This is a genomic window from Enterobacter sp. EC_64, from assembly GCF_019584165.1.
Lineage (GTDB): Bacteria > Pseudomonadota > Gammaproteobacteria > Enterobacterales > Enterobacteriaceae > Enterobacter > Enterobacter roggenkampii.
The window spans coordinates 1-40,513 of sequence record NZ_VDAS01000031.1 but is presented as its reverse complement, the minus strand read 5'-3'; the positions used below and the strand labels follow the sequence as shown (position 1 = coordinate 40,513).

Annotated in this window: 32 protein-coding genes; 25 read left to right on the top strand and 7 right to left on the bottom strand. The window is 54.0% G+C overall.

Annotated elements, in window-relative coordinates; all coding sequences use genetic code 11:
* Positions 1-111: 111 nt before the first annotated feature.
* Positions 112-453, bottom strand: coding sequence for a DUF2502 domain-containing protein (locus FHC52_RS19655; RefSeq protein WP_008501589.1), 342 nt, complete (start codon positions 451-453; stop codon positions 112-114).
* Between the two features lie 127 nt (positions 454-580).
* Entirely contained in the window at positions 581-1,579 is a 999-nt protein-coding gene (gene mgrA, locus FHC52_RS19650; RefSeq protein ID WP_126289203.1) for an L-glyceraldehyde 3-phosphate reductase, read from the bottom strand.
* Between the two features lie 187 nt (positions 1,580-1,766).
* On the opposite strand from mgrA, the gene ipdC reads away from it, so the two are divergent.
* Positions 1,767-3,425 (top strand): indolepyruvate decarboxylase, encoded by a 1,659-nt coding sequence (gene ipdC / locus FHC52_RS19645; protein ID WP_126289201.1) that lies wholly within the window; start codon positions 1,767-1,769, stop codon positions 3,423-3,425.
* On the opposite strand, the gene FHC52_RS19640 is transcribed toward ipdC, so the two are convergent.
* Positions 3,426-4,661, bottom strand: coding sequence for an ion channel protein (locus FHC52_RS19640; protein WP_126289199.1), 1,236 nt, complete (start codon positions 4,659-4,661; stop codon positions 3,426-3,428).
* A 205-nt stretch (positions 4,662-4,866) separates the two neighbouring features.
* Between FHC52_RS19640 and glk the strand changes: the two genes are divergently transcribed.
* Positions 4,867-5,832, top strand: coding sequence for a glucokinase (glk, locus tag FHC52_RS19635; protein WP_008501585.1), 966 nt, complete (start codon positions 4,867-4,869; stop codon positions 5,830-5,832).
* Between the two features lie 35 nt (positions 5,833-5,867).
* Here the strand turns inward: glk and FHC52_RS19630 are convergent, their stop codons facing one another.
* Positions 5,868-6,599 (bottom strand): LytTR family DNA-binding domain-containing protein, encoded by a 732-nt coding sequence (locus tag FHC52_RS19630; RefSeq protein WP_023294232.1) that lies wholly within the window; start codon positions 6,597-6,599, stop codon positions 5,868-5,870.
* A 3-nt stretch (positions 6,600-6,602) separates the two neighbouring features.
* A complete protein-coding gene (locus FHC52_RS19625; protein WP_126289197.1) occupies positions 6,603-8,309 on the bottom strand; it encodes a sensor histidine kinase in 1,707 nt (568 codons plus the stop codon).
* Positions 8,310-8,695: 386 nt separating this feature from the next.
* Here FHC52_RS19625 and alaC point away from each other — a divergent pair, with 386 nt between their 5' ends.
* Complete coding sequence (alaC, locus tag FHC52_RS19620; RefSeq protein WP_126289195.1) at positions 8,696-9,934, top strand: alanine transaminase; 1,239 nt, start codon at positions 8,696-8,698, stop codon at positions 9,932-9,934.
* A 52-nt stretch (positions 9,935-9,986) separates the two neighbouring features.
* Here the strand turns inward: alaC and ypdK are convergent, their stop codons facing one another.
* Both ypdK and lpxP read right to left on the bottom strand, forming a co-directional pair.
* Positions 9,987-10,058, bottom strand: a complete 72-nt coding sequence (gene ypdK, locus FHC52_RS22945; RefSeq protein ID WP_099458937.1) for a membrane protein YpdK — start codon at positions 10,056-10,058, stop codon at positions 9,987-9,989.
* Positions 10,059-10,415: 357 nt separating this feature from the next.
* On the bottom strand, positions 10,416-11,336 hold the full coding sequence (gene lpxP, locus FHC52_RS19610) for a kdo(2)-lipid IV(A) palmitoleoyltransferase (RefSeq protein ID WP_031275099.1): 921 nt from the start codon (positions 11,334-11,336) through the stop codon (positions 10,416-10,418).
* Positions 11,337-11,348: 12 nt separating this feature from the next.
* Here lpxP and FHC52_RS19605 point away from each other — a divergent pair, with 12 nt between their 5' ends.
* The 22 genes from FHC52_RS19605 to FHC52_RS19500 all read left to right on the top strand — a co-directional run bounded on the left by FHC52_RS19605 (position 11,349) and on the right by FHC52_RS19500 (position 39,948).
* A complete protein-coding gene (locus tag FHC52_RS19605) occupies positions 11,349-11,486 on the top strand; it encodes a hypothetical protein (RefSeq protein WP_159427010.1) in 138 nt (45 codons plus the stop codon).
* Between the two features lie 638 nt (positions 11,487-12,124).
* Positions 12,125-12,622: a type VI secretion system contractile sheath small subunit gene (tssB, locus tag FHC52_RS19600; protein ID WP_008501580.1), complete on the top strand. Its 498-nt coding sequence runs from the start codon at positions 12,125-12,127 to the stop codon at positions 12,620-12,622.
* Between the two features lie 32 nt (positions 12,623-12,654).
* Complete coding sequence (gene tssC / locus FHC52_RS19595; protein ID WP_032635313.1) at positions 12,655-14,199, top strand: type VI secretion system contractile sheath large subunit; 1,545 nt, start codon at positions 12,655-12,657, stop codon at positions 14,197-14,199.
* Positions 14,200-14,216: 17 nt separating this feature from the next.
* Positions 14,217-15,557 carry a type VI secretion system baseplate subunit TssK gene (gene tssK / locus FHC52_RS19590; protein ID WP_025912766.1) on the top strand — a complete coding sequence of 447 codons (1,341 nt, stop codon included), beginning with the start codon at positions 14,217-14,219 and terminating at the stop codon, positions 15,555-15,557.
* A complete protein-coding gene (tssL, locus tag FHC52_RS19585; protein ID WP_126289193.1) occupies positions 15,554-16,243 on the top strand; it encodes a type VI secretion system protein TssL, short form in 690 nt (229 codons plus the stop codon). The genes tssK and tssL overlap by 4 nt, the downstream gene beginning before the upstream one ends.
* Positions 16,240-17,946: an OmpA family protein gene (locus FHC52_RS19580; protein ID WP_128299515.1), complete on the top strand. Its 1,707-nt coding sequence runs from the start codon at positions 16,240-16,242 to the stop codon at positions 17,944-17,946. The genes tssL and FHC52_RS19580 overlap by 4 nt, the downstream gene beginning before the upstream one ends.
* 5 nt (positions 17,947-17,951) lie before the next feature.
* Positions 17,952-18,443, top strand: coding sequence for a type VI secretion system effector Hcp (gene hcp / locus FHC52_RS19575; protein WP_023325816.1), 492 nt, complete (start codon positions 17,952-17,954; stop codon positions 18,441-18,443).
* A 158-nt stretch (positions 18,444-18,601) separates the two neighbouring features.
* A complete protein-coding gene (gene tssH, locus FHC52_RS19570; RefSeq protein WP_126289187.1) occupies positions 18,602-21,256 on the top strand; it encodes a type VI secretion system ATPase TssH in 2,655 nt (884 codons plus the stop codon).
* Positions 21,253-23,754, top strand: a complete 2,502-nt coding sequence (locus FHC52_RS19565) for a type VI secretion system Vgr family protein (RefSeq protein WP_220420214.1) — start codon at positions 21,253-21,255, stop codon at positions 23,752-23,754. Before tssH ends, FHC52_RS19565 begins: the two co-directional genes overlap by 4 nt.
* A gap of 3 nt (positions 23,755-23,757) precedes the next feature.
* Positions 23,758-25,377 (top strand): triacylglycerol lipase, encoded by a 1,620-nt coding sequence (locus FHC52_RS19560; protein ID WP_063151447.1) that lies wholly within the window; start codon positions 23,758-23,760, stop codon positions 25,375-25,377.
* Positions 25,370-26,494 carry a T6SS immunity protein Tli4 family protein gene (locus FHC52_RS19555; protein ID WP_126289181.1) on the top strand — a complete coding sequence of 375 codons (1,125 nt, stop codon included), beginning with the start codon at positions 25,370-25,372 and terminating at the stop codon, positions 26,492-26,494. Before FHC52_RS19560 ends, FHC52_RS19555 begins: the two co-directional genes overlap by 8 nt.
* A 43-nt stretch (positions 26,495-26,537) precedes the next feature.
* Positions 26,538-27,668, top strand: a complete 1,131-nt coding sequence (locus tag FHC52_RS19550; RefSeq protein WP_164552876.1) for a T6SS immunity protein Tli4 family protein — start codon at positions 26,538-26,540, stop codon at positions 27,666-27,668.
* A 114-nt stretch (positions 27,669-27,782) separates the two neighbouring features.
* Entirely contained in the window at positions 27,783-28,043 is a 261-nt protein-coding gene (locus FHC52_RS19545; protein WP_071993462.1) for a PAAR domain-containing protein, read from the top strand.
* Positions 28,033-29,169 carry a hypothetical protein gene (locus FHC52_RS19540; RefSeq protein WP_259279927.1) on the top strand — a complete coding sequence of 379 codons (1,137 nt, stop codon included), beginning with the start codon at positions 28,033-28,035 and terminating at the stop codon, positions 29,167-29,169. Before FHC52_RS19545 ends, FHC52_RS19540 begins: the two co-directional genes overlap by 11 nt.
* Positions 29,166-32,615, top strand: coding sequence for an ImcF-related family protein (locus tag FHC52_RS19535; RefSeq protein ID WP_050595305.1), 3,450 nt, complete (start codon positions 29,166-29,168; stop codon positions 32,613-32,615). Before FHC52_RS19540 ends, FHC52_RS19535 begins: the two co-directional genes overlap by 4 nt.
* Positions 32,615-34,216: a type VI secretion system protein TssA gene (tssA, locus tag FHC52_RS19530; protein WP_032675274.1), complete on the top strand. Its 1,602-nt coding sequence runs from the start codon at positions 32,615-32,617 to the stop codon at positions 34,214-34,216. The genes FHC52_RS19535 and tssA overlap by 1 nt, the downstream gene beginning before the upstream one ends.
* A 42-nt stretch (positions 34,217-34,258) precedes the next feature.
* The gene (gene tssF / locus FHC52_RS19525; protein ID WP_032652876.1) at positions 34,259-36,013 is read left to right on the top strand and encodes a type VI secretion system baseplate subunit TssF; all 1,755 of its coding nucleotides are present in this window, start codon (positions 34,259-34,261) and stop codon (positions 36,011-36,013) included.
* Entirely contained in the window at positions 35,977-37,062 is a 1,086-nt protein-coding gene (gene tssG, locus FHC52_RS19520; protein WP_032675273.1) for a type VI secretion system baseplate subunit TssG, read from the top strand. Before tssF ends, tssG begins: the two co-directional genes overlap by 37 nt.
* Complete coding sequence (tssJ, locus tag FHC52_RS19515) at positions 37,040-37,585, top strand: type VI secretion system lipoprotein TssJ (RefSeq protein ID WP_032675272.1); 546 nt, start codon at positions 37,040-37,042, stop codon at positions 37,583-37,585. Before tssG ends, tssJ begins: the two co-directional genes overlap by 23 nt.
* Complete coding sequence (gene tssE, locus FHC52_RS19510; RefSeq protein ID WP_025912749.1) at positions 37,585-38,040, top strand: type VI secretion system baseplate subunit TssE; 456 nt, start codon at positions 37,585-37,587, stop codon at positions 38,038-38,040. Before tssJ ends, tssE begins: the two co-directional genes overlap by 1 nt.
* A 14-nt stretch (positions 38,041-38,054) precedes the next feature.
* Entirely contained in the window at positions 38,055-38,525 is a 471-nt protein-coding gene (locus tag FHC52_RS19505) for a hypothetical protein (RefSeq protein ID WP_220420213.1), read from the top strand.
* Between the two features lie 91 nt (positions 38,526-38,616).
* Complete coding sequence (locus FHC52_RS19500) at positions 38,617-39,948, top strand: VasL domain-containing protein (RefSeq protein ID WP_220420212.1); 1,332 nt, start codon at positions 38,617-38,619, stop codon at positions 39,946-39,948.
* The last annotated feature ends 565 nt before the right edge of the window (positions 39,949-40,513 follow it).

The window sequence follows — 40,513 nt, the reverse complement described above, 5'->3', positions numbered from 1 at the left end:
ACAAACGCACGAACAGCAGATGGAATTGCTAGAGTAGAAACAGGAAGGAAACAATAGCCCCCCTTACAGGGGGCATTCTAGAAAGCCACCTTCTAAGAAGGTGGTCTTTTACTAGTGATGATGGCCGTGACCATGACCTTTGCCGCGACCCCAGCCGCCGCGACGGTCGTCACGATCGTTCCAGCCTTCACGGTAACCGCGCTCATAGGCGCTGTCTTTATACCAGCCGCGGTGTCTGCCGTTATCATGTTTCCACCAGCGATCGCCGCGCCACTCATAGTGACGATGCCAGTAATCACGGTCGCGCCAGTAGCCGCCGTCCCAGTATCTGCCGTAGTCGTCACGATCGCCAATTTGTAATTTTACTGATGGCAACAGGGTGATTTCGCCCGCAGTGGCGATCAGCGGCGCCGAAGCCAGTAATACCGCTGCAAGAATCAGTGACCTGAACATACTCTTTCTCCTTCACGATCGGGGCCTTTGTTGGGCCTGTTAACGCAATTTTACGAGTTGGTAAACCTTCGTATCATCGCCTCAACTCCGAATTCCTGGGTGAGAGCACTTTTTGCTAAAAGCGGTGTTATTTTGAGCTGCTGAGGATCGCGTCTATGTGGGCCAATTCTTCCTCTGAGAAATGGCGGTTTGCCAGCATCCCCACGGCGTCATCAATTTGAGCCGCTTTACTTGCCCCAATCAGCACCGACGTCACTGCCTCATGGCGTAATACCCAGGCCAGCGCCATCTGGGACAGCTTCTGGCCGCGACTTTCTGCCAGGGCATTCAGCTTCCTGACTTTTTCCAGCTTCTCTTCGGTGAGCTGATCGGGTTTAAGGAACTGACTGCCGCTTGCCGCGCGTGAGTCTGCAGGAATGCCGTTCAGATAGCGATTGGTCAGTTGTCCGCCAGCCAGCGGCGAGAAGGGAATACAGCCGACCCCTTTTTCCTGCAACACGTCCAGCAGTCCCGCTTCCGGCGCACGTTCAAAGAGGGAGTATTTCGGCTGGTGGATCAGGCAGGGTGTCCCGAGGTCATTAAGGATATCAATCGCCTGGCGAGCCAGAACCGCCGGGTAGTTGGATAATCCGACATACAGAGCCTTCCCCTGACGCACCACATGGTCAAGCGCTTTCATGGTTTCCTGCAGCGGCGTTTCCGGATCTGGCCGGTGATGATAGAAGATATCCACATACTCCAGCCCCGTGCGCTTCAGGCTTTGATCGAGGCTTGCCAGCAGATATTTGCGTGATCCCCAGTCGCCGTACGGACCCTCCCACATGGTATAACCCGCTTTGGTGGAGACGATCAGCTCGTCGCGCCAGGGCAGGAAATCCTCCTGCAAAATACGGCCGAAATTACGTTCCGCGGATCCGGGAGGCGGGCCATAGTTGTTGGCAAGGTCGAAATGCGTAATGCCCAGATCGAACGCACGCTGTAAAAGTTGACGGCTGTTTTCGATAAGGGTGGCGTCACCAAAGTTATGCCACAGCCCAAGCGAGATGGCAGGCAACCTGAGTCCGCTTCGCCCGCAGCGGCGATACTCCATTGTCCCGTAACGATTTTTGTCCGGCTGATAACCCATTTTCGTAACCTCTGGCGCTGAAGTGAAAAATCAGTGTATGCGTTTACATTTACGTGAAAAAAAGCAGCATAGCGCAGCCTTTTTTGTAAAGCATTCTTTCCATGTCCTTCTTATCGCCAATTCTGGACACCCATCACGCTTATTTAATACTCAAGGTGAGGTCAAAACATTAGAAGGATACCTGTTTATGCGTACCCCATACTGCGTCGCCGATTACCTGCTGGACCGTCTTACAGATTGTGGAGCCGATCATCTGTTTGGCGTGCCGGGCGACTATAACCTGCAGTTTCTCGACCATGTAATAGACAGCCCGGATATCTGTTGGGTGGGCTGTGCCAACGAATTAAACGCCTCTTACGCCGCTGACGGATATGCACGATGTAAGGGCTTCGCCGCGCTGCTGACGACATTTGGCGTAGGAGAGTTAAGCGCCATGAACGGCATTGCGGGCAGCTACGCCGAGCACGTTCCGGTCTTGCATATTGTGGGTGCGCCGGGGATGGCATCACAGCAAAGAGGGGAGCTGCTGCACCATACGCTGGGCGACGGTGAGTTTCGTCACTTTTATCATATGAGCGAGCCGATCACCGCTGCGCAGGCGATCCTGACCGAACAAAACGCCTGTTATGAAATCGACCGGGTGTTAACGACCATGCTCCGGGAGCGTCGCCCCGGCTATCTGATGCTGCCTGCCGACGTGGCAAAAAAAGCCGCCACCCCTCCTGTAAACGCTCTCACGCTCCGGCATACGCATGCCGATAGCGCCTGCCTGAAAGCGTTCCGGGATGCTGCAGAAAACAGGCTTGCCAGGAGCAAGCGTACTGCGCTGCTGGCCGATTTCCTTGTCCTGCGCCATGGCCTGAAGCATGCGCTACAGAAATGGGTCAAAGACGTGCCGATGGCACACGCCACCATGCTGATGGGCAAAGGGATATTCGACGAGCGTCACGCTGGTTTTTACGGCACCTACAGCGGTTCGGCGAGCGCTGGTGCGGTAAAAGAGGCTATTGAAGGGGCGGATACCGTACTGTGCATCGGCACGCGATTTACCGATACCCTGACCGCCGGCTTCACGCATCAGCTCACCCCGGCACAAACGATAGAAGTTCAGCCTCATGCCTCACGCGTAGGTGATCTTTGGTTTACCGGCATCCCTATGCTTCAGGCAATCGAAACGCTGGTGGAACTGTGCAAACAGCACGTGCACGAGACACCCGCGCAGTCTTCTCAAAGCGCGATGGCCTACCCGCAGCCGGATGGCTCGCTGACGCAGGCGAATTTCTGGCAAACGTTGCAGACGTTTATTCGTCCGGGAGACATCATTCTTGCGGATCAGGGCACCTCGGCCTTCGGCGCGATCGACCTTCGTCTGCCGGCTGACGTGAATTTTATCGTCCAGCCGTTGTGGGGATCGATTGGCTATACGCTAGCGGCAGCATTTGGCGCGCAAACGGCCTGCCCGAACCGGCGCGTGATTGTCCTGACGGGGGATGGCGCGGCGCAACTTACTATCCAGGAGCTTGGCTCGATGCTGCGGGATAAACAACACCCCATCATTCTGGTCCTGAACAACGAAGGGTACACGGTGGAAAGAGCGATCCACGGGCCTGAGCAGCGTTACAACGACATTGCGCTATGGAACTGGACGCAAATCCCGCGGGCCCTGAGCCTTGATCCTCAGGCCCAGTGCTGGCGGGTCAGTGAAGCGGAGCAGCTGGCGGACGTCCTTGAGAAAGTGGCGCACCACGAGCGGCTCTCGCTGATTGAGGTGATGCTGCCGAAAGCCGATATCCCTCCGCTGCTGGGGGCGATCACCAAAGCGCTGGAAGCGCGCAACAGCGCCTGATTATTTGTCGTTTCGCCAGGCCATCATCATCGGTTTGCCCGCCAGCAGGAGCCAGGCGGGCAACATCACGATGCAAAGTAACGGGATGAGGGTGGTATCCGGTACCACCACGGCGGCCATGAAGAGGCTCAGCCAGGCATCGCGCGTGACCACCAGCACCAGCCCCAGAATCGAGCAGGAAACGGTAATCGCAGCCGGAACGGCATCGACATGCTCGTGCAGCATCAGCCCCAGCGCGACGCCGACAAAGACCGCCGGGAAGATGCGTCCACCACGGAAACCGCAGGCGGCCGCCACCACCAGCGCTGCCAGCTTGATCACGGCAAACAGCAGATAGTCGGAGACGCTAAACACCTGGCTGAAGGCCAGCTGCTGCATCTCGTCCAGTCCTTTAAACAGCGTCACCGGCCCGCCGATCGTACCTAAAATACCCAGAATCAAACCGCCAGCCCCCAGAATCAGCACCGGGTGTTTGAGTCTGTACATCAGCCGGTGCAGGCGTGGAAGACACCATACTGCCACCATGCCCAGCGCAATGGCGATGGCGGCGACGATGGCACCGCTGAAAATATCGGCGATTTGCATCTGGCCGTAGTGGGGGAGAGAGAGTGAAAAATGGGGATGGAAAAACAGGCTGGTCGTCAACGCTCCGGCGGCTGCGGCCATCAGTGGGGCAAAGAGCTTGTCCCAGAGTGGGACATCGTTGTTACTGCTGAGCGTCTGAGAAAAGATCAGTGCCGCCGCAACGGGCGTGCCGAAGAGCGCCCCGATGGTGCCTGCGGAGGCGAGAATGGTCCAGTCCAGCGCGCCAACGCGGGGCAAAATGCGTGAACCAAGAAAAACCGCCAGGCCAATGTTCACGGCCATAATCGGATGCTCAGGTCCCAGACTAACGCCTCCAGCCAGACCGATAATCAGCGCAATGATTAGCCCTGGCAACGCCGAGGGGGCCACCGGGGCACCAATCAACGGTTCCAGTGCCGGATCGGGGCCAGCATGGCCGGGACTAAAACGGATCACCAGGCCCACCGCAATACCGGTTAACGTCAGCATCCCAACGATCCACGCAGGAGAGTCAGCGGTGACGCCCAGCCCTGCAGGAAGCGCGTTCCATAATAGTGTTTGCAGCACCGACGCGACTTTCATCACGACAATAAGGACCAGACTTGAAACCACGCCAATGATGAGCGCCGGAATTGCCAGCAACAGCATGGTTCTGGCTCGCGGGTGAAGCATGATGATTTCCTTGTACAAAACGGTATTACGTTACTTTGCACATTAAGCCTTATGGCAATAGTGCAAAAGGTGCTGAAACGGTAAAGTTATTCTGTGACGAAGATCGATAATCCATGGGCATTCACCTTCCGGTCGTTGTTGTTATCACGCCTTGAATTTACAGTGTCCCAAAGATTTATTCTGACTTTAGCGGAGCAGTAGAAGAATGACAAAGTATGCTTTGGTAGGCGATGTGGGCGGCACGAATGCGCGCCTTGCATTATGCGATGTAAATAGCGGTGAAATTTCCCGGGCGAAAACCTATTCCGGTCTCGATTATCCAAGCCTTGAGGCCGTTGTCCGCGTCTATCTGGAGGAGCATCAGATAAGCGTCGAAGATGGCTGCATCGCCATTGCCTGCCCGATAACCGGCGACTGGGTCGCCATGACCAACCATACCTGGGCATTCTCCATCGCCGAGATGAAAAAAAACCTCGGCTTTGCGCATCTTGAAATCATTAATGACTTTACCGCGGTGTCCATGGCGATCCCGATGCTGAAGCCTGAGCATCTGATCCAGTTTGGCGGCGCTGAACCGGTCGAAGGTAAGCCGATTGCGGTTTACGGGGCCGGTACCGGGCTGGGCGTTTCACATCTGGTGCATGTCGCTCAGCGCTGGGTGAGCCTGCCGGGTGAAGGTGGTCACGTGGACTTTGCGCCAAACAGCGAAGAAGAGGGCATTATCCTCGAAGAATTACGCGCGGAGATCGGCCACGTCTCCGCCGAGCGCGTGCTGTCAGGACCGGGGCTGGTGAACCTGTACCGGGCGATTGTGAAATCGGACGGTCGTCTGCCGGAAAATCTGCAGCCGAAAGACGTCACCGAACGCGCGCTGGCGGACAGCTGCATTGACTGCCGTCGTGCCCTGTCGCTGTTCTGCGTGATCATGGGGCGCTTCGGCGGCAACCTGGCGCTGACGCTGGGTACCTTCGGGGGCGTTTATATCGCGGGCGGCATTGTGCCGCGCTTCCTGGAGTTCTTTAAAGCCTCCGGCTTCCGCGGCGGGTTTGAGGATAAAGGGCGCTTCAGAAGCTACGTGCAGGACATTCCGGTTTATCTGATCGTGCATGATAACCCAGGCCTGCTGGGGTCGGGTGCCCACCTGCGTCAGGTTCTCGGTCAAATCCTCTGACGCATAGCCCTCTCCCGCAGGAGAGGGCTTTTTTGTTACAGGTGCATGAGCTGGCGGAACTCTTTTACCTTGCTGCGGCTCACCGGCACCTGAAAATCCAGATCCTTCAGACGCAAAATGTAGGTGTTGTTAAACCAGGGTTCGATCTCGCGGATCTTGTTTAAATTCACGCAGAACGAGCGGTGGCAGCGGAAAAAGTGCGACGCAGGCAGCTTGCTGCAAAACTCGGTGATGTTCATCGCCATCACGTAAGATTCCCGCCGCGTATAGACAAACGTCATCTTTTCATGGGCTTCGGCATAGTAGATATCATTGACCGGCGTCACGATGATGCGCTCGTCTTTGACCAGATTAATGGTGTCGTTTTCCCGTACCGTTGGGCTGGCGCTTGCAGGGGCGGTCTGCTGCTGCCATGCGGCTTCCAGCTTTTGCAGCATGCTGACAATCCGCGACTCCTGGTAAGGCTTAAGGATATAGTCAAACGCTTCCAGCTCGAAGGCCTCTACGGCATGCTCTTTCCATGCGGTAACGAAAACAATAAACGGCTTATGGGCAAACTGATTGATGTTTTGCGCCAGCAATACGCCATCCAGCGACGGAATATTGATGTCCAGGAAGATGGCATCGACCCGGTTATGCTGCAGAAACTTCAGCACGTCCAGACCGTCATCAAAGGTACCCACAATTTCCATCTGGCTGTGGGTGTTGATAAGCCAGGTTAGCTCCTGTTGAGCCAGAATTTCATCTTCTACGATGATGACTTTCATGGGTTACTCCACCTGGGGCAACAGTGACGTTGCCGAATGAACGGGAGAGCGCTCGTTCGGGACGTAAAAAGCAATTTCGGTGCCCGGTTCAAGACGCTGAATATTCAGCCCGTCGCCGTAAAGCAGCTTGACCCGGTGGTGCACGTTCAGCAGGCCGATTTTATTTCCAGGCATCTCGTTAGACTCCACCCGCTCAATGACTTTTGGATCAATGCCGTGGCCGGTATCGCGCACGGCAATACGTACGCGGTTGCCGCTTTCGGTGACGCTGATGGTGACGACGCCTTTACCTTTACATGGCTGAATGCCGTGAACAATCGCGTTTTCGACCAGCGGCTGGATAAGCAGGCTTGGGATCACGCAGTTGACCTCTTCATCAATATCGTAAATGACCGTGAGCTTGTCACCAAAGCGCGCCTGCTCAATCGCGATGTAGTCTTTAATCTGATACAGCTCTTTTTTGATGTCGATCTGCTCGTCATCTTTCAGCTCGATGTTGTAGCGCAGATAGCGCGACAGGTTAAAAATCAGCTGGCGCGCGGTGTCCGGATTAAGACGAATGGACGAGGAGATCGCGTTCAGCGCGTTAAACAGGAAATGGGGATTGATTTTGCTCTGCAGCGCGCGCAGCTCTGCCTTATTTGCCATCTCACGCAGTTGTTCCGCCCGGGATACTTCCAGCTGGGTGGAGATAATCTGCGACAGGCCGATGGCCATCTCCTGCAGCGTGGAGGTGATCTGATGCGCGTGGCAGTAATAAATTTTCAGCGTGCCCGTCACGACGCCCTTCTCCCACAGCGGAATCACCAGCATGGAGTGGATTTCCGGCGTTCGGTGGGCTTCATCATTGTTTTTAATAATGATTTTACCGTAGTTAATGGCCTGTCGGGTGGTTGGGCTGATGGTGTCATCATTATCGCGATAGTTGTGCTCCCCGACGCCAACGTAGGCCAGCACGTGGTCAATATTGGTGATGGCGACAGCGTCAGCGTGGATGTCATGGCGAATGATTTCGCAGACCTGACGCAACGACTCCGCGTTAACGTGGCGGAAGAGCGGTAGCGTTTTGTTGGCGATATCCAGCGCCAGCTTGGCCTGACGGGCGGCGCTGGCCTCTTTTTCCCCTTCAACGCTTTGCACCAGCAGCACGATAAAGCCGATGCACACGCTGCCCAGGATCATCGGAATACCGATTTTCGAGACGATATCCAGCCCAAGTTCGGTGGTCGGGGCCCAGACGACGACCAGGATCATGGTCAGCGTTTCGCACACCATGCCCGCCACGATCCCGGCGCGCCAGCGCTGTTTTTTCGTGATTTTGCGGCTGATCCAGCCGGAGAGCACCCCGGCGATAATGCTGGTAATAAAGCAGGGCAACGCCGTGACGCCGCCGATATCAATCAGGTAGCGATGGGTTCCGGCAATCACGCCGGTGATGACACCCACCCACGGGCCAAACAAAATTCCGCCGGACATCACGGCGATAATGCGCACGTTAACCAGCGAACCCTCTACCGGCACGCCAGACCAGGTGCTGAACAGGGCGAACAGCGAAAAGATGGCGGTAACGGCCAGCAGCTCTTTTGGCGAGTGTGCGGATTTGTGCAATAGCTCGCGAAACAGGCGAATGCGAATGAGGAAAAACAGGCAAATCAGCATTAATGCCGCACGGTCAAAAACCGCCAGCAGCATAGTGAATATTTCGTGCACGAGTAGACCTGGGAAAACGGGAAAGAACCATGATAAAAAACCTGACGCGTGTTGACCAGCTATCCGTCAGGTTTATCAAATGAGGAAAAACCATAATTTCTAAAGGGGATTGTCTGTCGGTAACGGACACGTCCTGATTTTTTATAGCCTGCGTATCGTCAGGTAACTGTTTTGATATCATCCTGTTAAATAACAGCTATCAGAAAGCCAACCCTGAAACAGGGGCTTCCGCTTTTCGGCACCGCCGGGTTCCGGTTTTCAGGCGATCGCTTTTTTTTCACTTCCCTCTCGACAGCGTGATTTTTTTCAGGTTATTTTCTAAGCACGCCACATCGGTGGCAGCGTCGCTCGGACGGTCCGGGCGCTAACGTTAATCTGAGGAATCTATGGCTGAATTCAGTCCTGAACGCCGTTTTACGCGTATCGATCGTCTCCCCCCTTATGTTTTCAATATCACCGCTGAACTGAAGATGGCTGCGCGTCGGCGCGGCGAAGATATTATTGATTTCAGCATGGGTAACCCTGACGGCCCAACGCCACCGCATATCGTTGAAAAACTCTGCACGGTTGCCCAGCGTCCGGATACGCACGGCTACTCGACCTCCCGCGGTATTCCCAGATTACGTCGCGCGATCTCGCGCTGGTATCAGGATCGCTATCAGGTTGATATCGATCCGGAAAGTGAAGCGATTGTCACCATCGGCTCGAAAGAGGGGCTGGCACACCTAATGCTGGCTACGCTGGATCATGGCGATACGGTGCTGGTACCGAATCCCAGCTACCCAATCCACATCTACGGTGCGGTAATTGCCGGGGCGCAGGTCCGTTCGGTTCCGCTGGTGGAAGGGGTCGATTTCTTTAACGAACTGGAACGTGCGATTCGCGAAAGCTATCCGAAACCGAAGATGATGATCCTCGGTTTCCCGTCGAACCCAACGGCCCAGTGCGTGGAGCTCGAATTCTTCGAGAAAGTGGTCGCGCTGGCGAAGCGTTATGACGTGCTGGTGGTTCACGATTTAGCCTATGCCGACATCGTGTATGATGGCTGGAAAGCGCCATCTATTATGCAGGTCCCGGGCGCGCGTGACGTGGCGGTAGAGTTCTTCACCCTGTCGAAAAGCTACAACATGGCGGGCTGGCGTATTGGCTTTATGGTGGGTAACAAAACGCTGGTGAGCGCACTGGCGCGTATTAAGAGTTACCACGACTACGGCACCTTCACGCCGCTGCAGGTTGCGGCTATCGCTGCTCTTGAGGGCGACCAGCAGTGCGTCCACGAGATTGCCGCTCAGTATAAGCGCCGTCGCGACGTGCTGGTAAAAGGCTTGCATGAAGCGGGCTGGATGGTGGAAATGCCGAAGGCATCCATGTACGTCTGGGCGAAAATTCCGGAACCATACGCGGCGATGGGATCGCTGGAGTTTGCCAAAAAGCTGCTGCAGGATGCGAAGGTGTGCGTATCACCGGGCATTGGCTTTGGTGATTATGGCGACACCCATGTGCGATTTGCCCTGATTGAAAACAGCGACCGCATTCGTCAGGCGGTGAGGGGCATCAAGAGTATGTTCCGGGCCGACGGGCTTCTCTCCTCGAAGAGCGTGGCTGAAAATCCCGCGTCATCATGACATAAAAAAACAGGAGCCAATGGCTCCTGTTTTTTTGACTGCATGTTCTTCACTAGATCATCAGGGCAAAGGTTCCGGCCCAGACTAAAACAATCACCGAAATGCCCATAAAGAAATATTTCACGTTTCATCGCTCCGCGTATCTTGTGGTACGCATTTAAAAACAGAGTCCACCTGATTATAGAGAACTGAAATCCGGTCAAAGCGGAAATGAGAATTTTCCCGTTTCGCCGCTGACTCCAGCTCAGAATTCTGTGCTTTCCTGTTGCCAGACGGCGCTAATGTACGCCTAAAAATGAGGGGTGACAAGAGGGATTTTTTTAAATAATTTCCGTCACTTACGAGTGTCGTGGAACGGCGACAGTTTGATTTCGCATCGCAATAAATTCACTTTGGGCGACGCAATGAAAAACGGTTTCTTAACGGATGACAGGTGATTGAAAAGGTTAGTTTCTTAGCGAAACTAACCTTTCTGAAGAGCTTAAAGATAGAGCGAGGCTTCGCCAATAGGGCGGGTTTTGAAACGACGATGCATCCACAGATACTGCTCTGGCGCACGCATGATTTCAGTTTCGATGACTTTATTGATAAACGCCGCGGCTTCGCACTCGTTTTCAGGATAGTTTGCCATCTCAGGAGAGATGTGCAGACGATAGCCTGATTTATCTGCTTTTCTCACCATCGTCACGGTCAGCATGGAAGCGCCCGACAAACGAGAAATGACAAAGGTGCCGTTGGTCGTCGCAACATCTTTAACCGCAAAGAAAGGCGCAAAGCTGCTGCCTTTACGTCCATAATCCTGATCGGGGGCAAACCAGACGGCTTCACCTTTCTTCAGAGCCCCGACCATACCGCGCAGGTTATTACGGCTGATCATCGCCTTATTCGAACGCATGCGGCCACGCGTTTGTACCCACTCCATCAGCGGACTGTTGTGCGGTCGATAGGTCGCCATCATTGGCTGGCACAGGCCCATCACGCGGCCACCCAGTTCCAGCGACATAAAGTGAACGCCGACGACCATCACGCCGCGTTTTTGCATCTGTGCGCGTTTAAGGTTATCCAGCCCTTCCACGTCAAACCACTTGCGGACGCGCTCATCCGGCCAGAACCAGGCCATGCCGGTTTCAAGCAGCGCCATGCCGATAGACTTGAAGTTTTCAGCGATGAGTTTCTCGCGCTCTTCGGCATTGTAATGCGGAAAGCAAAGCTCAATATTTTTACGCGCGATGGATTCGCGGCGTTTCAGGAAGAAGCGGGATGCACTGCCCAGTTTCGACCCCAGCAAACGCAGGACAGGGTACGGAAGTTGAACCAGCAGCCAGAGAACGCCAAGACCAAACCATGTAAACCAGTAACGCGGATGTAAAAACGCGCGTTGAAATTTGGATTGAGACAAAATAGTGAAACCTATGTGAAGCCTGTAAAGGTAGCGCAGAGTTTGCGATACGACGTGCCGATAAGACCGTTCTTCAAGGTGATGGTTGCAGGCTTTACCGAACTTTACGGCGTTGCCTGGCCACTGCTGATTTGGGCGGGCGGCGTAATGTAGCACCGTTATACGATATGTGCTATTACTCGTTTTTGATTAAAAAAGCGGCAGTTAAGGAGGTGCTTGATTTTACAGATTTTATAGAAAGTCGCATTGAAAGCGTTTTTCCTGACTGAGCGGAGAGCAGAAGCCCTGGCGATCGGATGGAAGACGTAACGAAAAAGAATGGCATTGTTGATATACGGCAAATTAATATTTCTCGTTTATTTCTTCCTTACCTAATAAATAAGAATTTTCTTTGTGAAAAATCTTATTTATTATTCATATCCTCAATGGAATAGTCGTCTTTTATCACCCGCTTTTCTCTTCTTTTAATCGTACTGCAATAAAATATTGCAGTTCTTTCTTGTTTTTTGACATAGTGCCGTGATGCAAATCAAAATAAGATGTTTTTATTAATATCTCTCTGGCTGCAATCCCTTCGGCGATACAAATATTCGATTTGTGAGAAAAGAGTAGTTTCTTTTTCTGAGTTGATTGAGCAATTTGCGATAATGTATTAGTGGAAAATTCTTAAGAAAATTCTTGTATTGGATAAATGATCTGTGTATTTGATTTTGTTCCGATCATTATTCTATTATTGCGCATCAAGAACGATACCGTGAAGTTGGCATAGCAAAACAAAGAGGGATGATTAGATGGCTGACAGTTTTCAGAACGAGGTGCCTAAGGCACGTATTAACCTGAAGCTTGACCTGCATACTGGCGGAGCAAGCAAGAAAATGGAATTACCCTTGAAATTGCTTGTTACGGGTGATTTCAGCAACGGGCAGGAATCTGCGACAATATCTGAGCGTGAAAAGATTAACATCACCAAAAATAATTTTGATAGCGTTCTTTCCGAATATTCCCCAAAAGTTAACCTGGCCGTAAAAAATACACTGTCTGACGATGGTGGTGAAGACAACATTCAGCTGACTTTCCAGAGCATGAAAGATTTCACGCCAGAGCAGGTGGCTGCCCAAATTCCGCAGCTGAAGGCGATGCTGGCGATGCGCAACTTGCTTCGCGATCTCAAAGCTAACCTGTTGGATAACCAGACTTTCCGAAAAGAGCTGGAAAAAATCGTTGTTGACCAGTCGCTTAGTGCTGAGTTGCGAAATGAACTGTCCGCACTGGCTTCAAAACAACCTTAACCATCATGCTGTTTTAACGGATTAATCAAGGAATGCTCATGTCTGTACAAAATAATATTGCTGGCGGGGAAAGCGTGGTGCTGGAACGTCCTGCTGTGGGTGGTGTATACGCCTCACTGTTTGAGAAAATCAATCTGAATCCTGTCTCCGAGCTGAGTGCGCTGGACATCTGGCAAGATGCACAGGCGATGTCCGATGCGACCGCTGACGAGCGTCTGACAGCAGGTATGCAGGTCTTTCTGGAATGCCTGACCAAGGCAGGCTCGAAAGTCGAAAAACTGGATAAAAGCCTGATCGATCACCACATCGCTGAGCTCGATTACCAGATAAGCCGCCAGCTCGACGCCGTTATGCACCATGAAGAGTTTCAGGCGGTTGAGAGCCTGTGGCGCGGCGTGAAGTCGCTGGTTGATAAAACGGATTTTCGCCAGAACGTGAAAATTGAGCTTCTGAGCATGTCTAAAGAAGAGCTGCGCCAGGACTTTGAAGACAGCCCGGAAATCATCCAGAGTGGCCTGTATAAACACGCCTATATTGATGAATATGATACCCCAGGCGGCGAGCCGATTGCGGCGCTGATTTCCGCTTATGAGTTCGATGCTTCAGCACAGGATGTCGCTCTGCTGCGCAACATCTCTAAAGTATCCGCAGCTGCACATATGCCGTTTATCGGCTCAGCAGGCCCGAAATTCTTCCTCAAGGAGTCAATGGAAGACGTCGCTGCGATTAAAGATATTGGCAACTATTTTGATCGCGCCGAGTACATCAAGTGGAAATCGTTCCGCGATACGGACGACGCTCGCTACATTGGTCTGGTGATGCCCCGCGTACTGGGACGCCTGCCGTATGGCCCGGATACCGTTCCGGTTCGCAGCTTCAACTATGTCGAAGAAGTCAAAGGTCCGGATCACGACAAATACCTGTGGACGAATGCGTCGTTTGCCTTTGCGTCCAACATGGTGCGTAGTTTTATCAATAATGGCTGGTGTGTACAGATCCGTGGCCCGCAGGCCGGCGGTGCGGTTCAGGATCTGCCTATCCATCTGTATGACCTGGGTACCGGCAATCAGGTAAAAATCCCGAGTGAAGTGATGATCCCTGAAACGCGTGAATTCGAATTCGCGAATCTGGGCTTTATTCCGTTGTCCTACTACAAAAACCGCGACTACGCCTGCTTCTTCTCAGCCAACTCCGCCCAGAAACCGGCGCTGTATGACACCGCTGATGCGACCGCCAACAGCCGCATCAACGCGCGTCTGCCGTACATCTTCCTGCTGTCGCGTATCGCCCACTACCTGAAGCTGATTCAACGCGAGAACATCGGTACCACCAAGGATCGTCGACTGCTGGAGCTGGAGCTGAACACCTGGGTCCGCACTCTGGTGACCGAAATGACCGATCCGGGCGACGAGCTTCAGGCATCTCATCCACTGCGTGATGCAAAAGTGGTGGTGGAAGATATTGAAGATAACCCGGGCTTCTTCCGCGTGAAATTGTATGCGATTCCGCACTTCCAGGTGGAAGGGATGGACGTCAACCTGTCGCTGGTTTCCCAGATGCCGAAAGCGAAATCGTAATAACAGGCAGGAAGCCGATGAAAACGGAACAACCGTTATGGGGTAGGGGCATTATGGTCGCTCCCCAGCATTTTCAGCAACAGGTCGCGTATGCGGCCTGGTCTGCCGAGTGTATTGCCCGGCTGGGCCTCTCCTGCCCGTGGGGGGTAATAAATGCTACCTTCGAGCCGGAAGCGCTCAGGCTTGGACGTCTTCAGGCCCGTCATCTGCATGTCCGTTTTCAGGACGGTACGCTGATTGATACAGACAATGCTGATTCGCTGCCACCGGTACTGTCGCTTGAAAGCGAATCGCAGGAGGTGACGGTGGTGCTGGCGCTCCCGCTACTGCGGGCGAACGGCGGCAACTGCCTGAAACCCGATGAGGTGGCCGAGCGTCCGGTGCGATATCGTCAGCGCTGGCGGGATGTACGCAATACCTTTGGGGAAGACACTCGTCAGATTGCCGTGATGCAGCCTGAACTGACGCTGCGTTTTGCCCATCAGAACAACAGCGATTATCTGACTTGTCCGGTCACCCGCCTGCAGCAAGACTCGCAGGGTACATGGCTATTGGATGAAACATTTCTTCCTCCGCTGTTGACCCTCCAGGGCAGCCGTTGGCTGGTTACCCAACTGGAACAACTACTGACACAACTGCGGGCGCGACTGTGCCGTCTGATGGCAATGCGGCGTGAAAGCAATGAGCGCATGGCTGATTTCGCCGTGGCAGATGTATCACTATTCTGGCTGCTCAACGCGCTGAACAGTGCCGAGCCCGTGCTGGGTCAGTTCCAGCGTAATCTTCAAAGCCCACCGGAACGTCTGTATCCGGAACTTTCTCGCCTTGCGGGGAGCCTGCTGACCTTTTCCCTGGAACATCAGGTGAGCGCCATACCGGCCTGGCATCACGAGCAACTCAATGCGGTATTTCCACCGCTGTTTGATTTGCTTGGCGATCTGCTTGAAGCCAGCCTGCCGTCACGCGTGGTGGCCCTGGCACTCGACTATGACCCACGGCTGCACTTCTGGCAGGCTCGCCTGCATGACCCGCGTCTGCGCGAAGGGGCTGATTACTATCTTTCTGTGCGCTCACCGATTCCGGTGGCGCAACTGCAGGAGCAGTTTCCGCGCCAGTGTAAGGTGGGCAGCCCTGACCATGTGCGCGGGATCGTCAACTCTTCCCGCGTGGGCGTGCCGCTGACGCCGCTGCGCCATGTGCCAGCCGCCATTCCACTGCGTCTGGAAAATCAGTATTTCAGTCTCGATCTCTCCCATCCTCTGGCGACTGAAATGCTCCAGAGTGGGACATGTATGTTTTACGTCCCGGGCATGCTCGGCGAGCCTGAACTTGAACTCTTTGCGGTATTGAGAACATGAGTGAACGTAAACACGGCGCTGTCGTGTCTGTTGATATTGACGCACTGCTGCAGGATACCTGGCTTCAGGTCATCAGCCTTCGCTATGGCCCGCAGTTTCAGGAAGGCGAAGGTCGGGTCTTGTGGGAACGCTGTATCGCTGATGTGGAACGCGTTCAGCGTGAACTAAAAGCGAGTGAACTCGATGAAGCCAGCTGTAAGCATATCCTCACTGCACAATGTGCATTGCTTGATGAGGCGGTCAAAGGGCGCGGTGTAGAGGATGATGCCTGTGTGCAGTGGTATGACATTCCTCTGCAGGGACACTTCCTCGGCACAATGGATGCGGGTGACACTTTATGTGACAGGATGCGCGATGTGCTGCGTGAACCTGCTCCAGATAATGCCGTACTGACCTGCTTCCAGCGGGTAATGATGCTCGGATTCCTGGGAAACTTTCGTGCGCTAAACGATCCGGAACGCCAGAAGCTGGTCAGCGCCCTCAATGAGCGTGTTACACCGTTCAGCTACCCGCAGACCCATCCCGTTCTGGCAGAGAGCCGCAGCGGACGGGGAGCGGGAGGCTGGCTGGCGTCATGGCCCGCGCGTATCGGCCTGAGCGTGATTGTTCTTGCCGCACTCTGGTGGGGACTGGATCGCTGGCTCGATCAGATGCTGCTGACCCTGTTGCCGGGAGTCGTAAAATGAGTCCTGTACAACAGCGCGGGCTTGCGCTGTGGGCTGCCGTGCTGAGTGCTGTGGTCTGCCTGGCTTTTCTGCCGTTATCCCGGCTGGCTTCAGTGCTCGTTCTGCTGGCGATGATCGGGGTTATCGTCGCGCTCTGGTATATCGCCCGACCTCGTGCGGAGCATGACGTCAACCTGCGTCTGGATGACCTTCCTGAAACCACTTACCGTCAACCTGTGGTGCTGGTTTGTGGCGATATGCCTTTGACCTGGCCGCAGCAGTCACCAGTACTGATCGTTACGCAGGGATGCTGGATCCGCGTTGAGGACCATCAGGATCTGGAGCAGGTTGCCCGTCAGATTCTGTGGCAGCGCCCGGACTGGGGGCGTCAGCTGTCGGTGATGGTCAGTGTCTGCCCGCAGAAACATGTCGACAGCGAAGCCCTGACAAGTCGTCTGCTGGCTCTGCGCTGGCAAATCAGCCAGTTGCGTAAAGAAACGGGACAATCTGTGCCACTCATTCTGAATGGTCAGATTGGCAGCGCGATGACGGATGACATGCTCTGGCAGGCCGCTATTCCGGGTGAAGGGTGGACTGTCTGGCGTGAGTCGAATGCGCCTTGTTCGATCGCCGCGTGGGTCACCACTGGCGGTGCGCCTGTAATGCAGCAGCAGGTGCTGATGAACAGCCTGATGAGCTGGTTCCATCAGCATGTCCAGGCGGTATTCATCGATGAGAATCCTGATGTTCCGGTCATTGCACCTGCAGCGCTGCTGTGGGGAATGGGACCGATTCTTGCCGGAAGCCTTGCGTCCTCTGCCTGGACGGCATGGTTATCGCGTCATACTGCCATGCAGCAGGTAGCCGGCTGGCAACCGGTAGGGACGGACAGCACGGTGATATCACCCTTCCCGGATTTCATCCTGCCGCTGTTACCGGAAGGAAGTGGACTTACTCCCCGCGCCCGCACCTGGCGCTGTGCCCTTGGTCTTTTCACCCTGGCGGCCATCGCCGCGCTGCTGAGCAGTGGCTGGAACAATCGCCAGTTGCTGCATCGCGTGAGCTTCGATATAGCCCGTTACGACAGTCTCTCCATGGATGACTACGGCCCGAAGGCTAGCGCCGTTGCGGCCCTTCGTGAGAATGCGGCGCTGCTGGATGACTATGCACGTAACGGTGTACCGATCCGGCTGGGCCTCGGGCTTTATCAGGGGGAACGTCTGCGGATGCCCCTTCTGGAAGCGATCCGCTCGTATATGCCGCCGCCTCCTAAACCGCAGCCAACCCCAAAACCAGCACCGAAAATAGTGAGGCTCGACAGCATGTCGCTGTTCGATTCCGGCAAGTCCGTGCTGAAAGCGGGTTCCACCAGGATGCTGGTGAATTCACTGGTTGGCATCAAAGCGAAACCGGGCTGGCTGATTGTCGTGTCTGGGCATACCGATAACACCGGCAATCCGCAACTTAACCAGACGCTGTCTCTGAAACGCGCCGAAGCGGTGCGCAACTGGATGCGGGACACGGGCGACGTGCCCGAAAGCTGTTTTGCGGTGCAGGGCTATGGCGAAAGCCGTCCTGTCGCAACCAACGACACCCTGGAAGGGCGTGCGCTCAACCGCCGTGTCGAAATCAGTCTGGTACCGCAGGCGAATGCCTGTCAGATACCCGGCAAACACCCGGCGCCATCGCAGGATGATGGCGTCTCAGAAAATAAAACGGAGTAATTAACATGGCAATTCCTGTTTATCTTTGGCTGAAGGACGACGGCGGCGCGGACATCAAAGGGTCTGTTGACGTTCAGGATCGTGAAGGCAGCATCGAAGTGGTTGCACAGGAGCATAACCTGTACATCCCGACCGACAACAACACCGGCAAGCTGACTGGCACCCGCATCCACACGCCGTTCCTGTTCACGAAGGAAATCGATTCCTCCAGCCCGTACCTGTACAAGGCGGTGACCACCGGTCAGACCCTGAAATCCGCTGAGTTCAAGTGGTACAAAATCAACGACGCGGGCCAGGAAGTGGAGTACTTCAACACCAAACTGGAAAACGTGAAGGTAGTGAAGGTGAATCCTGAAATGTATGACATCAAGGATCCTTCTAAAGAGAAGCACAATCACCTTGAACGCGTTGAACTGCGTTACGAAAAAATCACCTGGACCTACAAAGACGGCAACATCATTCATTCCGATTCCTGGAACGAACGCGCCACGGCGTAATCCTGATGCGGGCAGGTTTTCCTGTCCGCAGTTTTTTGCTGAGTGCCTGAGATGCGGGCACTCAGCAAAGAAAAAACAATCTGCCTGCCTGACCTTATGCGCTTTGGTGAACAGCGAGGGGCGGTAGCGTGTCCAGGAACCGACAAAGAGAGAATCTCATGGAAAATCCAGCCATCCTGTTACGTCGTCTGAACCCTTACTGTGCCCGAGCGATGGAAGGCGCAGCTTCGCTCTGTCAGACCCGTGCCCATGCCGAAATTCTGCCGGAGCACTGGCTGCTGAAGCTGCTGGAGCAGGGGGAGGGTGACCTGACGGTGCTGGCGCGTCGCTATGAATGGGATATGGATAGCATCTGGCAGGATTTGCTTGGCTGGCTCGACAGACAACCTCGCTCCGTGCGCCATCGGCCCCAGCTCTCTGATGACATCCAGACTCTGATGCAGCAAGCCTGGCTACTTGCCTCACTTAATGGCGAAGAGCACATTCGCAGCATCCATCTGCTGATGGCCCTGGTGGAAAAACCAAAACTGGCACGTTGTGACGGCCTTTGGCCGTTGTTAACGCTTGCTCAGAGCCAGCTGGATCGCCTGCGACCGTTGCTGGATGCGCAATCGGATGAACGTCCGGAAATGCAGCGCGAAGCCGAGCTGACACAGAACCACGGTGGTGAGGTGGAGTTTGTCGGGCGTCCGGCTGGTGCGGAAATGAAAGAGGGGGAACTGAGCCCTGCGCTGCAGAACACGCTGGATAAATTCACCCTCGATGTCACCGCCAAAGCGAAGGAAGGGAAGATCGATCCGGTGTTTGGCCGTGACACAGAAATCCGTCAGATGGTGGATATCCTCTCTCGTCGCCGCAAAAACAATCCGATTCTGGTCGGCGAGCCGGGCGTGGGGAAAACCGCACTGGTTGAAGGTCTGGCATTGCGTATTGCCGAGGGTAATGTGCCTGAATCACTGAAAACGGTCACTCTGCGTACCCTTGACCTGGGCCTGCTGCAGGCCGGTGCAGGCGTGAAAGGCGAGTTCGAACAGCGGCTGAAAAACGTCATCGATGCGGTGCAGCAATCCCCGTCCCCGGTCCTGCTATTTATTGATGAAGCGCATACCATCATCGGCGCGGGCAACCAGGCGGGAGGCGCCGATGCAGCGAACCTGCTAAAACCGGCGCTGGCGCGTGGCGAACTGCGTACCATTGCGGCCACAACCTGGAGCGAGTACAAGCAGTACTTCGAACGCGACGCGGCCCTGGAGCGTCGTTTCCAGATGGTAAAAGTCGATGAGCCTGACGACGACACCGCCTGTCTGATGCTCCGTGGTTTGAAATCCCGTTACGCTGAGCACCATCACGTGCACATTACCGACGATGCGGTGCGCGCTGCTGTTACGCTTTCCCGCCGCTATCTGACGGGCCGTCAGCTGCCGGACAAGGCGGTTGATCTGCTCGACACCGCCGCAGCGCGCGTCCGGATGAGCCTCGACACGGTACCGGAACAGCTGACCTGCATTCGCTCGCAGATTACCTCTCTTGAAATGGAGAAGCAGGCGCTGCTGGAAGATATTGCTGTCGGCAATCAGAGCCATGGTGAACGCCTGACCGTCATTGAGCAGGAAGAGAACGCTCTTATCGTTGCTCTCGATGAGCTTGAAACACAGTACGGGCAGGAACTGAAACTCACCGAACAACTGCTGGAAAGCCGCCAGGACATCTCCCGTCAAAGCGAGACGCGCGCGCTGCAGCAGGAACTGAACGGCATGCAGCACAGCAACCCGCTGCTCTCCGTGGATGTTGACGTACGCACCGTTGCCAACGTGATTGCTGACTGGACAGGCGTTCCACTGTCATCGCTGATGAAAGATGAGCAGACCGAACTGCTGACCCTGGAAAATGAAATGGGTAAACGTGTGGTCGGGCAGGATGTGGCGCTCGAGGCCATCGCCCAGCGTCTGCGTGCGGCAAAAACGGGTCTCACCTCCGAGAATGGTCCGCAGGGCGTGTTTCTGCTGGTGGGACCGAGCGGGGTGGGGAAAACCGAAACCGCGCTTGCGCTGGCCGATGTCATGTACGGCGGTGAGAAGTCACTCATTACGATTAACCTCTCAGAATACCAGGAGCCGCATACGGTTTCCCAGCTGAAGGGCTCACCTCCGGGTTACGTCGGTTATGGCCAGGGAGGGATCCTGACCGAAGCCGTGCGCAAGCGCCCGTATAGTGTGGTTTTGCTCGATGAAGTCGAAAAAGCCCACCGCGACGTGATGAACCTGTTCTATCAGGTCTTTGACCGCGGCTTTATGCGTGACGGCGAAGGACGTGAAATCGACTTCCGCAACACCGTCATTCTGATGACCTCGAATCTCGGCAGCGACCACCTGATGCAGCTGCTTGACGAACAGCCGGAGGCCAGCGAAGGCGATCTTCACGAGCTGCTGCGTCCGATACTGCGCGATCACTTCCAGCCGGCGCTGCTGGCCCGCTTCCAGACCGTGATTTACCGCCCCCTCTCGGAAGCAGCCATGCGTACCATCGTGGAAATGAAACTCTCACAGGTCAGCAAGCGCCTGCATCGACACTACGGCCTGAGCACGCACATTGATGAAAGTCTTTATGATGCGCTGACTTCAGCCTGCCTGCTGCCAGATACCGGTGCGCGTAACGTCGACAGCCTGCTCAATCAGCAAATTCTGCCGGTGCTCAGTCAGCAACTGTTGACCCATATGGCCGCAAAACTGAAACCACAGTCATTACGCTTTAGCTGGAGTGAGGAAGAGGGGATCGGGCTGGAATTTGATGTGAAACAGGGAGTGGACGCATGAGTAATAATCCTCCATTAAGATACAGCCATAACCACCACCTGCTGGCGGTGAAGGGATGTGAAGCAGAACTCGACGTTCTGGCGTTTGAAGGCGATGAAGGCCTGAGCACGCCGTTCCGCTACCGTATTGAATTCACCAGCAGCGACCACGCTATCGCCAGAGAGGCGATGCTGATGAAGCCCGGTTCGCTGACGCTGCAGGCCCCGGTAGACCAGGGCTACGGCATTAAAGTGCAGCAGCCGGTGCGGGTGATTCAGGGCGTGGTGACCGGTTTTGAACGCCTCAGCACGTCAAAAGATGAAACCCGCTACGCCCTGACGCTCCGGCCACGTCTGGCGCTGCTCGACCGCTCGCACCAGAACGCCATTTACCAGGACATGTCGGTTCCGCAAATCGTGGAAAAAATCCTGCGCGAGCGCCACGGTATGCGCGGTCAGGATTTTCTGTTCTCGCTGTCAAAAGAATACCCGCGCCGTGAACAGGTGATGCAGTACGGTGAGGACGACCTGCACTTTATCACCCGCCTGCTGGGTGAGGTCGGCATCTGGTTTCGCTTCACCACCGACACGCGCCTCAACATTGACGTGGTGGAGTTTTACGACAGCCAGCAGGGGTATGAAAAAGGTCTGACACTGCCGTCGGTACCGCCATCGGGCCAGCATTCAAAAGGCGTGGATTCAGTCTGGGGAATGGAATGCCATCACAACGTGGTGCAGAAGCAGGTCAGCACCCGGGACTACAACTACCGTCAGGCCACGCAGGACATGAACACCCTGGTGGATGCGACCCGCGGGGATGTCACCACGTACGGTGATGCCTATCACTGGGCGGATAACTACCTGACGCCGGGCAGCACCTATGACCGTAATCCGGCCCCGGAGTCCGGGGCGTTTTATGCCCGTCTTCGTCACGAACGCTACCTGAATGGTCAGACCCGGGCGCAGGGCATCACCAGCTGTCCGACCCTCTCACCGGGTCAGGTACTGAAAGTCACCGGCGGGTATGAAGTGGCCGACGTGTTTGCGCAGGGCGTGGTCATCACGGCGATGCACACGTATGCTCGCCGTGATAAGGACTTTGCGGTTGATTTTGACGGCATTCCGGACAGCACCGATTTTGGTTTCCGCCCGGAACCTGGCTCACGCCCGGTGATGGCTGGCACCTTACCGGCCCGCGTCACCAGCACCACCGAAAATGACACCTACGGGCATATCGATAAAGACGGTCGTTACCGCGTCAACATGCTGTTTGACCGTGATAACTGGGAAACCGGGTTCGAGAGCCTGTGGGTACGCCAGTCGCGCCCGTACGCCGGCGACACCTACGGCCTGCACCTGCCGCTGCTGGCGGGCACCGAAGTGGCGATTGGCTTTGAGGACGGTAACCCGGACCGGCCGTACATTGCCGGCGTGCTGCACGACTCGGCGCACGGCGACCACGTCACCATCCGCAACTACAAACGCAACGTCCTGCGTACCCCGGCGAACAACAAAATCCGCCTCGATGACGAGCGCGGAAAAGAGCACATCAAGGTCAGCACGGAGTACGGCGGGAAGAGCCAGCTGAACCTCGGCCACCTGGTCGACAGTGAGAAACAGCAGCGCGGTGAGGGGTTTGAGCTCAGGACGGACAGCTGGGGGGCGATACGGGCGCAGAAGGGGATTTTTATCAGTGCTGACGGGCAGGCCAGGGCGCAGGGTCAGGTGCTGGAGATGCAGGCAGCGATGAGCCAGCTGGAGCAGGCGCGGTCGCTGGCTGAAGCGTTACGCAGCGCGGCAGAGGCGGCGAGGGCTGAACTGGCAGATGTGCAGACGCAGAAGGCGCTGCTGTCAGAGGCGCTGACGGATTTAAAGAAAGCGGCGCTGCTGGTCTCGGCGCCGGAAGGAATAGCGCAGGTGACAGGGAAAAGCCTGCAGCAGTCGGCGGGAGACAACATCATCAGCACCAGCGGCGGGCACACGGATTTCAGCGCACTGAAAAGATTCACCGTGGCGGCCGGGGAGCGGGTAAGTCTGTATGCGCAAAAGCTGGGCATCAAAATGTTTGCCGGCAAAGGGAAAGTGGAGATCCAGGCGCAGGGGGATGAGATGACGCTGGATGCGCTGAAGGATATCCGCATCAGCAGCAGTGAGGGAAAACTCATCATCAGCGCGAAGCAGGAAATCATTCTGACGAGCGGAGGGGGATATATCCGGATAGCGGACGGAACGGTGGAGTGTGCGGCGCCGGACAAAATCATCGAGCGCGGGGCGGTGTGGCAGAAGTTTGGTGGACAGAGCATAAGTCAGGCGGTCCAGAAGTGGGAGAGCAGCGAATTTGAAATGGGACCTGAAGTGCTGTGGCCCTATTCTGAGACACCCGTAGCGAGTCAGAAAATCAGCCTGACGCACAGTGATGGTACCGTGCAGGAGTTAATGACTTCTGCGGACGGCCGTGGGGAGAAGCAAAACTTGGTGGATCCTGCATCAGTGCAGATAAACCTGAAGGATGAGGACTAACAGATGATTGAAGCCACTGAAAGCAATTGTGTTCTGCTGGGATACGACAAGTTTGGTCATCCCCTCTACAAGGCCATTGCCACGCCGAAAGAAAAGGAGCAATGGCTCAAACTTTATAAGATGCCGGACAGAGTCATCCCGGTTGTATTTTTACCGGGGGTGATGGGGAGTAATTTGATGAGTCCTGACGGCAAGTCTATCTGGAAAGTAGATGGAACATGGAGCATGAAATCCTGGTTAGTGCGGGGCGCCGAGGAAAGAAAAAAATTACTGGATCCCACCAAAACTGTGGTTGATCCCAGCGGGAAAATAGAGCCTGAAAGTCCGGAAGAGCGGCTGTTATTTTCATCGCGTCGGGAGAGAGGCTGGGGGGAGGTGGGGGCAATGAGCTACGGCACTTTCCTTCCCTGGCTTCAGGAAGCGCTGAACGATAACCAGACAATGTTAAAAAACAAGACCAGCAAAAATGGCAGCCTGACTCTGCGTGAGAGGCTGATGGATAAACCATTGGGGGCCGAAATTGGCGAGAGTAACCTGACCTCTGACGAAGTGGCGCTGAGCTATCAGTACCTCTTTCCGGTCCATGCGGTGGGCTATAACTGGCTACAGTCGAATGTGGATTCAGCTAAAATGCTGGCCAAGCGTATTGAAAAGATTATTGGCGATTACAAAGCCAGCGGACGCAAATGCGAAAAGGTGATCCTGGTGACCCACTCAATGGGAGGGCTGGTTGCCCGTTACTATTCGGAATTGTTGGACGGAGATTTCGGACAGAAAAATATCCTAGGTATTGTACACGGGGTGATGCCGGATCGTGGTGCCCCGATGGCCTATAAGCGGATGAAAGCGGGTGAGGCAGGGCCGGTTGGTTTAGTGATTGGAAGTAGCGGCGCTGAAATGACCCCTGTACTGGCACAATCACCGGGTCCTCTACAGCTCCTGCCAGGCTATGGATATGGTATGGGCTGGTTTCATGTTGAGGGCCTTAAGCAGTCTTTGCCCCAGACAAATCCGTATACGGAAATCTACACTCGAAGATCGGTGTGGTGGGGATTATGCGAGGAACGCCTTATTAATCCAGAGAATAAAGATATGGATAAAATTCGACTGGAGAAGGACTGGCAATCATATGTGGATAATATTGATAATAAAGTAAGAAAGTTTATAGAAGGACTTAATGGGCGCTACCATGAACATACCTATGCCTTTTATGGCAATGACGGGAAGAATTACCCCTCTTATGCTGAACTACACTGGAAGGACGTAAGTGGAAAACATACTCCGGAAGCCCACCGCTCGCTGGTCAGCGAACAGGGGGAGATATTCTACCCGGTGGACAAATTTAACCAGACCATTCGCTATGCAACGCTGGAAACACCTGACCAGGGGTATGTTAGCCGTAAATATGAATTATTACCTCCTGTGGACGACGGTGACGGCACTGTACCGGTCAGAGCGGCAGTGATTAATTCTCCGAAGTTAAAGGCCCAGCTCGGTGTGGGCGTTGACCACGAGGGGGCATACAAACCTGACAACACCATGGATGCGCGCTGGTTTACTCTTCGCTCAATTATAAGAATTGCACAGCAGGTGAAAAATACAGGGCTTGCTTACCATGAATAAGATAAAACAAAAAGCAATGATCCTGGTCGCCTTCATCGTTGTGGGATATGGGTTGTATCAGTATTCTCGCCCTTACAATCCATCACCGCAGACACTGACGTCATCACAGCAGGTAGCCATGAACAAGATAAACGCTGAAATGAAACCTTATTGCGTCGGGCGCTATATGCTCGACCTGCCATCATCCTTTACGGCTTATAATGACGCTGCACCGCTGGATGACAATATCTGGGCGGCGGTGATTTCAAGGCCCGAGGATACGTATAAAACCTACCTGGCGACAAAGAAAATGTACCACCCAGCTTTTGTGCAGTTAATCGCATTACGTGAAAAGGCTCTGCGAGAAAGTAAAACTATTGACGCTCAGGATATGCCGTTTTTAAAAAAAGTCTGGCCGTTACCCACTGGTATGGATGGTGTGATTTTTGAACGGAATGAAAACGAGAGTGTTGCGGACGCAATGCGCATACTGGAAGGCTATTTATATACTAATGGCGTAGTTATTAAATTTCAGAAACAGACCATTAATGATTCTAGCCCTGTATATAATGAGCAACGAAGAGGACGCCCAGCCAGAAATTATGTCGCAAATGATATCAGCCAGATGCAGTCGCTGATGGCGAGAATTAGCGGCAGGGATCATGACGTCATTCCGACGAAGCCAGGTTCCTGTATCACCCATGCATTTATTGCCACCGACCCGACGGCAAGGGAACGGGAAGATATCTCCGTTGGGCTTGAAAGTAAGACACTGGAACATATCAGAGTTATTCTTTCTACTGATAATTTCACCCGAGAAAAAGACACGGTGCTGGAGAGAGCAGGTGAGATAGAGAGTAATTTGTACCGTGGCCATGTGGAAAGAAAAGGGGCCTTCAGTGTTAACGGGCTTCAGGCCCAGGAGTTTCTGGCAACGGGTTTACAGGCATCTCAGGACGAGCCGCGTTACGGCTTTGATATGTTCATCAATGAAATGACAGCCAGCTACAAGACTCCCAATTTTATTCTGACCCTGGAGAATGATTCCATGCCGCCAACCTCCTACAGCAAGGAGGAAATTATTGCCTTCTGGGACACGATCAGCCGTAGCGTACGCGTGCGCCCCGGCGCATTTTGACCAGCCGGAAAGGATCACGGATAAATGACATGAAGGCTCCAAAATGGATAGAATAAAATGGAAGGTCATTATTTTTGTTGTTTTGTTCGCACTGGGATTCGGGGTATATCAACATTTTCGCCCTTATGACCCATCGCCACAAACACTGACGTCATCACAGCAGGTAGCCATGAACAAGATAAACGCTGAAATGAAACCTTACTGCGTCGGGCGCTATATGCTCGATCTGCCATCATCCTTTACAGCTTATAATGACGCTGCACCGCTGGATAAAAATATCTGGGCGGCGGTGATTTCAAGGCCCGAGGATACGAATAAAACCTACCTGGCGACAAAGAAAATGTACCACCCGGGTTTTAAGCAGTTAATCGCATTACGTGAAAAGGCTCTGCGAGAAAGTAAAACTATTGACGCTAAGTATATGCCTTTTTTAAAAAAAATCTGGTCTTTGCCGGACGGTATGGATGGTGTGATTTTTGAACGGAATGATAATGGGGGTACCGCAGATTTTATTCGAACACTGGAAGGCTATTTATATACTAATGGCGTAGTTATTAAATTTCAGAAACAGACCATTAATGATTCTAGCCCTGTATATAATGAGCAACGAAGAGGGCGCCCAGCCAGAAACTATGTCGCAAATGATATCAGCCAGATGCAGTCGCTGATGGCGAGAATTAGCGGCAGGGATAATGACGTCATTCCGACGAAACCAGGCTCCTGTATCACCCATGCATTTATTGCCACCGACCCGACGGCAAGGGATCAGGAGGATATTAACATAGGGCTCATCAGTAGTACTTTCGACAATATACGCGTTGCGCTTTCCACGGATAACTTTACGCGTGAACAAAACACGGTGCTAGACAGAATGGAAGAAATAACAAGCAATATTTACCGTTCAAGGGGAGGCATAGAAAGAAAAGGGGCCTTTAGTGTTAACGGGCTGCAGGTCCAGGAGTTTCTGGCAACGGGCTTGCAGGAAGACAACGATGAACCACGATATAATTTTGAAATGTATATTAATGAAATGACGGCCAGTTATAAGACTCCGGGTTTTATACTAACCCTTGATAATCAACGCATGCCGCCAACTTCCTACAGTAAGGGGGAAATTATCGCCTTCTGGGATACGATCAGCCGTAGCGTACGCGTGCGCCCCGGCGCGTTTTGAGTATATATTTTCATACAGCGAAAATTAAAATTTTATCGATAATAATTAAGTGGGGCGCTGTCTTGGTCGCAAACTATTATATTGTCGTGAATTAACTTTTAAAAAGAGGAAGATATGCCTGGAATTGTTTGCCTGGGTGATGATACCACCCATGGTGGAAAGGTGATTACCGCGTCGTCGACGATGTTTATCAATGGTATTCAGGTTGCCTTGGTCGGTGATTTGGTTTCATGTCCAGAACACGGAGTTAATCCGATAAAAGAAGGTGATCCCGGAGCGTCAGAAAATGGGGTGAACGTTGTTGTTAATAACTGCGCCTGTTCCTGTGGATGCAAAGTCATTAGTTCTCACATCGAAAATACTATTGAGTCTTAATATTATGTGGCCTATCCCCAAAGTACCCGAAAAAAGTACAATTGCCAGCTTGTCATACAAGCGATGGGGGATTGTTCTTATTTCTATTTTAATGGTTTGTTCTGTTTTTGGTTTTTCTTTGTGGGGAACGGAGGCATATACTAAAATAGTATTTTTCCTGCTACTTCCGGCATTTTTCATATGGTTATGTATTTTTGGCGCAGCGCTAAACCGTTATGAGCAGTCAAGGAGCGCTCTTTCTGCCTGGAAAGAAGAAACTGATAGAACTAAGGCTTTATGGCAGCACTGGAGCCGACAGCAGTTGTCAGTGGTTGGTAATGTTATCTTTACTCCTGAGGAAAACGGGGCCGCGAGTTTTCTTGGACCTCTGTCTGATATTCCAGCATATCCAGATAAAGTCAGGTCGTTGTCACATTCCTGGGGCTCCCTTCGTGTTTTGTCTGATATGATCGACAAACAGCTTGAGCAACAGTATCCTGGTTATCGGAAATTTTTGCATACTATTTATGTATTGCAACCCTCTGGTTGGGACAAAAAGAACGTATGCCAGATTATTCTGTCTCAATGGGAACTGCTTCCTGAAGTAAATTGTTCCGTTGAGTGTATTGGAAAATTCCACGATAACGTTAATTTTGATGGTTTGATATTAGTTCTTAGTTTCCAATGCTGGTTGGCAGGTGTATCGAAACAATTCAGCGAAATGGTCTCTGCCCAGCTTTTATCATCCTCAACTTTTTCCAGACAACATGCTGTACCGGTACTTGCCGGATTAGGCCGTGTTATGCCTGTGGATTATGAGAATATTGAAAAAGATTTAGATATGCTTTTTGAATACAATCGAATTGACAAGCGTGATTTACGCCATGTCTGGCTTTCTGGTATTCCTGCTGATATTAATTCAAAACTGATTCAGTATGCAGATCGATGTCAGTGGAAACTTCCAGAGAAACATCCTTTTAATTTGATTGATTTTTCTTTTGGTCCCCCTGGTGAAATGGTATTCCCTGCTTCACTCGCATTGTTGGTTGACGCGGCTAAAAAGACTGAAGCTAACCAATTATTAATTATTCAGGCATCACCTCAGTCCAGACTGCTTTGTTTTATTACTCGGAAACTTTATTTATGACCCAGGAAAAGGAATTACAGTCAGCACGTTATGGATTTTGGGGCTATCTTGTTTTAATTGTTGGCCTTGCGGGTATAACTGCGTTTTTACTATTTATTAATCAAGATGCCTTGCTTAAATATGGACTGACATATCGCCAAATTTGGTCGGTGTGGGGTGGTGTATTTAGTTTTTTATTCTTAGGCACTATTTGCTCTCCTTTTTATTGGCGCTGGGAGCAAAGAAAAAAACAACTCATTTATTTACCACCGGAACCCTCAAGTGCTGAAACTAAAACAACTCCTGATGTGAGCACAACCATCAGAGATTATACCGATTTAAAACAGCATCTTAATCTTCGTTATGGCGTCCTTTGGCGACGCAAAGTCCACCTGCTGCTCGTCACTGGCAATGAAGCCGCTATAGAGCAATTGGTACCTGGCCTGCAGGAAAGCCAGTGGCTTGAAGGCAACCGCACCGTGCTGATTTACGGCGGGAGCCTGGCATTAGAGCCTGGCCGGGAGAAATATACCGCGCTGCGTAAACTGCGTCGCGGTCGTCCTCTGGACGGAATAATTCGCGTCGTACCGCAGTCGCTTAATCTCACCCCTCAGATTAGCGACAACGATTTACGTGGCCTGGAAAAAATCAGCGAATTGCTCCGTTATTCAGCGCCGGTCTGGCTGTGGCAACTGTGTGACAGCAAATGGTCGCAGGCAAAACGTACTGAACAGGCGGTAGGAGCCCGTTTCCCGCTGCATGCCAAAGCTGACGATATTAGCCGTCAGCTTGAGCTGATGCTGCCTGCATTGCGGATACAGGGGGTAAGTCAGGTCGCTGAGAACAACGGCCACGATTTCCTGCTGCGTCTGGGCCAGTACCTCAAAGACGGCGGTATCGTCCGCTGGACTCAACAACTGGTGCCATGGTTGGCTGCCTCTCAGCAGCGTGTTCCGTTGCGTGGTCTGATGTTCAGCCTGCCGGACAGTTACCCTGTTCATACTACTGAGGGGACAGCCGAACCTGAGAAATATATCCCCGAATCACAACGCCATGCCCTTGCTCTGCCCGCAACATGGCAGGGTATCGTTGATGACTGCATCCGTGTGCGTGGCCGCCGTGTCGGTATGGCCTGGGAGCAGACCCTTGCCTGGACACTGATGACCATTATTGGTATCTGGGGAGCGGGTACACTGCTGTCGTTCGCGGTCAACCGCATGCAGATAATCTCTGTTGCCGAGCAGGCGCATGCGCTGGTGGAGCATCCTTCCGTATCGGATTACCAGCTCACGGCTCTGCATACCCTGCGTAATGACGCTGGCCGCCTGCAGCACCGTATTCAGGAAGGAGCGCCCTGGTACCAGCGCTTCGGTCTGGACCATAACCAGCAGCTGCTCGATGCGTTGCTGCCCTGGTACGGCGTGGCAAACAACCGCCTGATACGCGACCCGGCGAATCAGGCGCTGACACAAAAACTCAGCGCATTGGCAAACTCTGCCCCCAACAGCGACCAGCGTGCACAGCTGGCGAAGCCGGGTTATGACCAGCTTAAAGCCTGGCTGATGATGTCTCGTCCGGATAAAGTCGACGGCGCGTTTTATGCGCAGACCCTGAAAACCGTGCAGCCGACACGAATGGGTATTTCTACCGGTCTGTGGCAAAGCCTGGCGCCGGATTTGTGGGCCTTCTACATCACCGAACTGCCTAAGCAGCCACAATGGAAAATCACACCGGATGCGCAGCTGGTCAGCCAGAGTCGCCAGCTGCTGCTGCAGCAAATTGGGCGTCGTAACGCTGAAAGCACACTGTATGAAAACATGCTCAAGTCAGTGCGTCGTAACTTCGCCGATGTCTCCCTGGAGGACATGACCAGCGGTACCGATGCGCGTCGACTTTTTACTACCGAGGAGGTCGTGCCGGGCATGTTCACCCGCCAGGCCTGGGAAGGTGGCATTCAGCAGGCTATCGAAAAGGCTGCAAATTCCCGCCGGGATGAAATTGACTGGGTGCTGAGTGATTCCCGTAAAGCCGTATCGGCGGATCTGTCGCCGGAAGCGCTCAAAGCACGCCTGACAGAGCGTTATTTCATTGACTTTGCCGGCAGCTGGTTGAATTTCCTCAACAGCCTGCACTGGAACCCGGCAAACAATATTGCGGACGTTACCGACCAGTTGACGCTGATGAGCGATGTCCGCCAGTCGCCATTGATTGCCCTGATGAATACCCTCGCCTGGCAGGGACAGACAGGCCAGCAAAGCGAAGGTCTTTCGGACTCCCTCATCAAATCAGCTAAAGATCTCGTCGGTGGAAAAGATAAACCTGCCATTGATCAGTCTGCGTCAGGGCCGCAGGGGCCGCTGGACGATACCTTTGGCCCGCTGCTGCAGCTTCTGGGTAAAAACAAAGGTGGTAATGTCATGTCGGCGGACAACTCCCTGAGTCTGCAGACGTATCTGACCCGTATCACCCGCGTGCGTCTGCGACTGCAGCAGGTGGCCAGCGCTTCTGACCCACAGGCAATGATGCAGACCCTGGCGCAGACCGTATTCCAGGGCAAAAGCGTGGACCTCACCGACACTCAGCAATACGGCAGCCTGATTTCGGCAAGTCTTGGCGAGGAGTGGAGCGGATTTGGCAGCACAATGTTTGTGCAGCCGCTGACCCAGGCCTGGGAGACCGTACTTCAGCCGTCGGCAGCCAGTCTGAATGACAAATGGAGCCGCTCGGTTGTCGCGAACTGGCAGACTGCCTTTGACGGTCGTTTCCCGTTTGCTGCCAGCAAAAGCGATGCCTCTTTACCGATGCTGGCTGAATTTGTGCGTAAGGACAGTGGACGGATAGAACGCTTCTTGTCGACAGAGCTCAATGGTGTGCTACACAAAGAGGGTAGCCAGTGGGTACCGGATAAGGTCAACAGCCAGGGACTGAATTTTAACCCGGCCTTCCTGCGGGCCATTAACCAGCTGAGCCAGCTGTCAGACATCCTGTTCACCGATGGCAGTCAGGGCATCAGCTTTGAGCTGCAGGCGCGTCCTGTGCCACAGGTGGTGGAGACGCAGCTAACCATTGATGGACAAAAGCTGCACTACTTCAACCAGATGGCCGACTGGCAAAGCTTCCGCTGGCCGGGAGAGACTTACAAGCCGGGAACGATGCTGACATGGACCACGGTCAACGCCAGTGCGCGTCTGTTCGGGGATTACAGCGGGACCTGGGGCTTTATCCGCTGGCTGGACTTGAGCAAGCGTCAGCAGCTGGACCGCAGCCAGTGGATGATGAGCTTTACCGCACCGGATGGTCGCACCCTGCAGTGGGTGCTGCGCTCCCAGCTCGGAAAAGGCCCGCTGGCGCTGTTGGATCTGCGTGGTTTCACGCTGCCGGATCACATATTCAGTGTCGACAGCGCGGCCACCGCTCAGGCGCTGATGGCTAATACGGAAAACAATGACATGGAGGGCGTCGAATAATGAGCACATTGCAGAATTTGGTTATCGCCTGTCAGGCTGACGATGCTCAGCTGCGTGAACAGGCGCAGACGCGCACGGATAACTGGCAGCCCTGGCTTGCTCCGGTAAGCGTAGCCAGTCCGACCGGGGAAGACCCGGGATATGACGATGATTTTCAGCGTATCCGCGAAGAGGTTAATAAGCTCTCTGGTATTGATACCGAACTGATATGCACGCTTGCTGAAAAGTTACTGACCACCACGGCCAAAGACATCCGTATTGCGACCTATTACTGCTGGGCGCGATTGCACCAGGATGGCGAAGCCGGCTTTGCCGAAGGGCTTGAACTGCTTGCCGGATTATTGCAGCGCTACGGCATGCAGCTTCACCCGCAGCGGGACCGAAGCCGCAAGGCTGCACTGGAATGGCTTGCCGGTAGCCGTGTCCTGGACAGTCTGTCACTGTTTCCGGAGGTCATCCGCGAGGATGCACAGCGTACCGCCGGGGCCTTGCTGCTCATCAGTACCCGTCTGGAGACCGAGCCGGAAGCATCGCGGCCAGAGCTGAATGCCCTGTACAGCGGGCTGGAGTCTCGCCTGATGAAGGCCGGGGGTGTGGATGCCGTGGTACCGCAGAACGCAGGGAATAAGGCGCAGTCACAGCCCTTTACGCATGCGACCGAGTCAGATGCGCCGGTTCTGAACCGCATCACCTCCGGTCAGGATTTGCTGGCCCAGGCCCGTACCCTGACGGGATATCTGCGCGAGCAGCCTGATGGCTGGCTTGCCGCACACCGGCTGATGAAAAGCCTGCGCCATGACACGCTGAGAGCGATCCCTGCACCGGATGCCGAAGGGAAAACACGTATCGAACCACCGCGGGCTGACCAGCGGGCAATGCTTAAACGGTTGTACCTGCAGCAGAGCTGGCTGGAGATACTGGAGCAGGCGGACAGCAGCTTCTCGCGTGGTGCTAATCACCTCTGGCTGGATTTGCAATGGTATATCCACCAGGCTCTGGTGAAATTGGGGCACGATGTGCTGGCCGATATCATCATCGCCGATCTGAAAGGGCTGCTGAGCCGTCTCACAGGGCTTGAAACGCTGGCCTTTAATGACGGAACGCCGTTTGCCGATGAGGTCACGCTCAACTGGATAAATCAGAGCGTGCTGGACGATTTGTCCAACTGGCGGGATGAGCCGGTCAGTGCTGCTGGTGAGACAGATAACGATATCCTGCTCCTCGAGCCGGAAGCGCTGGAGAAAGCGGACACTGACGGTCTGGATGCCACACTTCACTGGCTCCAGACCCGTCCTGGTTGCGACTCTACCAAAGACAAATGGCTGCTGCGCCTGCTGATGGCCCGCATAGCCGAGCAAAAGGGTAAAAATGAGCTGGCCCTGCATCTGCTGGGTGAACTCGATAGCGCCGCACGGTCAATCACCCTCACGCAGTGGACACCGGCGCTGTTATTTGAAGTGAAATCCCGTCGCCTCAGACTGCTACGCATGAAAGCTACACGCAGTGAAACCGATAAATCACGTCTTCAGCCTGAGATGGACCAGCTTCTTGCCGGTCTGATTGCGCTCGACCCGGCAAGCAGTGCGGTGCTTTGCGGATAAAAACGCCTGGCTACCTTTAACATTCCTAAATTCAGGTTTTTTATGGACGACTTAACCCTGCGTTATTACGACGCTGAAATGCGCTATCTGCTGGAAGCCGGCGAAGAGTTTGCCCGTGCTCACCCCGAGCAGGCGGCAATGCTCAATCTCGATAAAGCGGGCGCGCGCGACCCGTATGTGGAGCGCCTGTTTGAGGGCTTTGCCTTCCTGATGGGACGGCTTCGCGAGAAGCTCGATGACGATCTGCCGGAACTGACCGAAGGGCTGGTTAGCCTGTTGTGGCCGCATTACCTGCGCACCATTCCGTCGATGTCGGTGGTGGAGTTCACCCCTGACTGGCGTGAGATGAAAGAGCCGATGCGTATCGTCAAAGGCTTCGAGGTGAACTCACGGCCCATCGGTGAGAAGGGAACACGCTGCCGCTACACCACCACCAGAGAGATGACCCTTCAGCCGCTGGCGCTGGAGCAGGCCCGCCTGTCGACTGACCCTGACGGGCGTTCGGTCATCAGCCTGCGTTTTAACTGCAGCCTCCTTGCCGACTGGAGCCGTGTCGATCTCAGCCAGATCCCATTTTACTTCAATGCTGACGCACCGCTGGCCTGCGCCATGCATGAAGCCTTTACCATGAACACGGCCCGTCTCTGGCTGCGCATGCCGGGTGACACGGACAGAAGACCGATGGACGGGTATTTCACCGCACTGGGGTTTGGTGATGATGACAGGCTGTGGCCGAAGGGAGACAGCAGTTTCAGCGGCTACCAGTTGCTGCTGGAGTATTTCACCTTCCGCGAGAAATTCATGTTCACCGGCCTGCGTGGGCTGGAGACCGTACTCTTTCCGGCTGAACTCCCCTGGTTTGAAATCGAGGTGGTGCTGGCAGAGCGTTGGGAGCATGATTTCAGCTTTACCGAAAAGCATCTGCGCCTGAACTGTGTGCCGGTGATTAACCTGTTCCCGCTGGAATCTGACCCGCTGACGCTAAACTCCCTGCAGACCGAATACATGCTGCGCCCGATGCGCGTGCAGGATGGCCATACCGAGATATATGCGGTGGATTCGGTTATGTCATCGAGCCAGCATACCTACGTGCCATTTTCAAGCTTCCGCCACAAGGGCGGAATGATGCGCCATGAAGCCCCGGAATATTACTACCACACCCGCGTGCGCCGTGGCCCGTCGGGGTTGCATAACACCTGGCTTATCCTCGGCGGGGAAGCGTTTGATAACCACACGGTGCCGGAGGATGAAAGTCTGTCGCTGACGCTAACCGGCACCAATGGCCAACTACCTCGCAGAGCGTTGCAAAGTACCGTGCTCGATACAGTGATGAAAACCACTTCAGCCAGTATCGCCGTGCGTAACCTGTGTGCGCCGACGCTGCCTTGTTATCCCCCGGCGCAGGATCGCTTTCACTGGCGTGTGCTGAGCCATCTCGGCAGCGGTTTCCTGTCGATGATGGACAATGCCGACGTGCTGCGCGGCACGCTGGCGCTGTACGAGTGGACCGACAGCGAGATGAACCGCCGTCGTCTGGAGGCGATTATCGATGTGAAGCACAGTGAAACGGAACGCTTTGAGCAGGGATATCTGGTGCGCGGGGTGCAGATTGAGGTGACGCTTGAGAGCAACGGCTTTGCCGGGCGCGGCGATATCTGTCTGTTCGGCGAGATGCTGAGCCGCTTCTTTGCACTGTACACCGATATCTATCTGTTTAACCGCCTGATTATTATTCTGCAACCGACCGGAGAGCGCCTGGAATGGGAAGAGAAGCACAACCGCCGCATTCCCGGCTGACCCCGCGGCTGGAGGCCGATCTTCACCGCATCAACTTTTATCGTTTATGCCAGCTACTGGAGAAGCGCCATCCGGACAGGCCGCTGATGGGCTCTACCAGCCATCCGGCGGATGACCCGGTACGCTTTGCGCCGCATCCTGGGATGGGGTTCCCGGCCAGTGAACTGAAGGCTGTCGAGTATGACGAGGATGATGACAGCAGGCCACCGCTTATCCGCACGACCTTTATGGGGATGTACGGTGTTGATTCGCCTCTACCGACCGCCTATCTCGATGACATTTCCCAGCGCCGGGAAGGACATGAGGCGCTGCAGGGGTTTCTGGATATTTTCAGTCATCGCATCCTGACGCAGTTTTACCGCGTCTGGCGTAAATACTCGTATCCGGCCACGTTTGAGCCAGGGGGAACTGACTCCATTTCGCAGTCGCTGCTGGGTCTGGTGGGGCTGGGCATACCAGGCACCGCGAACCATATAGCCACGCCAGTGTCCCGCTTTCTGGCGCTACTGGGTGTGCTGCAGCAGCCGGGCAAAACTCAGGAAGGGATGCAGGCACTGGTGCGCCTGCTGGCCCCCGATACGACGGTGCAGGTGAGTCCGTATTGTCTCCGGCCTGTAGAGATTGAAAGGCCGCTGGGTTTTTACGGTGACGAAGCGTTTCTGCTTGATGGCAATACGCCTCTGGGTGACGAAGCGATGGATGCCAGCAGTCAACTGCAGATTGCGCTCACGACGGATAACGAACAGGAAGCGCAGGGCTGGAAACCGGACGGTCTGTTGTATCAGGACTTTCTGGTGATGCTGCGGGTTTATCTCGGGTGGCGTTTTAAGGCAAAAATTACTCTGACCACCCGGACCTGCCTGCTGGCTGCGCCGCCGCTCGGTGAAGGTCGCTTCTGGCTGGGGATGAATGGCGTGCTGGGCGCGGAAGACGAATATCTCCTGGACGATATCCCGCAGACCTTCACGACGGAACTGGGCTATTACACCGGCCTGCAGCCCTCAACACCACAACAAGGAAACCGACGTGTTACGTACAAATTCAATTAAGACTTCGCGCTGGCTGCTACCGCTGCTGACATTCAGCCTGGCAGGCTGCGGGGTGACGCAGAGCGTCACCGATGGCACTAAATCGGCGTTTAACGCCGTGTTCTACAAAAAAATCAAGGTGCTGCACCTCGATTTCACCGCACGTGAGGCGCTGAACACCGACTCCCGTGAAAGTAACTCGCTGTCTCAGCCGGTGGTGATAAGGGTTTATCAGCTCAAAGACCGCAAAACCTTTGATAAGACGGTGTATCAGCAGTTGCTTCAGGATGATAGCACCATTCTGAAAGACGACATGCTGGCCAGTCGTGATGTCGTGGTGAAACCGGGTGGCGATGCAAACCTTGATATGCCAATGGAAGAAAAGGCGCAGTTTGTCGCGGTGGTAGGGCTCTTCCGCCATCCGGATATGGACAACAACGCCTGGAAGCAGGTTATCAAACGCAGTGACCTGGATCCGGATAAACCACGTATCCTGGAAGCAGGTGATAACTCTCTGACGCTACAGCCGCTTAAGGAAGACTGATGCCCTACGGACATAACGCGCCTTCGCTGTATGAAATGTTAACGGGAAATTTTACAGGCGGACTCAACCTTAGTCAGGTCAGTGAAGAAAATCAGGTCATCCTCTCGGTGCTGGATAACATGCAGCGCGTTCTCAACTGTCGTGCCGGTACGCTGTCGCACCTGCCAGACTACGGGCTGCCGGATATGACCAAAATTCTGCAGGGCATGCCGGGAACGGCCCATGAGCTGATGGGCACATTATCTGCCGTCCTGCTCAAGTATGAACCCCGCCTGAAAAAAATAACCGTTGTCCTGCTGGAACAGAACGTCCCCGGCGAACTGCGTTATGCCATTGACGCAGAACTTAAAGGGATTGGTCTGGTGCGCTACGGGACTGAGTTTATGCCCGAAGGACGGGTCCTGTTAAGGCATCTCAGGCAACAACAATATCTCGATACGACCCTCCGTATATAAGGTTTGATAACATCATGTCAGTAAAATCACAGTTCCTGAAAAAGTTGCAGGCACGACAACCTGCACCAGTTCCTGCCATCAGCAAGAGTCAGGCTGATATTGCAGAGTTTCGCCAGCGGATGGCTCAGCTTCAGGAGCAAATGGACGCGTGGCTGACGGATACGGGACTGAATGTGGAGCCACTGACCGTATCCGTTCCGGATCTGCTGGTGGAGGGCGGGGCTTTTGAGATTTCCGGTATCGTTTTGGGCTATGACTGCCGGGCGGTCAAATTTATGCCGATCTTTCTGTATGGACAGGGCGTCGCCGGTTGTGTCGAGGTGACTTTCTGTTCCGGGGACAAGGTGATTTCTCAAGGACGTCTGTTCATGCGGGTGGGGAACGCAAATGGCTGGATCTTTACTCCCCCTGATACCTCATCCCGGTCCGGACAACTATTTGATGAAGGTGTCTTTTTCGGTCTGATTTTAGCGCTGCTGCCATAGCGATATTTCTGAGTCATTGCACTTTTAAACGCAAAATAGCCCCTCACATCAACTGACGAAATTAACCACACGGATATGCAGGCCCTCCAGGATGACCACACATATAACGTTAAAAACCGGCGGCGACCCGCGCACGCTGCCAGATTACGCCGCCCTCCGCGATGAACTCAGCAAGCTGACGCATCCTGCTCGCCCGGATGTAAACTGGCAATATGTCGAAAAACGCTGTCTCTCTCTGTTTGAACAGAACGGTGTGGAGTTGCAGACTGCGGCCTGGTACACCCTTGCCCGAACTCACCTGTCTGGATTGGCTGGCCTGAACGAAGGGCTGGCGATTCTGGAGGCCCTGATTAGCCATCAATGGGACGTTTGCTGGCCGAAGACGCTACATACTCGTCTGGAAATTCTTAGCGGTCTGAGCCAGCGACTGCAGCAGCGCATGCGTATGCTTCCACTCGACAACAGCCATCTTAGTGAGCTTTATCGTGCTGAAGCGTTGCTTACCCGGCTGGGTTCGGTGCTCCAGCGCCTTGAACTGAAACACCTAAGCCAGTTCGATACGTTACGAACAATGATACGTTCGAATGCTGAACGGCTGGAAAGCAGTAATGACGAATCAGATCGGAATGCACGCATGATGCCCGGTTGCGAATTACCTCAGGAAAGGGCAGAGCCGGTTGACGAAGTGAAATGGGTCTATGTTGTGCAGCCGGAGAATCAGCCTGATGCAGAGGGTCTTACGACAGCGCATGGGGCGGTCAGACCATGGAAGCCCTTTGTCGCCGGGATGTGTTCTATGCTGGTGGTCTGCGTCGCCGCGGCGTGGGGAGGGGGCTTTCTGTCCAGACCCGATCCCTTAACGACTCAGGCTGTTGCCTCGCTGGCGCCGTTACCTGAAGCGCTTACACCTGCTCAGCAAGAGGCGTTAGCACAGCGAGGCACTTTACCGTCCACGTTTATTAGAGAAACGCAGCAGCAGCTTGCCCGACTGGATAAGCTGCCCCCTGACTGGAATATTTCCTACAGCCTTGAGCTGTTAGCGCAACTCCAGACGGTGCGGCCGGAGGAGGCAAAGCCGCTTGCCGTGCAGTGGCAGCAAAAATTTAACGCGGCAGCGTTGCCTGCTGAGGCCATGAACAGCTGGTACCAGGGAATGATGAAGCTTCAGCAACTGAGCCATCGGCTGAGTAGTCTGGATGAGCAAAAGGGAAAATATATCACCGTGAGTGAGCTTAAATCGGTGGTTTTTTCGACTATACAGTCATTTAACCAAACAATACCGGCTGAAGAACAACTCAGACGCCTGTCACAGCATCCCGCAGGAGGTGTGCTTCCTGAAGCTGAAAAGACCCAACTGGAGTTGCGCCTAAGACAGCTTGCTGCGCGTTACGCTCAAATAAAACAGGATTCTTCTGCTCAGTGAATTCTGGCGATAGACAGGTGAATGCGCGTGAAGGTCAAAGTGTCCCTGCAGGAATCGAATGAAGGTTTAATTGATTGATATTTTGGTGTTTATAAACTTAATTTTTGTTGAATACCATCACAGATACCATCAGGTGATTGTGACAACTCCAATTCTGGGTATCTCGAGAATAGAACCTGGGAAAGTGACCTGCATTGAATTTACTCCCTACCTTTTTATGAGCGGGTCATCCCATCGGTTCGGTTTGTGAACTGTTACTATAGCCATGTCGAACAACGGAAGATGGCAGAGGGAATATGGTGAGTCATCATTGGCTGGACCAAATGACAGAATGCTTGAAAGAAGCCCGAAAGAAACATGAAGACCTCAACAAAAAAGATGCTATTGAGTTTAACGTCTTTCGGTATATCACTGCTGACGAAAATGGTCTTTCACGCATCATTGCGGATTTGCTAAGGAAGGTGCGAATAAGCAGGTCATTTCTTCCCAAGCTGACTCGCTGATTAAAATTTCGCGGATCTGGGCCGATTTTTTTCCCGCAAACACATCGAATCAGCCTATTTAG

What these genes read in the sequence shown, in the direction of transcription:
- FHC52_RS19655 (WP_008501589.1), bottom strand. Translation starts at nt 453, where the DNA reads ATGTTCAGGTCACTGATTCTTGCAGCGGTATTACTGGCTTCGGCGCCG.
- mgrA (WP_126289203.1), bottom strand. Translation starts at nt 1,579, where the DNA reads ATGGGTTATCAGCCGGACAAAAATCGTTACGGGACAATGGAGTATCGC.
- ipdC (WP_126289201.1), top strand. Translation starts at nt 1,767, where the DNA reads ATGCGTACCCCATACTGCGTCGCCGATTACCTGCTGGACCGTCTTACA.
- FHC52_RS19640 (WP_126289199.1), bottom strand. Translation starts at nt 4,661, where the DNA reads ATGCTTCACCCGCGAGCCAGAACCATGCTGTTGCTGGCAATTCCGGCG.
- glk (WP_008501585.1), top strand. Translation starts at nt 4,867, where the DNA reads ATGACAAAGTATGCTTTGGTAGGCGATGTGGGCGGCACGAATGCGCGC.
- FHC52_RS19630 (WP_023294232.1), bottom strand. Translation starts at nt 6,599, where the DNA reads ATGAAAGTCATCATCGTAGAAGATGAAATTCTGGCTCAACAGGAGCTA.
- alaC (WP_126289195.1), top strand. Translation starts at nt 8,696, where the DNA reads ATGGCTGAATTCAGTCCTGAACGCCGTTTTACGCGTATCGATCGTCTC.
- tssB (WP_008501580.1), top strand. Translation starts at nt 12,125, where the DNA reads ATGGCTGACAGTTTTCAGAACGAGGTGCCTAAGGCACGTATTAACCTG.
- tssC (WP_032635313.1), top strand. Translation starts at nt 12,655, where the DNA reads ATGCTCATGTCTGTACAAAATAATATTGCTGGCGGGGAAAGCGTGGTG.
- tssK (WP_025912766.1), top strand. Translation starts at nt 14,217, where the DNA reads ATGAAAACGGAACAACCGTTATGGGGTAGGGGCATTATGGTCGCTCCC.
- tssL (WP_126289193.1), top strand. Translation starts at nt 15,554, where the DNA reads ATGAGTGAACGTAAACACGGCGCTGTCGTGTCTGTTGATATTGACGCA.
- FHC52_RS19580 (WP_128299515.1), top strand. Translation starts at nt 16,240, where the DNA reads ATGAGTCCTGTACAACAGCGCGGGCTTGCGCTGTGGGCTGCCGTGCTG.
- hcp (WP_023325816.1), top strand. Translation starts at nt 17,952, where the DNA reads ATGGCAATTCCTGTTTATCTTTGGCTGAAGGACGACGGCGGCGCGGAC.
- tssH (WP_126289187.1), top strand. Translation starts at nt 18,602, where the DNA reads ATGGAAAATCCAGCCATCCTGTTACGTCGTCTGAACCCTTACTGTGCC.
- FHC52_RS19565 (WP_220420214.1), top strand. Translation starts at nt 21,253, where the DNA reads ATGAGTAATAATCCTCCATTAAGATACAGCCATAACCACCACCTGCTG.
- FHC52_RS19560 (WP_063151447.1), top strand. Translation starts at nt 23,758, where the DNA reads ATGATTGAAGCCACTGAAAGCAATTGTGTTCTGCTGGGATACGACAAG.
- FHC52_RS19555 (WP_126289181.1), top strand. Translation starts at nt 25,370, where the DNA reads ATGAATAAGATAAAACAAAAAGCAATGATCCTGGTCGCCTTCATCGTT.
- FHC52_RS19550 (WP_164552876.1), top strand. Translation starts at nt 26,538, where the DNA reads ATGGATAGAATAAAATGGAAGGTCATTATTTTTGTTGTTTTGTTCGCA.
- FHC52_RS19545 (WP_071993462.1), top strand. Translation starts at nt 27,783, where the DNA reads ATGCCTGGAATTGTTTGCCTGGGTGATGATACCACCCATGGTGGAAAG.
- FHC52_RS19535 (WP_050595305.1), top strand. Translation starts at nt 29,166, where the DNA reads ATGACCCAGGAAAAGGAATTACAGTCAGCACGTTATGGATTTTGGGGC.
- tssA (WP_032675274.1), top strand. Translation starts at nt 32,615, where the DNA reads ATGAGCACATTGCAGAATTTGGTTATCGCCTGTCAGGCTGACGATGCT.
- tssF (WP_032652876.1), top strand. Translation starts at nt 34,259, where the DNA reads ATGGACGACTTAACCCTGCGTTATTACGACGCTGAAATGCGCTATCTG.
- tssG (WP_032675273.1), top strand. Translation starts at nt 35,977, where the DNA reads ATGGGAAGAGAAGCACAACCGCCGCATTCCCGGCTGACCCCGCGGCTG.
- tssE (WP_025912749.1), top strand. Translation starts at nt 37,585, where the DNA reads ATGCCCTACGGACATAACGCGCCTTCGCTGTATGAAATGTTAACGGGA.
- FHC52_RS19505 (WP_220420213.1), top strand. Translation starts at nt 38,055, where the DNA reads ATGTCAGTAAAATCACAGTTCCTGAAAAAGTTGCAGGCACGACAACCT.
- FHC52_RS19500 (WP_220420212.1), top strand. Translation starts at nt 38,617, where the DNA reads ATGACCACACATATAACGTTAAAAACCGGCGGCGACCCGCGCACGCTG.